Origin of the sequence: Streptomyces sp. NPDC046203 (genome assembly GCF_040646255.1) — a bacterium.
Taxonomy (GTDB): domain Bacteria; phylum Actinomycetota; class Actinomycetes; order Streptomycetales; family Streptomycetaceae; genus Streptomyces.
The window spans coordinates 57210-113794 of the sequence record NZ_JBEYZX010000008.1; the positions used below are offsets into that span (position 1 = coordinate 57210).

Below are 56585 nucleotides of genomic sequence, written 5' to 3' on the forward strand. Positions count from 1 at the left end.
TCACGCAGGTGTTCCACGAGGGGCATGCGGCCCTCGGGGTCCCTCTCCTGCTTGCGGGCGGACTTGAGCAACCCACGTCCTCATCTCGTGCGGCAGCCGCCGCGTGGCACGGCGGCTGCGGCGGGCCGGGTCAGCTCAGCGCTTGGTGGTGTCGGTGGGCTCGGACACGGGACGCGCGCTGGTCACATCGCCGGGCGCGGCCTGGATGGTCCGGGGCGCGGCCTGGTCGGCGGGGGCGGCGTGGGGCGGGTCGGCGGGCGCGCTCTGCTGGTCGTCGGACTTCATCGCCTTGGCCTCGCTCTTGAGGATGCGAGCCGACTTGCCCAGCGAACGGGCCATGTCGGGGAGCTTCTTGGCGCCGAAGAGCAAGATGACCACGACAAGGATCAGAATGATCTCGGTGGGGCCGAGCCTACCCATAGCTGTTTACCTTCTTCACCGAGGCGACATTGAAAGTGCGAGCCCGGCCGGCCGGACGGGCGTCCGGCCACCGCGCTGCATGCGATCGTAACCCGCAGGGGTAAACGGGCGGCAATGACCGTGCATACTCGCGATTGCGCCGCTCACGCGCGCGTGGCGCGCGGCAACCCCGAAGTCAGCGCAGGTTCTCCCCCGTTCGCGCCAGCCGGGTGGCGGCGCGCTCCAGCTCCTCGGATGCCTGGTGGATGCGCTCTGTGGTGCGGGCCACTTGACGGCCGAGCCGCCGGGCCTCCACGAAGACCTTGATACCGAGGACGCCGAGAACGGCGATGCCGAGGAAGCCGAGAGCAACGGCGAGCATGGGCCAGAAGAGCATATGCCGAGCCTAGGGCACATCCTCCGCACCGCCCGGGACGGGTCTTCGCCCTCGGATCAGCGGACCGCGGGCCGGCCCGCGGTGTGCAGACGGAGCGTGCTGACGCCGCCGCCGGTGAGGAGTTCCACGATCCGTTCCCCGGCCGGTTTGCGGACCGCGCTGCCGCACTCGGGGCAGGTGAAGGAGTAGAAGGTGGTACGGCGGCTCGCGCCGATCGCGAGCCGCAGGGCGCTCGCGGAGAGCTCGAAGCGGGAGCGGCAGGCGGGGCAGGCGGCCTTGAAGAGGACCGCGGCGACCGGAGTGACAGGAGCACCCGGAGTGGCTGGAATGGCTGGGGCGATCGGCGCGACCGGGGCCGCCAGGCCGGATATCACGGACATTTCCCTTGACTCTCCCTGCGCTCGGGGCAGGCGCCCGGACGACACCCCTCACGGGGAACGGCGCTCCGCCGATCCGGAACGCCGCCTTCCGATCCGCCGGGCACCCGCCCGGCGCACGGTCCGGCCCCACTCCGGCCGGCCCATCGCTCAGCTCAGCTCAGTTCGGCTCAGCTCTCGTACGCGGCAAGCGCCGCGGCCGCCGCCTCACGCGCGCTGTCGGCCAGCTCCGGCGGGGACACGATCCGCCCGTCGCTGCCGAGCCGCAGTGCGAGCCGTCGCAGCGAGGCGGGCGCGGGGGTCCGCAGGGTGATCCGCAGCCCTCCGTCGGGCAGCTCCTCGGCCGCGTCGTGCGGGTAGTACTCGGCGACCCAGCGGCCACCGGGACCCACCTCGACCACGACCTCGGGGTCCTCGGCGGACGGCTGCACGAGCCCCGCCGACAGATCCCGCAGCTCTATCTCCGGCGGCGCGGCGGTCTCGTCCAGGAGCCGGATCTCGGCGACCCGGTCGAGCCGGAACGTCCGGCGCGCCTCGGAGAGCCGGCACCACGCCTCCATGTACGTGTGCCCGACGGCGAACAGCCGGATCGGGTCCACCTCGCGCTCGGTGAGCTCGTCCCGCGCGGGCGAGTAGTAGCGCAGCCACAGCCGCCGCCGCTCCGAGATCGCCCGGTCGACCTCGGCGAACACCCCGCCCTCCGACTCGAAGGTCACCGAGAGCCGGGAGCTGGCCCCGGCCGCCTCGCCGGCCGCCGCCTCCAGCTTCGCGGTGGCCCGCAGCAGCGCGTCGCGGTCGCCCTCCCGCAGACCGGGCAGGGTCGCCACGGCGCGGGCCGCGACCAGCAGCGCGGTCGCCTCGTCGGCGGCCAGCCGCAGCGGCTCGGCGGCCTCCGCGCCCAGGGCGTTCGGGTTGCGCCACCAGATCCGGTCGCCGTCGGTGTCGATGTCCAGCAGATCGCCGCCCCGGAAGCTGGTGCCGCACATCGGCAGCACGTCCAGGTCCGAGATCAGCTCGTCCTCGGTGATCCCGAAGGCCCGGGCGACGTCGGCGACGTGCGCGCCGGGACGCTCGCGCAGATACGTGACGAGGGAGAGCATCCGCCTCGTCTGGTCGATGGCGTTGACGGCCACGGTCGTTCCTCTTCCCTCAGCCCTTGGCCACGGCGCGCAGCCGCTCCATCACATCGGCCCGCAGGTCGGCCGGTTCCAGTACGACCACGTCGGGGCCGAACTCCACGAGCCAGGCGTCCAGGCCGTGCCCGTAGGGGATCTCCAGCTCGTCCCAGCCGTCCGCGCCCTCGGTCACGGCCGTGGCCTTGGACCGCAGCGGATAGGCGGAGCCGGCCCGCAGCCGGATCCGCGCGGTACGGGTCGCGGTCTCGCCCGCCCAGCTCTCGACGGCCGCGCGCACGGTGACGACGTCGGGCACGGGCGCGGTGAAGGCGCCGGCCCGGGAACGGACCCTGCCGGTGATCCGGGACAGCCGGAACACCCGCTCGGCGCCCCGGTCGCGGTCCCAGCCCGCCAGATACCAGTGGCCTCGCCAGCACTCCAGGGTCCACGGCTCGACCTGCCGGGTCTCGGAGCGGGCCGCGTTGCCCTTGCGGTAGTCGAAGACGACCGGACGGCGGTCGCGGCAGGCCAGCATCAGCGGCTCGAAGGCCGCCTCGTGGACCGGGATACGGGGTTCCAGGGCGCTCGGCCGGTCGTCGTACGCGTCCTCCGCCTCCGGCATCCCGGCGGCGCGCAGTTTCTGCAGGGCGCCGCTCGCCGCGCCGGCCAGCCGGGCCTGCTGCCACACCTTGGCGGCGAGACCGAGTGCGGCGGCCTCCTCGGCGTCGAGGGTGATCGGAGGCAGCCGGTTGGAGTCGCGGCGGGCCAGGTAGCCGGTCTCGCCGTCCAGGTTCTCCACGGTCTCGATGACCAGACCCAGCTCGCGCAGATCGTCCTTGTCGCGCTCGAACATCCGGTTGAAGGCGTCCTCTCCGGACGCGCCTCCGGGTCCCGGACGGAACGCTTCGACATATGCCTCGATGGAGCCGCGGAGCTCGCGCTTGCTGAGCGGCCGGCGGGCACCGAGCAGACACAGCGCCAGGTTCATCAGCCGCTCGGCCTTGGCAATCGCCATCGACGCCCGCACCCTCTTCACCGGTTCGATTCTTCGGAGGTCCGACCGTACCGCCCCGGGGTGTCCAATCAAAAGCCGAGGGCCCCCGCCTGTGCAGGCGGGGGCCCTCGGCCGGTCTCGCGAGGTGATCAGCCCTTGCGGACGGCCACCAGGTCGCACACGAAGATCAGCGTCTCGTTCGGGCCGATCTTGCCGCCCGCGCCGCGCTCGCCGTAGGCGAGGTGCGCCGGGATGATCAGCTGGCGACGGCCGCCGACCTGCATGCCCTGGACACCCTTGTCCCAGCCCTGGATGACCATGCCGACACCCAGCTGGAACTGCAGCGCGCTGCCGCGGTTCCAGGAGGCGTCGAACTCCTCGCCGGAGTCGAAGGACACACCCACGTAGTGGACGTCGACCAGGTCGCCGGCCTCGGCGACCTCGCCGTCGCCCTTCCAGATGTCCTTGATCTCCAGGTCGGCCGGCGCTTCGCCGCCCGGGAAGTCGACCTCGGGCTTCTCGATGTTCACTGCAGTGTGCTCCTCATACGGACGAACCGCGCGGACGATGGCCCGCGCGACCGGGACAGTCTTACATCTTCGTCAGGATGTCCACCGCGAAGACGAGGGTCGAGTTCTTCGGGATGCCCTGCTTCTCCTCGGCCCCGAATGCCTCCGACGGCGGCGCGACGATCAGCACACGGCTGCCGACCTTCTTGCCGACGAGACCGTCCTTGAGCCCCTTCAGGGTCAGCTGGCCCAGCGGGAAGTTGGCGGGCTTGCCCGCGGTGTACGTCGAGTCGAAGACCTTGCCGTCCTTCCACAGGGCGGCCACGTAGTTCACCACGACGGTGTCGGTGGCCTTGACGACCTCGCCCTTGGACTCCAGGACGTAGTTGGAGACCAGCTTGGTCGGCGCGTCCACCTTCGGGACCGTCAGCGAGGGCGCCTTGCCGTCGGTGTTGGTGCCGACCTTCGGCAGGTCCTTGTCGTCCTGGGCGACCTCGGTGCCCTCGGCGGACTTCGGGATGGAGACGGCCTTCAGGATGTCGACCACGAACACCAGGGTGGAGTTCGCCTTGATGCTGCTCTGCTCCTGCGCGCCATAGCCCAGCTCCGGCGGGATGCCGATCACGATGCGGCTGCCGACCTTCTGGCCTTCGAGGCCCTGGTCCCAGCCCTTGATGACCTGGCCGGCGCCCAGCGTCAGCTCGAAGGGCTGCTTCCGGTCGAAGCTGTTGTCGAACGGCTTGGTCGAGTCCCACGTCTGGCCCAGGTAGTTCACCTGGAGAGCGTCACCCTTCTTGGTGACCGGACCCTTGCCCTCGCTGATCACATTGACCTTGAGCGACTTGGGCGGGTCGCCCACACCCTTGGAGAGAGTCGGCTTCTCCCCGAACTTCTCCCCAGCCGTGATGGCGGGAAGCCCGTCCTTCATCGAAGTCGAACCGGAAGCGGAAGCGGAATCGGAGCCCTTGTCCTCGCTGCCGCAGGCCGCTGTGGTGAGCAGCAGCAGCGGGACGACGAGCAGGCCGGCAAGTCGGCGCACTAGTTCCTCAGATCTCAGACGGCACGGTAGTCGCCCCACTCTAGGGGACCACGCTGTGAAGCAGTCGGCCCCGCACGGAAACGTGCGGGGCCGACGGTCCGTCCGAGCCAATCGTCACACCGGTCCCAGGGGGCCGGTGCCGGACCCGGTCTACATCCCGGCGATCAGTTTCTCCACCCGGTCGTCGACCGAGCGGAACGGGTCCTTGCACAACACGGTGCGCTGCGCCTGGTCGTTGAGCTTGAGGTGGACCCAGTCGACGGTGAAGTCCCGGCGCTGCTCCTGCGCGCGCCGGATGAAGTCGCCCCGGAGCCGGGCCCGGGTCGTCTGCGGCGGCACCGACTTCGCCTCGAAGATCTTCACGTCGTCGCAGATCCGAGCCGCCTGACCGTTCTTCTGGAGCAGGTAGTACAGGCCGCGGCGACGGTGGATGTCGTGGTACGCGAGGTCTATCTGGGCGACCCGCGGGTGCGACATCGTCATGTTGTGCTTGGCCCGGTACCGCTCGATGAGCTTGTACTTCATGACCCAGTCGATCTCGGTCTCGACCCGGTCCAGCCGCTCCTGCTCGACCGCGTCGAGCGTGCGGCCCCACAGGTCCAGGACCTGGGCGACCGTACCGCTGCGGATGCCCCGGCGGTCGACGAAGTCGGAGGCCTTCTCGAAGTACTCGCGCTGCACCTCCAGCGCCGACGCCTCCCGCCCGCTGGCGAGCCGCACCTTGCGCTGGCCGGTGATGTCGTGGCTGACCTCGCGGATGGCCCGGATGGGGTTCTCCAGGGTCAGATCGCGCATCACCGTGCCCGCCTCGATCATGCGCAGCACGAGATCGGTGGCACCGACCTTGAGCAGCATGGTCGTCTCGGACATGTTGGAGTCGCCGACGATGACATGGAGCCGGCGGTAGCGCTCGGCGTCCGCGTGCGGCTCGTCGCGGGTGTTGATGATGGGACGTGAACGGGTGGTCGCCGAGCTGACGCCCTCCCAGATGTGCTCGGCGCGCTGCGAGACGCAGAAGACCGCGCCGCGCGGGGTCTGCAGCACCTTTCCCGCACCACAGATCAACTGGCGGGTGACCAGGAACGGAATGAGGATGTCCGCGAGCCGGGAGAACTCCCCGTGCCGGGCCACCAGATAGTTCTCGTGGCAGCCGTAGGAGTTTCCGGCGGAGTCGGTGTTGTTCTTGAAGAGATAGACGTCGCCCGCGATTCCTTCCTCGTGCAGGCGGCGTTCCGCGTCGACGAGAAGTCCTTCCAGAATGCGCTCGCCGGCCTTGTCGTGGGTGACCAGTTCGACCACGTTGTCGCATTCGGGAGTTGCGTATTCCGGATGCGAACCCACGTCCAGGTACAGGCGGGCGCCGTTCCGCAGGAAGACATTGCTGCTGCGGCCCCATGACACGACACGGCGGAAGAGGTACCGCGCCACTTCGTCAGGAGACAGTCGGCGCTGTCCCCTGAACGTGCACGTGACGCCGTACTCGTTCTCCAGCCCGAAAATGCGGCGGTCCATGTCTGAACATTACGCCTGACGGCCTGTGCTGAAACCGGGTTCGACGGCCCCGTTTCGATCGATTCCCGAAGTCCGGGTGTCTTTTCCGCCATGCGCACCGGATACCGGACCGCTTCCGGTGCCCCCGCCGACGGCGTGTCGCACCGGGGCGGCTTCCCCGAGCACCCGGCCGGTGGCCAGCAGCACCAGGAAGGCCACGAACCCGCCGACGCCGGCCACCGCGAAACCGGCGGGAGTCCCCGCCAGCTCCACCACGGGCCCGGCGACCGCCGAACCGAGCGCCGAGCCGACCGTGAAGGTGGTGACCAGCCACGAGAACGCCTCGGTGACCGTGCCGGCGGGCGCGTGCCGGTCGACCACGATGAACGCGCAGGCGATGGAGGGCGCCAGGAACACCCCCGCAAGAGCCACCAGGGCCGTCATCGGGACGGGTCCGGGCACCAGCACCAGCGGCAGGTAGCCCACCGCGAGCAGCAGCACCAGCACCCGGAGGCGCCGCTCCGGAGCACCCGCCCACTGCCGCGCCCCGTACACCACGCCGCCGATCAGCGCGCCGAGCCCGAGCGCCGCCATCAGCCAGCCGTAGACCGCGTCGTTGCCCAGATCGTCGGCGTAGGCCACGGCGGCCACCGTGATGGAACCGAGCGCCAGCCCCACGAAGAAGAACGAGCCGAGCAGCGCCAGCAGACCGCGCGACCGCAGCGCCCCGAGCCAGTGCGCCTCGCGGGGCTCCGAGCGCCAGGCCCGCGACGGCGGCGAGACCACCACCGACAGGGCACCGAGCACACCGAGCACGTTGATGACGAGCAGCGCGGCGGCCGGCGACCAGAACGCCACCAGCAGGGTCAGCAGCAGCGGCCCGGCGGTGAACATGACCTCCTGGGCGACGGCGTCCAGGGCGTAGGCCCGGTGCACCTGGTCCGCCCGGCCCAGCACGCTCGGCCACAGCGCCCGCAGCCCGCCTTCGAGCGGCGGGGTGAACAGACCGGCGACCAGGACGGCGGCGTACGCGAGGAACAGATTGCCGATGCCCGCCATGGCCAGCACGGCCATGCCGAGCGCGGACAGGATCGCGGCGGGCAGCTGGACCCGGGGCTGGCCCTTGACGTCGACGGCCCGGCCCAGGAGCGGCTGCCCGACGGCGGTGGCCAGGCCGTACACGGCGATCAGCCCGCCCGCGAGGCTGTAGCTGCCGCCCTCGGCGCGGGTGAACACCGTGAGGGCCACCGGCCCCGTACCGCTCGGGAGCCGGCCCACCAGGGTGCCGGTGAGCAGGCGCGTGGCATGGGGCGCGCGCAGGATCTCCAAGTAGCCGCCGGCCGGGGCCTCGGTGGGCATGTCGTCTCCCTCCCGGGGCTTCGACCCGAGGTTTTACGTATAACGTCAAGAGGTCATACGTACCATGACCGCACCACGCCGGTCCACCCCCGCGCGTGACGACGCATCAGCACACAGCGCCGCGGAGGTACCCGTGCACAGCCCCGAGACTCCCGGCGGCCACCGCCCCACCAGCCGTGACGTCGCCCGCGCCGCCGGTGTCTCCCAGGCCACCGTCTCCCTCGTCCTCGGCGACAAGTGGCGCGGCCGGGTCTCCGAGCGCACCGCCGGCACCGTCCGCGAGGCCGCCGCGGACCTCGGCTACCGTCCCAATCTCGCCGCCCGCAACCTCCGCCTCGGCCGCACCCGCACCGCCCTCCTCGTCGTCCCCGCCCTCACCAACGAGTTCTTCGCCCGCGTCTACACGGGCGCCGCCACTGTCGCCGCCCGCCACGGCTTCGGCGTCGTCCTCTACCCCTCCCCCGCCGGCATCGGCCCGGCCCGGGATCCCTTCGCCTCCGCCCGCGCCGCCCTCGACGGCGTCATCGCCTCCTCCATGGCCACCGAGGCCCTCAAGGCCTTCGCCGGCACCGACCTGCCCCTCGTCATGCTGGACAGCGATCCCACGGGCCCCGGCGCCGCCGCCCACGTCAACCTCGACATCGCCGACGGCATGCGCCAGGTCACCGGCCACCTCCTCGGACTCGGCCACCGGCGCTTCCTCCACCTCGCCTCGGCCGTCCCCTCCTGGACCTTCGACGTCCGCGCCGCCGCCCTCGCCGAAGCCCTCCGCGGCACCGACGTCACCACCGTCCGCGCCCCCCTCGACGTCCAGGGCGCCCGCGCCGTCGCCGAACACGCCCTGACCCGCCCCGGCCCCCGCCCCACGGCCGTCGTCTGCGACGACGACATCCTGGCGGCCGGCGCCTGCAAGGCCGCCCGCCGCCTCGGACTGCGCGTCCCCGAGGACCTCTCCGTCACCGGCTTCGACGACCTCGCCCTCGCCACCGCCCTCGAACCCGAACTCACCACCGTCGGCCTCCCGGCCGAGCACATCGGCGAACGCGGCATGGCCGCCCTCCTCGCCGTCCTCGACGGCCGCGCCCCCGAGCCGGGCGACCTCCCCGTCACCCTGGTCCCCCGCGCCTCCTCCGGCCCGGCGCCGGGCGCCTGACCCGGACACGACGAAGGACCCGGGTACGCAAGGAAGCCCCGGGTACGACAAAGGGCCCCGGAGCCGTATCCCTACGACTCCGGGGCCCCGCCACTCCCGTACCGACTACTCCTCGGCGGCCTCGTCCGACGGATCGTCGGTCCGCGTCACCGCCGCGTCGTCCGCGTCCAGCAGACGCTTCAGCTGACGCCCCACGATCCGCTTGAACTTCCGCTGCTGCGGCCGCGTCCGGTCCAGCACCGCCACCTCCAGCCGCTCCGCGGGGATCTCCCGCTCGCCGCCGTTGGTGTCCCGCGACAGCGCCTGCACCGCCAGCTTCAGCGCCTCCGCCAGCGACATGCCGTCACGGTGCCGCTGGTCGAGGAAGGAGCTGATCTGCTCCGCGTTGCCGCCGACCGCCACCGAACCGTGCTCGTCGACGATCGATCCGTCGTGCGGCAGCCGGTAGATCTGGTCGCCCTCCGGCTCCGCGCCGACCTCGGCGACGACCAGCTCCACCTCGTACGGCTTCTCGCCCGCACTGGAGAAGATCGTGCCCAGCGTCTGCGCGTAGACGTTGGCCAGACCCCGCGCCGTGACGTCGTCACGGTCGTAGGTGTAGCCGCGCAGATCCGCGTAGCGCACACCGCCGATCCGCAGGTTCTCGTACTCGTTGTACTTGCCGGCCGCGGCGAAGCCGATGCGGTCGTAGATCTCGCTGAACTTGTGCAGCGCGCGGGACGGGTTCTCGCCGACGAACACGATGCCGTCGGCGTACTGGAGGACGACGAGACTGCGGCCCCGGGCGATGCCCTTGCGGGCGTACTCCGCCCGGTCCGCCATGGCCTGCTGGGGTGAGACATAGAACGGCGTGGACACCGGCTACCGTCCCTTTCTTCCGGTCCGAAAGGCTTCTATGAGGTCGACGAGCGGTCAGAGCAGGGCGGCGCGCGGCCCGTCGGGCTGCTCCAGACGCCGCTCGGTGACGGACCGGGCCAGTGCGGAGGACTCCTCCTCCGTGAGCCTGCGGAAGCCCTCCTCGGTGATGACGGTGACGATCGGGAAGATCCGGCGTGCCAGATCCGGACCGCCCGTCGCCGAGTCGTCGTCCGCCGCGTCGTACAGCGCCTGAACGACCAGCGTGGTGGCCTGCTCCTCGGTCAGGTCCTCCCGGTAGAGCTTCTTCATCGACCCGCGCGCGAAGATCGAGCCCGAGCCGGTGGCGGCGTACCCGTGCTCCTCGGAGCGGCCGCCGGTGACGTCGTAGGAGAAGATCCGGCCCTTCTCCCGGCCCTCGTCCCAGCCCGCGAAGAGCGGGACGACGGCGAGGCCCTGCATCGCCATGCCGAGGTTGCCGCGGATCATGGTGGACAGGCGGTTGGCCTTGCCCTCCAGGGAGAGCGTGGTGCCCTCGACCTTCTCGAAGTGCTCCAGCTCCAGCTGGAACAGTTTGACCATCTCCACGGCGAGGCCGGCGGTGCCGGCGATGCCGACCGCGGAGTACTCGTCGGCGGGGAACACCTTCTCGATGTCCCGCTGCGCGATCATGTTCCCCATCGTCGCCCGCCGGTCACCGGCGAGCACCACGCCCCCGGGGAACGTCACGGCGACGATGGTGGTGCCGTGCGGCGCCTGGACGATCCCCTCGGGCAGCTGCCGGTTGCCCGGGAGCAGCTGGGGCGAGTGATCGGCGAGGAAGTCCATGAAGGAGGACGAGCCCGGTGTCAGGAAGGCAGCGGGTAGACGTCCGGTGCTCAGGTTGTTTGCTTCCACGCGTTGCCCTCCAGGTATGCGATGGCGCGACGAAGGACGTCGGGATCGTCTCCCAACTTTCCGATGGCCGAATGACAGTTGAAGCACAGTACGCCACGGACCCTACCCGTCTCGTGGCGGTGATCCACATGTACGGCCGGTACCTTTCGGCGGATGAGCGGGAGACCGCCCGGAGAGGCGATCGTCCCGCCCCGCTCCGCCTCGGGTGATGCCATGGGCACGCTTGAGGTGCTCCGGTCAAGATTTGACCGCTTGAGGGCGAAGGATGCGCGCGGCTTCTTCTCGCTTTGCCGCGCGCATCGCTTCGGACCTCGAATTTCGAGCACGACCTCCGACATTCGCCTTCGATCCGAAGGCTACTGGCCGCCCTTTTGAACAAATGACCGCACGAAGTCCTCGGCGTTCTCTTCGAGTACATCGTCGATCTCGTCGAGGACGGAGTCCACGTCGTCGCTCAGTTTTTCCTGGCGTTCCTTGAGGTCGGAACTCGCCTCCGTGGTGGTCTCCTCGACCTCCTCGGTGGAACGCGTCGCCTTCTGCTGTCCGCCGCCGGTGTCCTTGGTCGCCATTTCCTCACCCCGCTCGAATCGGCCCGCTCGGTTGGGTCTACGAGATCCGACCCTACAAGCCGGGACTGACATCGGCCCCGCAGTTTCTGCAACGTCCGGGCACTGATGTCATGTTTCCCAGTGCCCGGCCATTTCAGGCTCCGCCGTTGCCGGAAAGGACCCGCACCAGTTCCTCGGCGGTCCTGCACCGGTCCAGAAGTTCCTTCACATGGTCACGCGTACCCCGGAGGGGTTCCAGGGTCGGCACCCGTTGGAGGGAGTCGCGCCCCGGGAGGTCGAAGATCACCGAGTCCCAGGAGGCGGCGGCCACGTCGTCCGCGTACTGCTCCAGGCAGCGGCCGCGGAAGTAGGCCCGGGTGTCCTCCGGGGGGTTCGTCTCGGCCCGCTCCACCGTCGGCTCGTCCAGCAGGCGCTTCATCCGGCCGCGGGCCACCAGACGGTTGTACAGGCCCTTCTCGGGCCGTACGTCCGCGTACTGGAGGTCGACGAGGTGCAGCCGGGCCGCGTCCCAGTCCAGGCTGTCGCGGCGCCGGTAGCCCTCCATCAGCTCCCGCTTGGCGACCCAGTCCAGTTCGCCGGCCAGGCTCATCGGGTCGTTCTCCAGCCGGTTGAGGGTGTCCTCCCAGCGGCTGAGGACGTCCTTGGTCTGCTCGTCGGCGTCGGTTCCGTAGCGCTCGTCGACGTACTTCCTGGCCAGCTCGAAGTACTCCATCTGGAGCTGCACCGCGGTGAGTGTCCGGCCGCTGCGCAGGGTGACGAGGTACTGGAGGCTCGGGTCGTGGGAGACCTGGTGAAGGGTGCGCACCGGCTGGTCGACGGCGAGGTCGACGGTGATGAAGGCGTCCTCGATCATCGACAGGACGAGCGAGGTGGTGCCGAGCTTGAGATAGGTCGAGATCTCGGAGAGGTTGGCGTCCCCGATGATCACGTGCAGGCGCCGGTACTTCTCGGCGTCGGCGTGCGGCTCGTCGCGGGTGTTGATGATGGGGCGCTTGAGAGTGGTCTCCAGGCCGACCTCGACCTCGAAGTAGTCGGCGCGCTGGCTGAGCTGGAAGCCGTGCTCGCGGCCTTCCTGGCCGATGCCGACCCGGCCGGCGCCGGTGACGACCTGGCGGGAGACGAAGAAGGGCGTCAGGTGGCGCACGATGTCCGAGAACGGGGTCTCCCGTTTCATCAGGTAGTTCTCGTGCGTGCCGTAGGACGCGCCCTTGTTGTCGGTGTTGTTCTTGTAGAGGTGGATGGGCTGGGCGCCGGGGAGCTGGGCGGCCCGTTCGGCGGCCTCGGCCATGATCCGCTCGCCGGCCTTGTCCCACAGGACGGCGTCGCGGGGGTTGGTGACCTCGGGGGCGCTGTACTCGGGGTGGGCGTGGTCCACGTAGAGCCGGGCGCCGTTGGTCAGGATGACGTTGGCGAGGCCGATGTCCTCGTCGGTGAGCTGGCTGGAGTCGGCGGCCTCGCGGGCGAGGTCGAAGCCGCGGGCGTCCCGCAGCGGGTTCTCTTCCTCGAAGTCCCAGCGGGCGCGCCGCGCCCGGTGCATCGCCGCCGCGTAGGCGTTGACGATCTGGGACGAGGTGAGCATGGCATTGGCGTTGGGGTGCCCGGGGACGGAGATCCCGTACTCCGTCTCGATGCCCATTACTCGCCGTACGGTCATGCGACCCTCCTTGCCCGGCGCCGCTCCCCGCACCGTGCGTGTCGCGGCGGTACACCCACGAGCCTAGAGCGGTCGTGCGTGTACGGGGAGATCAAAACGAATCGGTGAGTGGAAAGCGACGGCTGCGGATGCCCGTTTCCGGACATCCGCAGCCGGTGCGCGTCGCTACAGGTACTGACCGGTGTTGGCCACCGTGTCGATGGAGCGGCCGGTGTCCGCGCCCTGCTTTCCGGTGACGAGGGTGCGGATGAAGACGATCCGCTCGCCCTTCTTGCCGGAGATCCGGGCCCAGTCGTCGGGGTTGGTGGTGTTGGGCAGGTCCTCGTTCTCCTTGAACTCGTCCACGCATGCCTGGAGGAGGTGGGAGACGCGGATGCCCTTCTGGTCGTGGTCGAGGAAGGCCTTGATGGCCATCTTCTTGGCCCGGTCGACGATGTTCTGGATCATCGCGCCGGAGTTGAAGTCCTTGAAGTAGAGGACTTCCTTGTCACCGTTGGCGTAGGTGACCTCGAGGAAGCGGTTCTCCTCGGATTCGGCGTACATCTGCTCGACCACGGACTGGATCATTCCGTGGGCGGCGGCTTCCCGCGATCCGCCGTGTTCGGCGAGGTCGTCCGCGTGGAGCGGGAGGGAGGCCGTGAGGTACTTGGCGAAGATGTCCTTGGCGGCTTCCGCGTCCGGGCGCTCGATCTTGATCTTGACGTCGAGCCGGCCGGGCCGGAGGATCGCCGGGTCGATCATGTCCTCGCGGTTGGAGGCGCCGATGACGATGACGTTCTCCAGGCCCTCCACACCGTCGATCTCGGCGAGCAGCTGGGGGACGATGGTGTTCTCCACGTCCGAGCTGACACCGGATCCGCGGGTGCGGAAGAGGGATTCCATCTCGTCGAAGAAGACGATGACGGGGGTGCCCTCGCTCGCCTTCTCACGGGCCCGCTGGAAGACGAGCCGGATGTGCCGCTCGGTCTCGCCGACGTACTTGTTGAGAAGTTCGGGGCCCTTGATGTTGAGGAAGTAGGACTTCCCGGCGGGCTGGCCGGTGACCTCGGCGACCTTCTTGGCAAGGGAGTTGGCGACGGCCTTGGCGATGAGCGTCTTGCCGCAGCCGGGCGGTCCGTAGAGCAGGATGCCCTTCGGGGGCCGCAGTTCGTGTTCCTTGAAGAGGTCCGGGTAGAGGTACGGGAGCTCGACGGCGTCCCGGATCAGTTCGATCTGGTTGCCCAGGCCGCCGATCTTGTCGTAGTCGACGTCGGGGACCTCTTCGAGGACGAGTTCTTCGACCTCGCTCTTGGGGACCACCTCGTAGACGTATCCGGACCTGGGTTCCAGGAGGAGTGCGTCGCCCGGGCGGATGGTGATGTCCAGCAGGGGTTCGGCGAGCCGGACCACCCGCTCTTCGTCGGTGTGTCCGATGACCAGGGCGCGTTCGCCGTCCTCGAGGATCTCCTTGAGGGTGACGATGTCGCCGGCGCGCTCGAAGGCCATGGCCTCGACCACGTTGAGCGCCTCGTTGAGCATGAGTTCCTGGCCCCGCTTGAGCTGGTCGAGCTCGACGCTGGGGCTGACGTTCACCCGGAGCTTGCGGCCCCCGGTGAAGATGTCGCACGTGCCGTCCTCGTTGGCCTGCAGGAAGACACCGAAGCCGGCCGGCGGCTGCGCGAGCCGGTCGACCTCCTCCTTGAGGGCCACGATCTGGTCGCGGGCCTCACGGAGCGTACTGGCGAGCCGCTCGTTCTGCGCGGACACGCCGGCCAGGTTCGTCTGCAGCTCGACGATCCGCTCCTCGAGAATCCTCGTGTGACGCGGAGAGTCGGCGAGCTTGCGGCGCAGGACGGCGATTTCCTGCTCGAGATAGGCGATCTGACCGGCGGGGTCGTCAGAGCCCCGGCCCGGCCGGATGCCGCGGTTGATGTCGTCGTCGTGGGCTGCCACGGTCCTCACCTCCTCCAAGGGGAGCTGGACGCTTCCTGACCCTACCTGGGTGGGTGATGATTGAAACCCCTAGATCACAAAGACTCCGAGGTGTGTCCGATCTTCACCCTTGCGCTTCCCCTCACGCCAGGGGGATACCCACCACCGCGCCTCGCCAAAGCGCGCGGCGGTATCGTCATGGGTGGTCAACACCCGTCAGGGTTGGCCCGACTTGTCCAGGCGAGAAAGAAACGGCAGGAGAGATGAGCGTGCAGCAGGAGGTCCAGGCGACGGGCGCCGGTGAGGCGCTGGAGGTCTGGATCGACCAGGACCTGTGTACCGGGGACGGGATCTGCGCGCAGTACGCCCCCGAGGTCTTCGAGCTCGACATCGACGGGCTCGCGTATGTGAAGAGCGCGGACGACGAGCTGCTCCAGGAGCCGGGAGCGACGACGCGGGTGCCGTTGCCGCTGCTCCAGGACGTGGTGGACTCCGTGAAGGAATGCCCGGGCGAGTGCATTCATGTGCGGCGGTCCGCCGACGGTGTCGAGGTGTACGGTCCCGACGCGGACTGACGTATTCCGGGGCTCCGGTCATGGGCCGCGGGGCCGGTCGGGCCTCGCGGCCCTCTTTGTTCCGCGAGGCCCGAACGGCCCCGCGGTCTTCTGTTTCCGCGGGCCGGGTCAGGACTCGCGGTCTTCCGTTTACGCGGGCCGGGTCAGGACTCGCGGTCTTCCGTTTACGAGGTTCAGGCCTCGCGGTCCGCTGTTCCCGAGGTGCGCAGGAAGGCTCCGCCGTGCCAGCGCCAGGTGACGTGGTCGGTCAGGTCGGGGCAGCAGCCGGGGACGTCGGGCGAGGAGTAGCCGAGCAGGGTCGCGTGGACGGCTCGGCCGCGGATCGCGAAGTCGGTGACGCTGCGGTTCTCGGAGGGTTCGAGGAGCGTGGCCACGACCCGGGCGGCGGATGACGCACCGTCCTTGCCGTGGGTGAGGACGTAGATGCCGCTGGGCGGGGTGCCGGAGCCGGCGTCGCAGCGGACGACGGCGATCGTCTCGGGGTCGCCGTCGCCGTCAAGGTCTCCGGTGACCCGCTTGACGATCTTGGTGGGGAGTCCGCCGCATTCCAGGGGGTAGTGGGCCGTGGCGGCGTCGGGCGCGGGCCGGGGGGCCGGCGGGGCGCCGGTGGCCTTGGCCGGGCCGGGCTGGAGCAGCCCGGCGAGGACGACGACTCCGGCCATCGCGGTGGCGGTGGCCAGCCAGTGCACCGGCCGGGCGCGGGTGTGCGCCAGGTCCGTGACGGCGGGGGTCTGCACGCGAGAAGTCTCCTGTGAGGGTGGTACGGGAGGAGTTCGCCCGGCTCCCGGGCCCGTCGGTGCCGGTGGGGCGCCGGGGAGGCGGGGAGCCTGTGGAACGGCATCGTGCCACACGTCACAGGTGGGTGGAACAGCCGGGGTGGGCCGTGGGCGTACGGCGGGTGCGCTGGGCTTCGTACGGGCTCGGGTGGTGTCGAAGGACGGCCTGAATACGACGGTGCCGCCGTCGACTTCCGGCCTGTGGGGCGGGAAGTCGGCGGCGGCACCGGTGCGTTGTGGGAGGGGTCAGCCCTTGTTGGGGCCTTCGTAGTCCTCGCCGTAGGCGCCCTTGGCGGGGCGGCGGCGGCGCATCGGGGGCTCCACGCCGTCCGCGAGGCGGCGGGCGGTGACGAGGAAGCCGGTGTGACCGATCATCCGGTGGTCCGGGCGGACGGCCAGGCCCTCGACGTGCCAGTTGCGGATCATGGATTCCCAGGGCTGCGGTTCGGCGTAGCAGCCGAACTCGCGGATGGATTCCACGGTGCGCGCGAGCTGCGTGGTGGTGGCCACGTAGCAGCAGAGGATGCCGCCGGGGACGAGCGCCTTGGAGACGGCCTCCAGGCACTCCCAGGGGGCGAGCATGTCGAGGATGACGCGGTCGACGTCGGTGTCGGACAGGTTGTCCTGGAGGTCGCCGACGGTCAGCTGCCACGCGGGGTGCGGGCCGCCGAAGTAGCGCTCGACGTTGCCCTTGGCGATCTCGGCGAAGTCCTCGCGGCGCTCGTAGGAGTGCAGCATGCCGCTGTCGCCGATGGCGCGCAGCAGGAAGGAGCTCAGCGAGCCGGAGCCCACACCGGCCTCGACGACACGGGCGCCGGGGAAGATGTCGGCGAAGGCCAGGATCTGCCCCGCGTCCTTGGGGTAGACCACGGCGGCGCCGCGGGGCATGGACAGGACGTAGTCGGGGAGCAGGGGGCGCAGCGCGAGGTAGGCGACGTTTCCCGTGGTTCGGACAACACTGCCCTCGGGAGCACCGATCAGCTCGTCATGGGGGAAGGAACCCTTGTGGGTGTGGAAATTCTTCCCGGCTTCGAGCGTGAAGGTGTAGTGGCGTCCCTTGGGGTCGGTGAGCTGGACCTGGTCCCCGACCTTGAAGGGCCCGCGACGGCGGGCGGCACCGGTCGGTTCGGACATGTGAGCAGCTTATCAAGGGCCCGACACCCCCTTCGCCGGGCGCGGGCCCCACTCCGGAGACACAGCGAGTGCGGGCTTGGCATATGCCGCCACGTCTGGTTGCGGGCCCACCCATCCGTTGCGAACCGGTGCGGGCCCACCCCTGGAGGAACCGTGAGTACGGGCCCCTGATCCCCGTGAGTGCGGGCCGCGCACCTGACGAGGCCAGAACTACCGGGCTGGCCTCTACGGCCGAGTGAGCCGAAGGGGTGCGTCGGGGGAACAGTGCCGAACGCGCACAGGCCCGCGAGGAACGAGTGGGCCGAGCACGATCGGTGCTGCGAGTCCGACTCCAGCACCCCGTGGGGGTCCCCCCGCCGAAGGTAGGGGGAGAAGGAGGCACAAAAAAGGCCAACGTTGCCCAATCACACATGCGCCCAGGCTTGCCGCCTCGCGAACGTGCGGGCCCAACCCCAGCGCCGCACCTACCCGCGGGCCCAGCCCCAGCCGCCTCGCTTCACGTACAACCCCCGCCACCGCACGTCTCACGCCCGTGCGGGCCAGACACCAGCCGCCGCGCTTACGTGCGGGCCAGACGCCTGCCGTCTCGTACCCCTCGTACCGCCCCCAAGGAGCCACAAGAAATCAAAAATGCAGCTCAGCCAGTGGGCCGCGCCATCGCCTTCACGAACGCCTTCTCCACATCCGCCGTCGACATGACGCCGTAGATCTCGCCGCCTTCCTCGACCACCAGGTATTCGGTGGCGGGGCTGGCGCGGAGGTGGTCGAGGAGGGGCTGGCCGGTGAGGTCGGCGGGGACCTTCATGCCGTCGGTGAGGTCCTGGGAGAGGGCGCTGACGGCGACCCAGGGGCGGCGGTGCTGGGGGATGCCGGCGATGGCGGTCTCGCGGACGATGCCGGTGGGGGCGCCGTGGCCGTCGACGACGACGAGGGCGCGGGCGCCGGCTTCGTTGGCGCGGCGGAGGGCTTCGGAGAGGGGGGTGGCGGATTCGACGGGGATGGCGCGCCGGGTGAGAGTGCGGGCGCGGAGTTCGGGGAGGTGTTCGCGCAGCCGGGCCATGCGGAGGCTGTTGCCGGCGCCGGTCCAGATGATCGCGGCGAGGATCGCGGCGAGGAGGGCGTCGGTGACGGTGGTGAAGCCGGAGATGTCCTCGGTGTTGTTGCCGGCGATGCCGCTGCGGGTGAGCAGGGGCAGTCCGACGAGGACGGCGAGGGCGAGGGCGCGGCCGACCCAGGCGGCGGCGACGGTGCCGCTCATGGCGCTGCCGGTGATCTTCCAGACGACGGCGCGGAGCATGCGGCCGCCGTCGAGGGGGAGGCCGGGCAGCAGGTTGAAGACGGCCACGATGAGGTTGGAGATCATGAGTCCGCCGAGCAGGACGCCGGGGACGGTGCCGGGTTCGACGGTGTAGAGCGTCAGGTAGAAGATTCCGGCGAGGACGAGGGAGAGCAGGGGGCCGACGAAGGCGAGGACGAATTCGCGGCCGGGGCTCTCGGTTTCCTTGTCGATCTCGGAGACGCCGCCGAAGAACTGGAGCTGGATGCGGCGGACGGGGAGTTTGTAGCGGAGGGCGACGAGGGTGTGGGCGAGTTCGTGGACGAGTACGGAGGCGTAGAACGCGATCGCGAAGAAGAGGGAGACGAGGTAGCGGGCGGCGCCGAGCTCGGGCAGGACGCGTTCGATCTGGTCGCCGAAGACCCAGGTGATGAGGGCGGCGACCAGGAACCAGCTGGGTGCGACGTAGACGGGCACGCCGAAGGGCCGGCCCATGAGGATGCCGCCGCCCGGCTCCTCGGTCCGCTGCGGCTTGGACTCGTCCTGGTTCACGGGTTCCCTTCGTCGCCGAGCTGTTCGGCCCGCGTCGTGTGGCACGGTCGCGTGTCGGTTGTCGCGGGCCTTCGCCCGGGCTTTGCCGGTCTTTTCGATCATGCGGTGTGACGGGGTCCTGAGTCGATGGTATTCCGCTCGCTGTCAGTGGCGGGTCGTAGGGTCTGTGTCATGAGTACGAGCGAGCAGCGGCCGGAGCCGGCCGTGGTGTCCGGTGCGGCGCCGGGGCCCCGGCCGCCCATGTCGTTGTCCCCGTCGCGGGCGGGCGATTTCATGCAGTGTCCGTTGTTGTACCGGTTCCGGGTGATCGACCGGCTGCCGGAGAAGCCGAGTGCGGCGGCGACTCGGGGGACGCTGGTGCACGCGGTTCTGGAGCGGCTTTTCGACGCGCCGGCGGTGGAGCGGACGGCGCCTCGGGCGAAGTCGCTGGTGCCGGGGCAGTGGGACCGGTTGCTGGAGTCGCGTCCGGAGCTGGCGGAGCTGTTCGCGGAGGATCCGGCGGGCGAGCGGCTGGCGGAGTGGCTGACGCAGGCGGAGGCGCTGGTCGAGCGGTGGTTCACGCTGGAGGATCCGACGCGGCTGGAGCCGGCGGAGCGTGAGCTGTTCGTGGAGACGGAGCTGGCGTCGGGGCTGCGGCTGCGCGGGGTGATCGACCGGGTCGACGTGGCGCCGACGGGTGAGGTGCGGATCGTCGACTACAAGACGGGCAAGGCGCCTCGGCCGGAGTACCGCGAGGGCGCGCTGTTCCAGATGAAGTTCTACGCGCTGGTGGTGTGGCGGCTGAAGAACGTGGTGCCGCGCCGGTTGCAGCTGGTGTATCTGGGCAGCGGGGATGTGCTGACGTACGACCCGGTGGAGGCGGATCTGCTGCGGGTGGAGCGGAAGCTGCTGGCGCTGTGGGAGGCGATCGAGCTGGCGACGCGTACGGGTGAGTGGCGGCCTCGGCCGACGAAGCTGTGCGGCTGGTGTGATCATCAGGCGGTGTGTCCGGAGTTCGGTGGGACTCCCCCGGTGTATCCGCTGCCGGTGGTGGGTGCCCGCCCGCCGGAGTCGGACGAGCCGGGTCAGGGCAGAATGGACGCGATTTCGCCTGCCCCCTGAGGTTCCGAGGAGTTGCCCGTGGCTATCCGCGTCCTACTGGTCGACGACCAGCCGCTGCTGCGTACCGGTTTCCGGATGATTCTGGAAGCGGAGCAGGACATCGCGGTGGTCGGCGAGGCCGGTGACGGTCTGCAGGCTCTGGATCAGGTGCGGGCGCTGCAGCCCGATGTGGTGCTGATGGACATCCGGATGCCTCGGATGGACGGGGTGGAGGCCACCCGGCAGATCACCGGTCCGGGCCGGGACGGTCCGGCGAAGGTGCTGGTGCTGACCACGTTCGATCTGGACGAGTACGTGGTGGAGGCGCTGAAGGCGGGGGCGAGCGGCTTTCTGCTGAAGGACGCGCCGGCGACGGAGCTGGTGCAGGCGATCCGGGTGGTGGCGGCGGGCGAGGCGATGCTGGCGCCGTCGATCACCCGGCGGCTGCTCGACAAGTACTCGGCGCATCTGCCGTCGGGCGAGGAGCAGGTGCCGGACGCGCTGAACACGCTGACCGACCGCGAGGTCGAGGTGCTGAAGCTGGTGGCGCGCGGGTTGTCGAACGCGGAGATCGCGGCGGATCTGTTCGTCAGCGAGACGACGGTGAAGACGCATGTGGGTCATGTGCTGACGAAGCTGAGCCTGCGGGACCGGGTGCAGGCGGCGGTGTACGCGTACGAGAGCGGTCTGGTGCGTCCGGGGGCGCAGTGACGCGGCCGGACCCGACCGGGCGTGACCGAACCTGACCGGACGTAACGCATGGCCGGTCAGGGATGACCTGAGCTGATCATGCCTGCGGATGATCGTGACCGCGGATGATCGCAAGAGGTACGGGCGAGGGCCCGGCGCATGGGGTACGCGCCGAGCCCTCGCCCGTTGTCATGGAGGGCCGGTGTCATGGAGGGCCGGACGGGGTCGGCCCGCCTTCGCCCTCCCGGGATCAGCCCGCCTTGATCTCCCAGAAGCGGAAGACGGCGTTGGCGTCGAGGGTCCATTCGAGGCCGGTGACGACGTCGCGGGCGACGGCGTACTGCTTGCCCTGCCACAGCGGCAGGAGGGGGACCTCGTCGGCGACGACGTCCTGGATGCGGCCGAAGTCGGCGGAGGCGGCGCCCCGGTCGGCGACGGCGGCGGTCTTCGGGAGCAGGCCGGTGACGGTCTTGTTCCGGTAGCTGCTGCCGGTGACGTTGTCCTCGCCGAAGAAGGGGGTGGTGAAGTTGTCGGCGTCGGCGTAGTCGGGGACCCAGCCCTTGACGTAGACGCCGTACTTGCCGGCCGCTATGTCCTTCTCGTACTGGTCGAACTCGACGGACTCGACGTCGGCGTCGAACAGACCGCTGGCGTTGAGCTGCCGGGCGATCGCCTTCAGTTCCTGGTCGGTGGCCGGGCCGTAGCGACTGGGGGTGGACCAGAGGGTGAGCCTGACCTTGTCGGTGATGCCGGCGGAGCGCAGGGCCTTCTCGGCCTTGGCGCGGTCGGGGCTGCCGTAGGTGTCGTAGAAGGCGGTGTTGTGGCCCGCGATGCCCGCCGGGACGATCGAGTAGAGCGGGGTGGCGGTCGACTTGTAGACGTTCTGGACGAGCGCCTCGCGGTCGACGAGGTGGGCGATGGCCTGGCGGACGCCGAGCTTGCCGGTGACCGGGTCGTCCATGTTGAAGACGAGGTGCTGGACCTCGGCGCTGCTGCCCTGGACGACTTCGAGGCTCTGGTCGGAGCCGGTGGCGTTCTCGAGGCTGACGATGTCGTCGTCGGACAGTCCTCGGTAGGCGACGTCGAGGTCGCCGCCGGTCAGGGCCTTGGCGAGGGCCTTGCGGTCGCCTCGGTAGAGCTTGAGGGTGATGTGCTCGTTCTTGCGCTTGAACGTGCCGTGGTAGTCGGGGTTGGCGGAGAAGACGGCCGCGGTCTCGCCGTAGGAGTCGAGCTTGTACGGGCCGGAGCCGACGGCCTTGCCGTCGGTGCGCAGTCCGTCGGCGGGGTACTCGCGGTGGTCGACGATGGAGCCGGCGCCGGAGGCGATCTTGCTGGGGAAGGTGGCGTCGGGGACCTTGAGACGGAAGACGACCGTGCGGGCGTCGGGGGTCTCGATGGTGTCGATGGTCGCCAGGAGCGGGGCCGGGCCGGCCGGGTCGTCGATCTTGAGGGCGCGCTCGAAGGAGAACTTGACGTCCTCGGCGGTAAGCGGGTTGCCGTTGGAGAACTTCAGGCCGCCGCGGAGGGTGCAGGTGTAGACGGTGCTGCCGGCCGAGAAGCCGCACCGCTCGGCGGCCTCGGGGGCGGGCTGGGTACCGCCGTTCGGGAAGGCGACAAGGGTCTGGAAGACGTTGTTGAACAGGATCCAGGAGCCGGGGTCGTAACCCGCGGCAGGGTCGATGGACAGGATCTCGTCCGACATGCCGATGCGCACGGTGTCCGCGGAGCCTCGGGAGTCACCGCCCGGCTCGGAGCCACAGCCACTGAGCAGGGCGGCCGCCAGGCCCGCGGCGAGCGGGGCGGTCAGCCACTTGTTGGGTGCCTTCACAGAACTTGCCTCTTGATCTCTTGCCAGGCCGGCCGCGCGGGCAGTGCGCGGCCGGTACAACGAAGGGGTCAGGCGGTGCCGCGGCCCAGCTCCCACAGGAGCAGGTCGGAGGAGGTGTTCAGCGACCATTCGACGCCGGTGAGGTCGTCGCGGGCGGCGACGTACTGCTTGCCCTGCCACAGCGGCAGAACGGGTACGTCCTTGGCGACGATCTTCTGGATCTGGTCGAAGACGGGGCTCGCGGCGGAGCGGTCGGCCTGGCGGCGCGACTGCGGGATCAGCTCGTCACGGACGGACTGGTTGACGTAGGGGGTGTTGAGGAAGTTGTCGCTGTCGAGGAAGGGCGCGACGTAGTTGTCCGGGTCCGGGTAGTCGGGGAACCAGCCGAGGCCGTAGACGGCGTAGTCGCCGCGCTTCTGGGCCGGACGGAACTTGGCCCATTCGGTGCCCTGGATCCGTACGTCGAAGAGCTTGGTGGCGTTGAGCTGGTCGCGCAGGGCCTCGAACTCCTGGGCGGTCTCGGCGCCGTAGTGGTCGGTGGTGTAGTCGAGGGTCGTCTTGACCGGGGTCTTCACTCCGGCGTCGCTGAGGATCTTGGCGGCGCGCGCGGTGTCCGGCTCGCCGTAGGTGTCGATGAACGAGGTGGCGTGGCCGGTGATGCTGGAGGGGATCAGCGAGTAGAGCGGCTCGGCGGTGGGGCCGTACACCTTGCTGACGAGGGCGCCCCGGTCGACGACGGCGGCCATGGCCTGCCGGACGGCCTTGTCCTCGACGGCGGGGGCCTTGGTGTTGAAGGCGAGGTAGCGGATCTCCAGGCCGGGGACCTCGGTGAGGTCGATGCCGTCCTGCGGCTTCTCGCTGTGCTCCTTGATCTGCGCCTGGGACATCGCGCGGGCGGACATGTCGATGTCGTCGTCGCGCAGTGCCTTGTCCATGGCTCCGGCGTCGCCGAAGGTGCGCAGTTCGACCTTCTCGTTGCGGAGGCTGATGTCGCCCTTGTAGTTCGGGTTCTTGGTGAAGACGAACTTCGTCACCCGGTCGCCGGAGACCTCGGTCTTCATGATGTACGGGCCGGAGCCGTCGACCTCGAAGCCGTCGCGGAGCGCCTTGCCGTCGTACTTGTCCTTGCTGAGGATGCCGGCGACGGGGGTGGAGAGCTTGTACGGGAAGGTCGCGTCGGGCGCCTTGAGGTGGAAGACGACCTCGCGCTCGCCCTTGGTCTCGATGGTGTCGATGTCGGAGAGGAGGGCGGCGGTGCCGTTGTCCGACTTGATGGCGAGGACGCGCTCCATGGAGAACTTGACGTCCTCGGCGGTGAGCGGGGTGCCGTCGGCGAAGGTGAGGCCCTCGCGCAGCTCGCAGCGGTAGCTCTCGCTCTCCTTGTCGGAGAAGGCGCAGCTCTTGGCCGCCTCGGGGACGGGCGCTCCGCTGCCGCGCGGGGCGCGCATGAGGGTCTGGACGGTCTGGCGCAGAACGTTCCAGGTGCCGGTGTCGTAGGCGAAGGCGGGGTCGAGCGGGGCGGGGGCGTCCGCGGTGGCGACGAACTGGTCCGTGGTGCCGACCACGATGGCTCTGCTGTCGCCGCTCCCGCCACAGCCGGCGAGCAGGGGCGTGAGCAGTGCGGCCGTGAGCGGCAGCACCAGGATCTTGCGGTTCATCGGGACGTTCTCCTCATCCGGCGCGGGGTGACGGCCGGCGGTGGTACAGCGGCTTTCGGTCACTCCGCCGGACGCCCGGCCGCCCGGTCGGGGCGGTGGGGGCGAACGGCCCGTTCGGGGCACGATCGGTCCTGTGTACGCGGCGACTTGGGTGGGCGCCGGGGCACTCGGAATGGCGGCGGAGTACTCGCGAAAGATTAGTGGGCGGCGCCTGCCATTACCCGGCGGGGCGGACGCCGGGAGTAATCGCACAGTGATAGCGGATGCACGGTTCGCGATATTCATGCGGTGGCATGATCCGTACGCCATTGATCGAATCGGGACAGATGAGGGTGAATCAATCCCCGCATTCCGGACGGGGGATGTACGAAGGCCGCCCAGCGGTGGGCACTCTGCGTGATCAAGGTCACGCGAGATCCACCGCTGGGCGGCCTTGGGTATTCCCGCCCCTCAGGGCCGGGAGCGAAGCGGAATGAGGTTTCCGATAACGAACCTCAAAAGAAGCTCAAATTCCGTGCCTGGAAAGGGAGTTCAGGCCCTGACGGCCTGTCCGGGGCCGGATCCGGACAGGATCCGGGGTCGATTCCGGGGTCGGGTCCAGGCCGGATTCCGGCGGTCGGGTCCAGGCCGGATTCCGGCGGTCGGTTCCGGCGGTCAGTTCCGGCGGGCCCCGGCGACCAGCGTCCGCAGGAAGGGGACGTCGACCTCCTCCAGGGACTTCACGACGACCCGGCCCGCCGAGGGGGCGATCGGCGTGACCGACGGCACGGCGACCACCCGGCAGCCGGCGGCCTCGGCCGCCGCGACCCCGGTCGCGGTGTCCTCGACGACCGCGCAGCGCAGCGGGTCGGCGCCCACCCCGCGCGCGGCGGCCAGATACGGCTCCGGGTGCGGCTTCGTACGGGCCACCTCGTCGCCCGCCACGGTCAGCGTGAACCGCTCGGGGCCCAGGGAGGCGAGCACCCGGTCGATGATGCGGCGGTGCGAGGCGGAGACCAGTGCGGTGGGGATGTCGTGCCGGGCCAGTTCGTCGAGCAGCCGGTCGGCGCCCGGCATCAGCGGGACGCCCCGGTCGATGCGCCGCTCGAAGCGGTCGTTGAGCAGCACCGTCAGCTCGTCGAGGGTGATGTCCGCGCCGGTCGCCTCGATGAGATAGCCCGCGCTGCGGGTCATCGGGCCGCCGACGACGATGTCCCGCCATGCCTCGTCGAGCCGGTGGCCGAGGTCGGCGAAGACCTCCACCTCCGCGTCCCACCAGAAGCCCTCGGTGTCGACGAGGGTGCCGTCCATGTCGAGGAAGACCGCCTGCAGGGCGGAGCTGCCGTTGGCACGGATCAGGGACGCGGGGACCGTGCTGGTCATCCGGCACACCTCCATGAAGGGACGGAGAGGCCGGTCTCCCTCCCCGGTACGGGGGTGGGCGACCGGCCTGCACTGGACCGACCAGTGTACGTCGCCGGGCCACCGGACGCAGCGGATCGACGCCGGACCGGTGACGACCGGTTACCGCGCGTTGAAGTACTTCGCCTCGGGGTGATGGATGACGAGGGCGTCGGTGGACTGCTCGGGGTGGAGCTGGAACTCCTCCGAGAGATGCACGCCGATCCGCTCGGGCCGCAGCAGCTCCGCGATCTTCGCGCGGTCCTCCAGGTCCGGGCAGGCGCCGTAGCCCAGCGAGAAGCGGGCACCGCGGTACTTGAGGTCGAACATGCCCTCGACGTCCGCCGGGTCCTCGCCGGCGAAGCCCAGCTCGGCGCGGACGCGCGCGTGCCAGTACTCGGCGAGGGCCTCGGCGAGCTGGACGGACAGACCGTGCAGTTCGAGGTAGTCGCGGTAGGAGTCGGACGCGAAGAGTTTCGCCGTGGCCTCCCCGATCCGCGAGCCGACGGTGACCACCTGGAAGCCGACGACGTCGGTCTCGCCGGACTCCTCCGGGCGGAAGAAGTCGGCGAGGCAGAGCCGGCGGCCGCGGCGCTGGCGCGGGAAGGTGAAGCGGGTGCGCTCGTTGCCGTCCTCGTCGAGGACGATCAGGTCGTCGCCCTTGGAGACGCACGGGAAGTAGCCGTGGACGACGGCCGCTTCGAGCAGGTTCTCGGTGTGCAGCCGCTCCAGCCAGCCGCGCAGCCGGGGCCGGCCCTCGGTCTCGACCAGTTCCTCGTACGACGGTCCGTCGCCGGCCCGGTTCTGCTTGAGGCCCCACTGGCCCTTGAACAGGGCGCCCTCGTCCAGCCAGGACGCGTAGTCCTTGAGCGGGATGCCCTTGACGACGCGAGTGCCCCAGAACGGCGGGGTGGGCACCGGGTTGTCGGTGGCGACGTCCGAACGGCCGCCGGGCTCGGGCTCGTCGGCCCGCACCGCCGTGGCGACCTTCGGGACGCGGCGCTGCTTCAGCTCGGGGAGTACGGCTCCGGGGACGCCGCGCTTGACGGCGACGAGCGCGTCCATGAGACGCAGGCCCTCGAAGGCGTCGCGGGCGTAGCGGACCTCGCCCTGGTAGATCTCGTGGAGGTCCTGCTCGACGTACGCCCTGGTCAGCGCGGCGCCGCCGAGGATCACGGGGTACTTCGCGGCCAGCTCGCGCTGGTTGAGCTCCTCCAGGTTCTCCTTCATGATCACGGTGGACTTCACCAGGAGACCGGACATGCCGATGACGTCGGCCCGGTGCTCCTCGGCGGCGTCCAGGATCGCGGAGACGGGCTGCTTGATGCCCAGATTGACGACGTTGTAGCCGTTGTTGGACAGGATGATGTCGACGAGGTTCTTGCCGATGTCGTGGACGTCGCCGCGCACGGTGGCCAGCACGATCGTGCCCTTGCCGTCGGCGTCCGACTTCTCCATGTGCGGCTCCAGATGCGCCACCGCCGTCTTCATCACCTCGGCGGACTGGAGCACGAACGGCAGCTGCATCTGCCCGGATCCGAAGAGCTCGCCGACCGTCTTCATCCCGTCGAGCAGCGTCTCGTTGACGATGTCGAGCGCGGGCCGGGCGGTCAGGGCCTCGTCGAGGTCGGCCTCCAGACCGTTCTTCTCGCCGTCGATGATCCGCCGCTTCAGCCGCTCCTCCAGCGGCAGCGCCAGCAGCTCCTCCGCCTTGCCGGCCTTCAGCGACTTCGCCGTCGCGCCCTCGAACAGGGCCATCAGCTTCTGGAGCGGGTCGTAGGCCGGCTCGTCCCCCTGCTGGGGCCGCCGCCGGTCGTAGATCAGGTCGAGGGCGCAGGTCACCTGCTCCTCGTCGAAGCGGGCGATCGGCAGGATCTTCGAGGCGTGCACGATGGCCGAGTCCAGGCCCGCCTTGACGCACTCGTCCAGGAAGACGGAGTTGAGCAGGATGCGGGCGGCCGGGTTGAGGCCGAAGGAGATGTTGGACAGGCCGAGGGTGGTCTGGACGTCGGGGTGGCGGCGCTTGAGTTCCCGGATCGCCTCGATGGTGGCGATGCCGTCCTTCCGTGACTCTTCCTGACCGGTGCAGATGGTGAAGGTCAGGGTGTCGATGAGGATGTCCGACTCGAGGATGCCCCAGTTTCCGGTGAGGTCGTCGATCAGCCGCTCGGCGATGGCGACCTTGTGCTCGACGGTGCGGGCCTGGCCGTTCTCGTCGATGGTCAGCGCGATCAGCGCGGCGCCGTGCTGCCGGGCCAGCCGGGTCACCTTGGCGAAGCGGGACTCCGGGCCGTCCCCGTCCTCGTAGTTGACGGAGTTGATGACCGCCCGGCCGCCCAGCTTCTCCAGGCCGGCCTGGATGACGTCGACCTCGGTGGAGTCGAGCACGATCGGGAGGGTGGAGGCGGTCGCGAAGCGGCCCGCCAGCTCCTCCATGTCGGCGACGCCGTCGCGGCCCACGTAGTCGACACAGAGGTCGAGCATGTGCGCGCCCTCGCGGATCTGGTCGCGGGCCATCTCGACGCAGTCGTCCCAGCGGCCTTCCAGCATGGCCTCGCGGAACTTCTTCGACCCGTTGGCGTTGGTCCGCTCGCCGATCGCGAGGTACGAGGTGTCCTGCCGGAACGGGACGGTCTGGTAGAGGGACGCGGCTCCCGGCTCGGGGTGCGGCACGCGGACCGGCGGGACGACGCCCCGGACCCGCTCCACGACCTGGCGCAGGTGCTCCGGGGTCGTACCGCAGCAGCCGCCGATCAGGCTGAGGCCGTACTCGGTCACGAAGGTCTCGTGGGCGTCGGCGAGTTCCGCCGGGGAGAGCGGGTAGTGGGCGCCGTCCTTGGTCAGCACCGGCAGGCCGGCGTTCGGCATGCAGGAGAGCGCGATGCCGGAGTGCCGGGCGAGGTAGCGCAGGTGCTCGCTCATCTCGGCGGGGCCGGTGGCGCAGTTCATGCCGATCATGTCGATGCCGAGCGGCTCCAGGGCCGTCAGGGCCGCGCCGATCTCGGAACCGAGCAGCATGGTGCCGGTCGTCTCGACGGTGACCGAGGTGATCAGCGGGACGGTGTAGCCGGCGATCTCCATGGCGCGGTGGGCCGCGATGACGGCGGCCTTGGTCTGCAGGAGGTCCTGGGTGGTCTCGACGAGCAGGGCGTCGGCGCCGCCGGCGAGCAGGCCCTCGGCGTTTTGCTGATAGGCGTCGCGGATGGTGCCGTAGGCGACGTGGCCGAGGGTCGGCAGCTTGGTGCCGGGGCCCATGGAGCCGAGGACCCAGCGCTGCTGTCCGGTGCTCTCGGTGTACGCGTCGGCGGCCTCGCGGGCGATGCGGGCGCCGGCCTCGGACAGCTCCTGGACGCGGTGGGCGATGTCGTACTCGCCGAGCGCGGAGAAGTTGCAGTTGAAGGTGTTGGTGCCGACGCAGTCGGTGCCGACGGCGAGATAGGCGTCGTGGACCGAGCGGACGATGTCCGGGCGGGAGACGTTGAGGATCTCGTTGCAGCCTTCGAGCTGCTGGAAGTCCTCGAGGGAGGGGTCCTGGGCCTGGAGCATGGTGCCCATGGCGCCGTCGGAGACGACGACCCGGGAGGCGAGGGCCTCACGGAGGGCGTCGGCCCGCTGGGCGGCGGTCGCGGAGGCGGCGGAAGGGGTCGGCAACGAGGCCATGGAATGAGCTCCCTGGGATGCGACGGCTGTCGGCTTTGCGTGCTCGGCGGAGCGCGCACGGGCCCAGCGTAACCGTGCGGAGGCCGGGGTGGACACGGTGTTCCAGTCGGTGGACTGCATTCTGTGTGCGGGGGCTCCCGGTCCGACCCGCTTGTGTCCGACACTGTCGAATGTGACGCGAGGTCGGCATCGACCGATACTGTTCAGCATTACCGAACAAGAATGAGAAGAAGGGCCGAGCGATGGCGAAGAACATCCAGTCGCTTGAACGCGCGGCGGCCATGCTGCGACTGCTCGCCGGCGGCGAGCGCCGGCTCGGCCTGTCCGACATCTCCTCCTCCCTGGGGCTGGCCAAGGGCACGGCCCACGGGATCCTGCGCACCCTGCAGGCCGAGGGCTTCGTGGAACAGGACCCCGCCTCGGGCCGCTACCAGCTGGGCGCGGAGCTGCTGCGGCTCGGCAACAGCTATCTGGACGTGCACGAACTGCGCGCGCGGGCCCTGGTGTGGACGGACGACCTGGCCCGCTCCAGCGGCGAGAGCGTGCACCTCGGGGTGCTGCACCAGGGGGGTGTGCTGATCGTGCACCACGTCTTCCGGCCCGACGACAGCCGGCAGGTCCTGGAGGTGGGGGCCATGCAGCCGCTGCACTCCACCGCGCTCGGCAAGGTCCTGTCGGCCTACGACCCGATGGCGCACAGCGAGGCGGTGGAGGGCGTACGGGACTCCTTCACGCCCCGTACGGTCACGGGTCTCGCGGAGTTCGAGACGCTGCTCGACACGACCCGGGCGCGCGGCTGGGCCGCGGACGTGGAGGAGACCTGGGAGGGCGTGGCCGCGGTGGCGGCGCCGATCCACGACCGGCGGCGGATGCCGGTGGGGGCGGTGGCCATCACGGGCGCGGTGGAGCGGGTCTGCGCCGGAGGCGAGGCCGGCGGCGAGCTGCGTTCGGAGCTCGTGGCGGCGGTACGGGACTGCGCCCGGGCGGTCTCGCGGGACCTGGGGGCCGGCCGCTTCTGACGACCGGGGCCGACCGCTTCCGATGGCCGGGGCCCGCCGCTTCCGACGGCTCAGGGCCGGCCGATTCCGCCGTCCGCGGGCCGGGCTCCGGGTCCGCGTACCGGACGTTCCGGACGCATCGCTTCCGGCCACCCGCCCCTCCCCCTTCGAACACGACCGAACCCGCCGGTAACGATCCCGTCATCGGCGGGTTTTTGGTGTTCACGCCCCTTGACGGGCTGTTAACCGTGGCGCAAAACTTCCGTGCATCGGTCGGCATTGTCGAACAGGTAACGGCAATACACGTTAGGGTGTGACAGTGCCAAGGGCCGGCACCGCCCTCATACGAGGGCACGGACCACCGGAGGACCCGTGGTTCGCCTTCCCCTGGACGAAGGACAAAGGAGTCGCGGGTGTCCAGCTCCGACATCTTCATCGGCGAGACCCTCGGTACCGCCGTGCTCATCCTGCTCGGCGGTGGCGTGTGCGCCGCCGTCACGCTCAAGAAGTCCAAGGCCCGGGACGCGGGCTGGCTCGCGATCGCTTTCGGGTGGGGCTTCGCCGTCATGACGGCCGTCTACATGACCGCTTCCCTTTCCGGTGCCCATCTGAACCCCGCCGTCACCGTCGCGATAGCCGTCAAGGACGGCGAATGGGGCAAGGTGCCGGTCTATCTCGCCGGTCAGCTGCTCGGCGCCATGATCGGCGCGGCGCTCGTGTGGGTGGCGTACTACGGCCAGTTCCAGGCCCACCTCACCGACGAGGAGATCGTCTCGGTCCCGCGCGAGGAGGGCATGGTCGACCAGCAGGCCGCCCCGGACGCCGGTCCGGTGCTCGGCGTCTTCTCGACCGGCCCGGAGATCCGCGTCGTCTGGCAGAACCTCGCCACCGAGATCATCGGCACGGTCGTCCTGGTCCTCGCCGTGCTCACCCAGGGTCTCAACGACGACGGCAAGGGTCTCGGTCCGCTCGGCGCGCTCATCACCGCGTTCGTCGTGGTCTCCATCGGCCTCTCGCTCGGCGGCCCCACCGGTTACGCCATCAACCCGGCCCGCGACCTGGGCCCGCGCATCGTGCACGCGCTCCTCCCGCTGCCCAACAAGGGGGGCTCCGACTGGGGCTACGCCTGGGTCCCGGTCGTCGGTCCGCTCGTCGGCGCCGTGATCGGCGGAGGCATCTACAACATCGTGTTCGCCTGAGCCGTCCTTCTTCCAGACTTCCCTTGGAGTACACCGTGACCGACGCCCCCACCTCCGCCACCGCCACCCACGGCGCGGGTCCGTTCATCGCCGCGATCGACCAGGGCACCACTTCCTCGCGCTGCATCGTCTTCGACAAGGACGGCCGGATCGTCTCCGTCGACCAGAAGGAGCACGAGCAGATCTTCCCGAAGCCGGGCTGGGTCGAGCACGACGCCGTCGAGATCTGGACCAACGTCCAGGAGGTCGTCGCCGCCGCCATCGCGAAGGCCGGCATCACCGCGGCCGACGTCAAGGCCATCGGCATCACCAACCAGCGCGAGACGACGCTGATGTGGGACCGGACGACCGGCGAGCCGGTCCACAACGCGCTGGTGTGGCAGGACACCCGTACCGACGCCCTGTGCAAGGAACTCGGCCGCAACGTCGGGCAGGACCGTTTCCGCCGCGAGACCGGTCTGCCGCTCGCCTCCTACTTCTCCGGCCCCAAGGTCCGCTGGCTGCTCGACAACGTCGAGGGCCTGCGGACGCGCGCCGAGCGCGGCGACATCCTCTTCGGCACCATGGACTCCTGGGTCATCTGGAACCTGACCGGCGGCACCGAGGGCGGCGTCCACGTCACCGACGTCACCAACGCCTCCCGCACCATGCTGATGAACCTGCACGAGATGGCGTGGGACGAGCGCATCCTCGCGTCGATGGACATCCCGGCCACCGTGCTGCCCGAGATCCGCTCCTCCGCCGAGGTGTACGGCGCGGTCAAGGGCGGCGTCCTCGACGGCGTCCCGGTGGCGTCGGCGCTCGGCGACCAGCAGGCCGCACTGTTCGGCCAGACCTGCTTCGCCGAGGGCGAGGCCAAGTCCACGTACGGCACCGGCACGTTCATGCTGATGAACACCGGCGACAAGATCATCAACTCCTACAGCGGCCTGCTGACCACCGTCGGCTACCGGATCGGCGACCAGAAGCCGGTCTACGCCCTGGAGGGCTCGATCGCCGTCACCGGCTCGCTCGTCCAGTGGATGCGCGACCAGATGGGCCTCATCAAGTCCGCCGCCGAGATCGAGACCCTGGCCTCCTCCGTCGAGGACAACGGCGGCGCCTACTTCGTGCCCGCCTTCTCCGGTCTGTTCGCCCCGTACTGGCGCTCCGACGCCCGCGGTGTGATCGCCGGTCTCACCCGGTACGTCACCAAGGCGCACATCGCCCGCGCCGTCCTGGAGGCCACCGCCTGGCAGACCCGCGAGATCACCGACGCCATGACCAAGGACTCCGGCGTCGAGCTGGCCGCCCTCAAGGTCGACGGCGGCATGACCTCCAACAACCTGCTGATGCAGACCCTCTCCGACTTCCTGGACGCACCCGTCGTGCGCCCGATGGTCGCCGAGACCACCTGCCTCGGCGCCGCCTACGCCGCCGGTCTCGCCGTCGGCTTCTGGCCGGACACCGACGCGCTGCGCGCCAACTGGCGCCGGGCCGCCGAGTGGACCCCTCGCATGGACGCCGACAAGCGCGAGCGCGAGTACAAGAGCTGGCTCAAGGCCGTAGAGCGCTCCATGGGCTGGCTCGAAGAAGAAGAGAAGTGACGAGGAGTAATTCGCGATGACCACCCCGCAGAGCCTCCCCTCCCTGGGGACGCACCCGGCCGCCGGTTCGCTCCCGACCCGCGCCGAGACCCGTGATCAGCTGTCCAGGGCGACCTACGACCTCCTGGTGATCGGCGGCGGCATCCTGGGCATCTCCACCGCCTGGCACGCCGCGCAGTCCGGGCTGCGGGTGGCCCTCGTGGACGCCGGCGACTTCGCCGGCGCCACCTCCTCGGCCTCCTCCAAGCTGCTCCACGGCGGCCTGCGCTACCTCCAGACCGGCGCGGTCAAGCTGGTCGCCGAGAACCACTTCGAACGGCGCGCGGTCTCCCGCCAGGTGGCCCCCCACCTGTCCAACCCGCTCACCTTCTACCTGCCGGTCTACAAGGGCGGCCCGCACGGCGCCGCCAAACTCGGCGCCGGCGTCCTCGCCTACAGCGCCCTGTCCGCCTTCGGTGACGGCGTCGGCCATCTGCTGAGCCCCGCCAAGGCCGCCCAGGACGTGCCGGAGCTGCGCACCGACGGCCTCAAGGCCGTCGCCGTCTACGGCGACGACCAGATGAACGACGCCCGCATGGCGCTGATGACGGTCCGCGCCGCGGTCGACGCCGGCGCGGTCGTCCTCAACCACGCCGAGGTCGGCGGGCTGCGCTTCACCCGGGGCCGGGTCACCGGCGCCGAGCTCAGGGACCGGCTGACGGGCGAGGAGTTCGGCGTCGACGCCCGGCTGGTGCTCAACGCCACCGGTCCCTGGGTCGACCACGTCCGCCGGCTGGAGGACCCCAACGCGGCCCCCTCCATCCGGCTGTCCAAGGGCGCCCACCTGGTCCTCAAGCGCACCTCCCCCTGGAAGGCGGCCCTCGCCACCCCGATCGACAAGTACCGGATCACCTTCGCCCTCCCCTGGGAGGACATGCTGCTGCTCGGCACCACCGACGAGGAGTACGAGGGCGAGCCGGGCGAGGTCGCCGTCAACGACAAGGACATCGCCCAGATCCTGGACGAGGCCGCCTTCTCCATCCGCGACCAGCAGCTCGACCGCTCCCTGATCACCTACTCCTTCGCGGGCCTGCGGGTGCTGCCGGGCGGCCCCGGCGACACCTCGAAGGCGAAGCGGGAGACGGTCGTCACCGAGGGCCGCGGCGGCATGCTGTCGGTGGCCGGCGGCAAGTGGACCACCTTCCGGCACATCGGCCGCACCATCATGAAGAAGCTGGAGGCGCTGCCGGGACACCCGCTCGGCGACTCCTTCGAGCCGGTGTCCGCGCTGCCGAAGCGGCTGCCGCTGCCCGGTATCGCCAACCCGAACGCGGTCGCCCACCGGCTCCTCGTCGACGGCCCGGCGCCCGGCCCGCGGATGGCCGCCGACACCGCCAGGCACCTGGCCACCCACTACGGCTCGCTCTCCTTCGACATCGCCCGCATGGCGAACGAGGACCCCGCGCTCGCCGAGCGCATCCACCCGGACGCGCCGGAGATCTGGGCCCAGGTCGCCTACGCGCGCGACCACGAGTGGGCCGAGACCGCGGACGACGTGCTGCGCCGCCGCACCACCCTGACCATCCGCGGCCTGGCCACGGACGAGATACGGGACAAGGTGGAGGACATGCTGCGCGGCTGATCCGGTACGGGCCGCCGCGCGGGAGCCGGTACGGGATCCGGTACGGGATCCGGTACGGGATCCGGTACGGGATCCCGTGCGGGTGAGCGCCCGGACTGTTGTGGGGGTCCCGCGAGGGCCATGGGTAAGGGGCGGTCTCCAGAGAGACCGCCCCTTACCCATGCCCGGAATCCGCCCGGAAACGGCCGGCCGTCATCGTGCCGTGTGCCGACCGGAGTTCCTGGGTAGTCGATCACAGCCGAGAGTGCCCCGGGCGCCGTCCGAGGGCTGCGGGCGGGCCGCCGGATGGGCATAAGGTTGGTCCGTACGAGACAACATCGACGAAGGAGGCGCTGGGTGATCGAGCTCGAGGGGGTTCCCGAGCTGATCGACCCGGTCATGGTGGCCGCGTTCGAGGGGTGGAACGACGCCGGTGACGCCGCCTCCGCCGCGGTCGCCCATCTCGACCGGGAGTGGAAGGGCGAGGTGTTCGCGGCGCTCGACGCCGAGGACTACTACGACTTCCAGGTCAACCGGCCCACGGTGTGGCTGGACAACGGGGTACGGAAGATCACCTGGCCGACGACCCGGCTGTCCGTGGTCCGGGTCGGCGGCGAGAAGCCCCGCGACCTGGTGCTGGTGCGCGGGATCGAGCCGTCGATGCGCTGGCGCTCGTTCTGCAACGAACTGCTCGGCTTCGCGCACGAGCTGGGCGTGGAGATGGTGGTGATCCTGGGCGCGCTGCTCGGCGACACCCCGCACACCCGTCCGGTACCGGTCAGCGGGGTCACTTCCGACCCCGATCTGGCCCGCACGATGGACCTGGAGGAGACCCGTTACGAGGGTCCGACCGGCATCGTGGGCATCCTCCAGGAGGCGTGCACCCATGCCGGGGTCCCGGCGGTGAGCCTGTGGGCGGCGGTGCCGCACTACGTGTCGCAGCCGCCGAACCCGAAGGCGACCCTGGCACTGCTCAACCGGCTGGAGGACCTCGTCGGTCTGCACATCCCGCTGGGCGAGCTGCCCGAGGACGCGCGGGCGTGGCAACTGGGCGTGGACCAGCTGGCCGCCGAGGACAGCGAGGTCGCCGAGTACGTGCAGACGCTGGAGGAGGCACGGGACACGGCCGAGCTGCCGGAGGCGTCCGGCGAGGCCATCGCCCGCGAGTTCGAGCGCTATCTGCGGCGCCGTGAGCCCGGCCCGGGCGCCGGCCCGGGTGTGGCGACGGAGGGCACCGACCCCTCGTATCTGCGGGATGCTCCCAGCGACCGGACCCGTCCGCCGAAGCCGGCACAGCCGGGGCCGGAGGCGGTGCCGGGCACGGAGGCCGAGGTGGAGGTGTCGGAGTCCGGCGAGGCCGGATCCGGAGCGGAGCAGCCGGACGCGGACGCGGGCGCCGAGACGGACGCGCGGGACGGCGAGGACGGCAAGGCCGCCGAGAGCGATAAGCCCGACAAGACTGACAAGGCCGGCAAGGCCGAAAAGAACGCGGAAGCCTCGGACTCCGGCAAGGGCTCCGGCTCCGGTACGGACGCGGACTCGGAGCCGCCGGTTCCGGGTGAGGGCGACCGGCCCGAGGGGCCCGAGGGCTCCCAGGACACCGAGAAGTAGACCTACGGCGAGAAGCAGACGTACGGGAGGGGTGGCGCGGCCGCCCCTCCCGTCTCGTTTTCCCGGCACCGGGCGCGTCCGGGCATATGCCAGGCGGAGTGCGGCGGCAGGAATGTCGTCGGAACACAGCGGCGGGCCGCACCCGGGCATATGCCCCATGGGTGCGGCCCGCCGTCAATACGGGTACGGACGCCCGCTTACAGGGCGACGCCGAGCAGCGCGTCGACGGCGCGCGAGACCACACCGGGGGCGGACTCGTCGGTGCCGCCGTCGGCGGTCTGGAGCGCGGCCCAGCGGTCGACCGCGGCGAGCGCGGCCGGGGCGTCCAGGTCGTCGGCGAGCGCGTCGCGCATCTCCTCGACGAGCGCGTCGGCGGACGGGCCGTCGGGGCGCGAGACGGCGGCGCGCCAGCGGCCCAGCCGCTCCACGGCGTCCTGGAGGACCTGGTCGGTCCACTCCCAGTCGGCCCGGTAGTGGTGGGAGAGCAGGGCGAGCCGGATCGCGGCCGGGTCGACGCCGTCCTGGCGCAGCCGGGAGACGAAGACCAGGTTGCCCTTGGACTTCGACATCTTCTCGCCGTCCAGGGCGACCATGCCGGCGTGTACGTACGCCTTGGCCATGGGGAACTCGCCGGTGAGCGCCTGGGCGTGCGAGGCGCCCATCTCGTGGTGCGGGAAGATCAGGTCGGACCCGCCGCCCTGGATGTCGAAGCCCATGCCGAGGTGGTCGAGGGCGATGGCGACGCACTCGATGTGCCAGCCGGGGCGGCCCGCGCCGAGGCTGCCGCCGTCCCAGCTGGGCTCGCCCTCGCGGGCGGCCATCCACAGCATCGGGTCGAGCGGGTTCTTCTTGCCCGGACGGTCCGGGTCGCCGCCGCGCTCGGCGGAGAGGTGGCGCATGAGCGCGGTGTCGTAGTGCGAGACCTCGCCGAAGTGCGGGTCGGCCTCGACGGAGAAGTAGATGTCGCCGTCGAGCTCGTAGGCGGCACCGGAGTCCCGCAGCCGCTCGACCAGCGGGATGATGGCCGGAATGGCCTCGACCGCGCCGATGTAGTTCTTCGGCGGCAGCATGCGCAGGGCGGTCATGTCCTCGCGGAACAGGGCGGTCTCGCGCTCGGCGAGGCCGACCCAGTCGACCCCGTCGCGGATCGCGCGCTCCAGGAGGGGGTCGTCCACGTCGGTGACGTTCTGGACGTAGTGGACCTGCCGCTTGGTGTCGAGCCACACGCGCTGCACGAGGTCGAACGCGTTGTAGGTCGCCGCGTGACCCATGTGGGTCGCGTCGTACGGCGTGATGCCGCAGACGTACAGGCGGGCGACGGGACCGGGGGCGAGGGTCACTCGTCCACCGGTCGCGGTGTCGTGAATCCGGAGGTCGCGGCCCTTGCCGGGCAGGGCGGGGACCTCAGAAGCGGGCCAGGCATGCATGTCCTGAGCGTAACCGGACGGCAGTTCCGGATACGAACCGCACCCTGGATCTCGGCCGATTAGGCGGTCTTGTGGACTCGGCGTGTACATGCATAGCCCGAAGGAGCCTTTCCAGGGGCCCCTTGGCGCACGGGCGATTGGCCGAAAAGCTTCGGGGGACTATGGCAAGTTCGACAGGCCCCGCCGGCCCCGCCGGCCCGGGAGGGGGGGGTGATCAGACCGGCGGCCAGGGGATGGCCGGCCACTGCCCGGTCGGTACGGGGTGCCGGCCGGCCTCCAGCAGGACGGCGACCCGTCGGCGCAGTGCGGTCACCTCCGCCCCGGTCAGCAGTGCGGCCAGCCGATCGGCCAGCGGAGTGCCGGGGGCCAGCCGCTCGCCGAGTGTCCGCAGCGCGGCGGTGGCCTCGTCGGTCAGCTCCTCCCCCGCCCAGCCCCACAGCAGGGTGCGCAGCTTGTCGTCGACGTGGAAGGAGACCCCGTGGTCGATCCCGTAGAGCCGGCCGTCGGCAGTGGGCAGCAGATGCCCGCCCTTGCGGTCGGAGTTGTTGATCACGGCGTCCAGGACGGCGAGCCGGCGCAGCTGCGGGGCGTCGGCGTGCACGAGGAGCGCTGTGCGGTCCTCGTCGACCTGGGCGGGGCCGACGGCCTTCCAGCCCTCCCCCGCCTCCTCGTCGTCGACGAGGGCGAGGAGCGTCGCCGACGGGTCGGGCTCGACCCACAGCTGCACCATGCCCTCGCCGTACGGGCCCTCGCGCAGCACGGTCGGCGGGACCAGGCCCCAGCCCATCGCCTCGGACAGTTCGTAGGCGGCGACCTCGCGCCGGGCGAGCGTGCCGTCGGGGAAGTCCCACAGCGGGCGCTCGCCCGCGACCGGCTTGTAGACGCAGTCGGCTTCCTCGCCCGCGTAGGCGACGGAGCAGTACAGCACCGCGTTGGACGCCTCGCGGATCCGGCCGCGGACGGTCAGTTCGCCCCGGGCGAGCAGGTCGATGACGCCGTCGGGCCCGCCGGGCCGGGGCCGGCGGGACGGGTCGGCCGCGAGACGGTCCTGGTCGCCGCTCATGCGCCTCGGCGGTATCCGTTCTGGCGCGGGCAGACATGGCCCTCGGGGTCGAGCGGCAGGCTGCACAGCGGGCACGGCGGGCGGCCCGCGTTGACCACGTCGAGGGCGCGCTTGGCGAAGGCCCGGGCCTGGGCGCCGGTGAGCCGGACGCGCAGCATCGGCGGGCCGTTCTCCTCGTCCTGGAGCAGCCGTTCCTCGGCCTCGGCGAGCTCCTCCTCGGAGTCGGCGTCGAGTTCGACGAGCGCCTGCGCCTCGACGATCATGCGTTCTTCCCCGCCGTCCCAGGCGAGGGCCATGGTGCCGACCCGGAACTCCTCCTCGACGGGGGTGTCGAGGGGGGCGGCGTCGGCGTTCTCGGCGAGCGCGACGGCGGGGACGGGGGCATTGCCGCCGGTGCGGCGGACGACCTCGTCCAGCAGTTCGTCGATCCGTTCGGCGAGCGCCGCGACCTGGCTCTTCTCCAGGGCGACGCTGGTGACCCGGCCGGGCCCGGACGCCTGCAGGAAGAACGTACGGCGGCCAGGCAGCCCGACCGTACCGGCCACGAAACGCTCCGGTGGGTCGTAGAGGAACACCTGACGGGACACGTCCCGACTCCCTTGGGTCTTGGTGGGCAGCTGTCCCGGTGGGGTCGGGCACAGCTGTGCTACAGCGGCGCGTCCACCCTACTGCGCGTAGGGATCACGGTGCGCCCGCACCACCTCCCACCTCGGCCGCCCCGTCGCCGGCCGGGGTCTCGCGAGGGGCGAGGGAGGCGAGATCGCCGGTGTCGCCGAGCCGGATCAGGAAGGGGCGCAGCCGGGTGTAGCGGATCGCGGTGACCGAGCAGGGGTCGGCCTGGATCCGCTGGAAGAGGTCGAGGTGCAGGCCGAGGGCGTCGGCGACGAGTGCCTTCACGATGTCGCCGTGGGTGCACATCGCGTAGACGGCGTCCTCGCCGTGCCCGGCCTCGATCCGGGCGTTCCAGTCGTGGACGGCGTCCACGGCACGGGCCTGCATGGCGCGCATGGACTCGCCGCCGGGGAAGGAGGCGGCGGAGGGATGCGCCTGGACGACGTTCATCAGCGGTTCGTCCATCAGCTCGGCGAGCTTGCGGCCGGACCAGTCGCCGTAGTCGCACTCGTTGATCCGCTCCTCGATGTGGAGCGGCAGCCCGGGGCGGGCGTCGAGCAGGGGCCGTACGGTCTCGCGGCAGCGCTGGAGCGGGCTGGAGACGACGGCGGCCAGCGGGATGCCGGCGAGCCGTCCGGGCAGCGCGGCGGCCTGGGCGGTGCCGCGTTCGTCGAGCGCGACACCGGGCGTGCGACCCGCGAGCACTCCGGAGGTGTTGGCGGTGGAGCGTCCGTGCCGGACGAGGATCAGCGTGGCCATGGCGGCCAGCCTACGCGCGCGGGGCGGCGGGGCCCGGGGGTTCGGCGGACGCGGGCGGGCGAGCCCCGGGAGAGGAACCGGGAAGGTCCGGGGGCGGGTCCGGAGGAGGCGGGAGCCGGGCCGGAAGCGAGCCGGAAGCGGGCCGGAACAGGTGCGGGAAGGGGCCGGACGGGGGAGAATACGGCCCGTGATCGTGGACTCAGCTATCTACCGGGACGGACGCAGGACGTCCGGCCCCGACGACCTCTCGGACGCGCTCGCCGAGGCGCGGGCGACCGGCCACGCGTTCTTGTGGGTCGGTCTGCACGAGCCGTCGGAAGCCGAGTTCGCCCATGTCTCGGAGGAGTTCGCGCTGCACCCGCTGGCGGTGGAGGACGCGCTGAAGGCCCATCAGCGGCCCAAGCTGGAGGTCTACGACGACTCGCTGTTCATGGTGCTCAAGCCGGTGGTGTACGACGCGGCCAGCGACCGGGTGTCGTCGGGCGAGGTGATGGTCTTCATCGGCGACTCGTTCGTGGTGACCGTGCGGCACGGGGAGGGAGCGCCGCTGGCGGCGGTGCGGCAGCGGCTGGAGGACGAGCCCGAGGTGCTGCGGCACGGCCCGGCCTCGGTGCTCTACGCGATCGGCGACGCGGTGGTGGACCACTACATCGACGTGGCCGGGGAGCTCCAGATCGACCTGGAGGAGCTGGAGGCGGACGTCTTCGCGCCGGCGGGCGGGAGTTCGGGGCGCACGGCGGAGCGGATCTACACGGCCAAGCGGCAGGTCCTGGAGTTCCGGCGGGCGAGCGGTCCGCTGGCGGGGCCGGTGGGCCGGCTCGCGACGGGCGCGCTGCCCTTCGTGCACGATCACTCGATGCCGTTCTTCCGGGACGTACAGGACCATCTGCTGCGGGCGAACGAGCAGGTGGAGGGGTTGGACCGGCTGCTGTCGGACATGCTCTCGGCGCATCTGGCGCAGATGGGCGTGCGGCAGAACGACGACATGCGCAAGATCTCGGCGTGGGCGGCGATGGCCGCCGTTCCCACGATGGTCGCGGGGATCTACGGAATGAACTTCCGGCATATGCCGGAGCTGGACTGGGTCTGGTCGTACCCGGCCGTGATCGCCCTGATGGCAGGGGTCGTCACCGTCCTCTACCGGCAGTTCAAGCGGCGCGGCTGGATGTGACGGGACGGCCGGTCCCGCGCGGCCGGTCCCACGGCCTGTCCTGCGGCTCGTCCGGCCCCGGCAGGTTCAGAAGGCGCCGGCCGGGACCGGTGGGCCGCCGAGGGCGTCACGGCGTTCGGGCATCCTGAGGTCGACCATCCGGTGCCAGCCGGCGGCCCGTTCGTACGCGTACAGGGCGTGGATGCCGGCGGCGAGCGCGCCGGCCTTCGCCCTCGGCCACCGCAGGATGCGGCCCATGTGGCCCATCACCGAGAGGCTCACGTCCCGGTAGATCGCGATCTCGGCCAGCGCGCACGCGCGCAGGGTGCGCTGGATGAGCCGGCCGTGGCCCTGGTGGTTGAGCCGGAGCAGTTCCTCGTGGCAGTAGGCGAGGTGGTTCTCCTCGTCGTGGCAGATCATCCTGATCGCCTTGCCGAGTTCGGGGTGGTCCCCGAAGTGTGTGACGAGCATGTCCATCTGGGAGGCGGCGCGTTCCTCGGTGATCCGGCTGTGCGCGAGATAGACGACGATGTCCCGCTCGGTCAGCGGCTCGTCGCGGCGCAGGGTCGTGTGGGCGAGCCCGATGCCGCGCCGTTCCAGAAGCATCGTGTAGTCGGTGTCGGCGGGCACCGGGACGGGGTCGAGGCCCCGCTTCTTCAGCAGGGCGTTGAAGATCCTGCCGTGCTTGTCCTCGTCGGCGCCGTGCCGCGCGATCTTGGGGGCCAGGTCCCGCATGCCGGGGGCGACGAGGGCCGCGATGCGGCCGTTCTCCCAGCCGCCCTGCGCCTCGCCGCTGGCGGCAATGGAGCAGAAGAGCTGGAACGTCTCGTCGTCGTCGATGATTTCCTGGAACAGGCTCTTGGCCGTGAGCATGGCTGCCACCTCCCGTGCGGTACGAGTCAAGTGCGCCACGCCGGGGCGGGCAACAGGAGGGCACGGCGACTGGGCCGAACGAAGGACGCGCCGGGGCGGGCCGTGGGCGGACCGGATACGGCCACCGCGGTCGGCCGGGGAACGGCCCGGGGCGTAACCCGCGGGCGCGCTCGCGCGTTGTGCCCCGTAACGGCCGTGGCGGGGCACCCCGAGCCCTCACCACGGCCGTGAGACCCGTCCGGGTCCCGTCCGGGTCCTGTCCGGATCCGGTCGGTCAGGCCGCTCCGGACCGCTCCAGCGCCTCCACACCGGCCCGCAGGGCGGCGATCCGTTCGTCGAGCGTGAAGCCCGCGGGGGCCAGGGTCAGGGTCGTCACACCGGCGGCCGCGTACTCCCGCATACGGTCGGCGATCCGGTCGACGGAACCGAGGAGGGTGGTCCGGTCGATCAGCTGGTGCGGTACGGCCGCTGCGGCGCCGTCCTTGTCGCCGGACAGGTACTTGTCCTGGATCTCGGCGGCCGCCTTCTCGTAGCCCATGCGCTGGGCGAGCCGGTTGTAGAAGTTCTGCTTCCGGCTGCCCATGCCGCCGACGTAGAGGGCGGTGTACGGGCGGAAGATGTCGGCGAGCGCCTCGACGTCGTCGCCGAGCGCGAGCGGGAGGGTGGGATGGACGTCGAAGCCCTCCATCGTGAGCCCCGCCTTCTCGCGTCCCGCGCGCAGCGGGCCGAGCGCGGTCTCCTCCAGGTGTTCGGCGGCGGGGAAGATCAGCAGGGCGCCGTCGGCGATCTCGCCCGTCTGCTCCAGGTTCTTCGGCCCGATGGCGGCGATGTAGAGCGGGATGCGCGGGCGGGTCGGGTGGACCGTGAGCTTGAGCGGCTTGCCCGGACCGTCCGGCAGTGGCAGGGTCCAGTGCTCGCCCTGGTGGGTCAGGCGTTCGCGGGTCATGGCCTTGCGGACGATCTCGACGTACTCGCGGGTGCGGGCGAGCGGCTTGTCGAACCTGACGCCGTACCAGCCCTCGGAGACCTGCGGCCCGGAGACGCCGAGCCCGAGCCGGAACCGGCCGCCGGACAGGGAGTCGAGCGTCGCGGCGGTCATCGCCGTCATCGCGGGCTGGCGGGCCGGGATCTGCATGATGGCCGAGCCGATGTCGATCCGCTCGGTGCGGGCGGCGACGAAGGAGAGCACGGTGGGGGCGTCGGAGCCGTACGCCTCCGCGGCCCAGCAGACGTCGTAGCCGAGGCGGTCCGCCTCCTGGGCGACGGCGAGATTGTCGCCGTCCATGCCCGCGCCCCAATAACCGAGGTTGATGCCGAGCCGCATGCCACGTACCCCTTACCCGTCGGTAACGTCGTTGTGGGCGGGACTCTAGCGCGCGGTCACGGCCTCCGACAGGAGCCCTGGCGGACCGGTACCTGTGGACAAGTTGTCCACAGGCTCTCTCGGTGTCGCGTCATGGCCAGTAATCTCGCCGCCATGGAGCAGAGGCATCTCGGACGTACCGGCCTGCGTGTGTCCCGGCTCGGGCTCGGCACCCTCACCTGGGGCCGGGACACCGACGAGCACGACGCGGCCGAGCAGATGAAGGCGTTCTGGGACGCGGGCGGCACCCTCGTGGACACCGCCGACGTGTACGGGGGCGGCGAGGCGGAGTACCTGCTCGGGAAGTTCCTGGACACCCTGGTGCCCCGGCACGAGCTGGTGATCTCGACCAAGGCGGGCAGCATCCCCGACCCGGACCGGCGGACGAACGGCTCGCGCGGGCATCTGCTCGCCTCGCTGGACGACTCGCTGGCCCGGCTCGGCACCGATCACGTGGACCTGTGGCAGCTGCACTCCTTCGACCCGTACACGCCCCTGGAGGAGTCGCTGCAGGCCCTCGACATCGCCGTGCACAGCGGGCGGGCCCGCTATGTCGGCGTGTCCGGATTCTGCGGCTGGCAGCTCGCCAAGGCCGGCACCTGGCAACTGGCCGGTGAGCGGACCCGGCTGGCGGGTACGCAGATGGAGTACTCGCTGCTCCAGCGCGGCATCGAGCGCGAGGTGCTGCCGGCGGCGCTGGACCTGGGCATCGGGCTGCTGCCCTCCTCGCCGCTGGGGCGCGGGGTGCTCACCGGCAAGTACCGCGACGGCACCCCGGCCGGGTCGCGCGGCGGTTCGGAGGCGCTGGCCCCGTTCGTGGAGCCGTACCTGGACGAGACCGCGAGCCGCATCGTGGGCGCCGTGACGACGGCCGCCGACGGCCTCGCGACCACCCCGCTCCAGGTCGCGCTGGCCTGGGTCCGCGACCGGCCCGGGGTGACCGCGCCGATCGTCGGCGCGCGCAACGCGCGGCAGCTGGCCGCGGCGCTGTCAGTGGAGGCCCTTAGTCTTCCTGACGAGATCTGCCAGGCGCTCGACGATGTGTCGGCGCCCGTGCACCGTTATCCGGATCACGACTGGAGCACCTTGTGACCGACCCCTCCGCGGCCACCCCGCCGCCCGACCCCGCAGAGGTCCCCGCCGACGGCACGGAACCGGACACCACCGGGGACACCGTCCCCGAGGGCGAACCGGGACCCGGTACGAGCGGAGCGGACGAGGCGGAGCCGGAGACCGAGGCGGAGCCGGAGGCCGGGGCAGGCCCGGATGACGCGAACAGCGCCGACAGCACCGACGAAGCGGACGACGTGGAGGCCCCGGCCGGAAACGAGGACGGGGGCGACGGAGCCGAGGACGAACCCAACGACGCCCCGGAGTCCGGCGACGAGTCCGCGGGCGACCGCCCCGAGGGCGAGTCCGCCGCCGAGGGCGAAGCCGCGGCCGGGCTGAACGAGGCGCAGGCGGAGCTGGCCGCGCAGCGGGAGCTGCGGGCCAGGATCGAGCAGCGCAAGGCCGAACGCGGGCCCGTCGAGGCCGGCGCGAAGCTCAGCGGGACGGCGGCGGACCTGCTGGCGGCGGTCCGGGCCGTGGAGAGCGGCGCGCGACCGGTCGCGGTCCCGCGTGCCGAGGAACCCGCCGCCGAGCGGCCCGCGCAGGCACCGGCCCCGGCCGCCGCGCCGGAGCGGACGGTACGCCCGCCCGCGCCCCGGGCCCCGGCGGTGACCGAGGAGACGGCGACGGCCGTCCGCCAGGTCCTCGCGCGCGGGGGCGCCCCGGAGAACCTGGCGCCGCAGGTGGCGGCCGTGCTCGGCGAGGGTGCCGGCCGCGCCCTGGCCGGTGACCCGTGGCAGCTGCTGGCCGTGCCCGGAGTACGCCCCGAGCAGGCCGACGGGTTCGCCCGCGCGCTGCTGGGCGCGGAATGCGGCCCCGGTGACCCGCGCCGCGCGGTGGCGCTCACCGCGTGGCTCCTGGAGCAGGCGGCCCAGCAGGGGCACACGGCCCTGGAGATCGGCGCCGTACGGGAGGGGCTCGCCCGGCTCTCGGTGCCCGAGCCCGAGAAGGCGGTCGACCTGGCCGTCTCCGAGGCGGCGGTCCTGGTCTTCCAGGAGGAGGACGAGCAGGACCAGGTAGGGGAAGACGGCCCGGAGGACGGCGCCGACCCGACCGGGCAGCCCGGCGAGGGCCAGGGGCAGCCGTCCCGGCCCGAGGCGCCGGTGCTGCTGGGCCTCGAACGGTTCGCGCTCGCCGAGGAGAGCCTGGCCGACGGTCTCGCACGCCTGGTCCGTACGGTCCAGGCGGCCCCGTGGGACGGCTCCGAGCTGGCCCGTGCCGCCGGCGCGCACGGGCTGGTGCTGCACACCGGCGGCGAGGCCGCCCGCGCCGAACCCGCCGCGCTGGCCGCCGAGGCCCGTACGCGGGGCCTGCGGGTCGTCCTCGCGGCCCACACCGCGCGCGACGGCGCCGTACCGGTGGCCGCGCTGCTGTCCGGCGCGGCGGGCCCGGGCCGGGACGCCGAGGGAGCGCTGGCCCTGGACCTGCTCGTCGTCCTGGACGCGCCGCAGCTCGGTCTGGAGTCCGCCGCCGCGCTCGTCGAGGCGCTGCCCGACGGCTGCCGGCTCGTCCTCAGCGGCGACCCGCACGTGCTGGGCGCCGCCGGTCCCGGCTGGGTCTTCGCCGATCTGCTCGCCGCCCGGATCGCCCCGGTGATCGCCTCCCGCACGCCCGACCCCGGCCCCATCGGCGAGCTGGTGTCGGGGGTCGGCATCGGTGAGCTGAACCAGGTGGCGGCCCCCGGCAAGGAGGTCGTGATCGTCCCGGTCCGCGACGCCGCCGACGCGGTGCACCGCACGGTGCAGCTCGTCGCGGACTCGATCCCGAGGGCGATCGGGGTGCCGGCCGGCCAGACCCAGGTGATCACGGTCGGGCACGGCGGCTCCGCCGGCACCCGCGCCCTGAACGCGGCCCTGAAGCAGCGGCTCAACCCGGGCCCCGGCCGCTTCGGCGGCTTCGACCCGGGCGACCGGGTGGCCCACTCCCCCGCGCCCGGACGGACCGTCCCCGGCACGGTGGTCTCGGCCGACGCCGAGGGGCTGCACCTGGACTGCGGGGGCACGCGGGTCGTCGTACCGAAGGAGCGGGTGGAGTCGGCGCTGCGGCACGGCTGGGCGCTGACCGCGCACCAGGCGGCCGGGGCACGCTGGCCGGCCGCGGTCGTGGTGCTGCCCGGGGACGCGGCCGGGGGCCTGAGCCGGGCCTGGGTGTACACCGCGTTCGGGCGCGCCGAGCGGCATCTGTCGGTGGTCCACGGCGTCGAGCAGGCCCTGCCGCGCGCGGTCGCCGAGCGCGTGGCCCCGGAGCGTACGACCCGGCTGCGCCCGCTGCTCGACGCCCTGCTCGCCGACGAGGAGAGCTAGGCCGTGTCTGACAAATCCCGCCTGGTGCGCGACGCCCGGCACGCACTCCCCCGTAGCCCTTCGGGCACGGGAGGTGCCCCCACGCTGCGTTGTCGGGGTTGTCCAAGTACGTCCAGTACGAGGACAACCCTCCGCCTTGCGATCGCTGCTCGGCATCCGAAGGATGAATCAAGCGCCGAGACGGAGCGAGCGAAGCGAGCGCAGTGCACCGGACGCCGCGCACCCCGCCCTTCGGGCGGACGGCGCTCTTTGTCAGACACGGCCTAGCCAGGAGCAGTACGGCCAGTACGGCAGAAGCCCTCCCGAGCGCGGCGCGCTCGGGAGGGCTTCGTCGTGTCCGGTCGGTCAGGCCCGGCGCGCCGGGACCGGCCCGTCCGATTCGCCGTCGTTCACGTCGTCGTCGTGCTCGTCGTCCTCGTCGTGATCTTCTTCATCTTCGTCATGTCCGTCGCCCTCGACATCCTCGATGTCGTCGTCATCCTCGTCGTCCTCCTCGTCATCCTCATCGAAGACGGCGCTGACGTCGAAGCGGCACACGATGCTCTCCTGGTCGACCTGATCGAAGGGGTCGTTCAGCCACTCCCCCGGCTCGGCCAGGTCCTCGGCGGCCTCGACCCAGAGCGTGGAGTCGCCCTCCTCCAGGCCGAACTCGGTGTGCCGGGAGGCGATTTCGTCGGGCTCGTACTCGCCGAAGAGGACACCGAGCGCCGCGTGGGTGGTGACCGGCTCGTCCTCCCGGTCGAGGTCGGTGACCCGCCGGGCCTGGGCGATGAGACGCTGCGGCTCCACCACGGCGTAGTCCCGCCGGATCAGCACGCTCAGCGCGTGCGGCTCCTCCGGCCCGGCGTAGGGGGGCGGGGAATCGTCGACGTCGGGGATCTCGAAGGGGGTGACTTCGTCGTGCCGGTCGTAGAGGAGTTCGTCGTAGGCCTCCGCCGCCGCCGCGAGCGCGTTGAACGCCTCGTAGACGGCCGGGTCGTCCTGCCCCGAGCGGCGTTCGACCGCGGCGAGGTGACGGTCCAGTGCGGTTTTGACCGCCTCGGCGGCGGCGCGGACCTCGGCAGCGGTGGGCTGCGCAGCATCAGACATAGGACAGACGCTATCCGTACCTGACCCTTGGCCGCACAATAGATGCGATGCCGGAATACGAATTTGTCGACGTGTACGTGCCGCGCGGGGTCTCCCGGAAGGAGACGACGCGGCTTCTGACCGACCATGCCGAGTACGGGCAATGGGAGTTGGACCGCTTGAGTCTGCGCCGGGACGGCAGCCGGAGGGTACGGCTGAAACGGCGCATCATCCGTCAGATCCGCGCCACCTGGTGACATGAGGAAAGGGGCCCCGTCATGGGGCCCCTTCCTTTTCCGGGTACGGCTACGCCGAACTCCCGTGGCCGCGGCCGCCGTCGCCGTGGCCGGTGCCGTCCGTTCGGCTACGAGGCGCGGCGGGTCTTGCGGTAGAGCACGGCGCCCGCGAGGAGCATGCCCGCTCCGACGGGGAGGACGAGCCCGAGCGGCGCGGCACCGGTCTGGGCCAGCTCCTGCATGGGCGGGGTGACCGTGTGCGTGCTCGGTGTGTTCGGGTGGTGCGGCGTGCTCGGGGTCGCCGGCGTCACCGGGTGGCCCGGGTGCGTCGGGGTGCCCGGGTGCGCCGGGGTCACCGGGGTGGTGGGAACGACCGGGGTCGTCGGCTCGACGCCGTTGGCGCAGGCGTCGCCGCCGGCGGCGTTGCCGAGGCCGATGACGTCGACGCTGAGCCCGCAGGCGTTCACCGGGACGTCGACGGGCACCTGGACGTTGTTGCCGGAGATGACGCCCGGCGAGTTCGAGGCGACACCGGTGGCGGTGGCGCCGTGGCCCCCGTGCCCTCCGTGACCGCCGCCCGCGTTGACGCACTTGGTGCCCATCGCGGGGTTCATCAGACCGACGACGTTGACGGTGTCGCCGCAGATGTTGACCGGAACGTTGACCGGCACCTGGACGGTGTTGCCGGAGGCGACGCCCGGCGAACCGGCCGCGACGCCGTGGGCACCCGCGTCGGCCTGGGCGTAGCCGCCTCCGAGGGCGAGCACGCCGCCCGCCGCGGCGACGGTGACGAGGCTCTTACGGGAGATGCGCGTGATGCGCGTGACCTGTCGCATTTGCTGTGTGACCTGCTCTGCTTCCATGCCTGTTCGGCTCGACTCGATAACCACCGGCCCCGAAGTGCATGGCACGCACTCCGGGGCCGGCCTGGCTCGGACCCCGGAAGGGGCCGAGGTGCAACGTCAGGCGTTGATGCAGGTGACCCCGAAGGCGGGGTTCATGATCCCGATGATGTCGATCGTGTCACCGCACAGGTTGAGGTCCAGGTCGATCGGGACCTGGATGACGTCGCCCGAGACGACGCCCGGGGAGCCGATGGCCGCACCCTCGGCACCCGAGTCGGCGACGGCCAGGCCCGCGCCCGCGAGAACGAGGCTGCCGGTGACCGCAGCAGCGGCGACGACCTTCTTGATCATTCTTCCTCCTTGTTGGCAAAGCGGCCCCAGCCGCGGACCGCACACCTGTAACGAGGAGGTCGTAGGGGGGCTACGAGCGCCCCCGGGCATTCACTCTTTCCGGGTATCCACGCACGCGCGGTCGATTCCGGAGCCGTCGGGTGATCAGGTGATCGGGTGACGCCCTTCCCGGGCCGCCGGAGCCCCGGATCCGCGCGCCGCACGCATACCCACCGCGCACACACCTCACACGCACCACCGCCCGCGCTCCGGGGCGGAAAACCGGTGCGCGGGCGGTGTACGGGCCATGTGCGGGCCGTGAGCGGGCGGTGTGCGGACGCCGTCCGGACGGCGCGCCGAACGCGCCGCCCGGACGGGTGTCAGGACGCGTCGATGAACCGGTCCAGGACGCGGACGCCGAACTTCAGGCCGTCCACCGGTACCCGCTCGTCGACTCCGTGGAACATCCCCGCGAAGTCCAGCTCGGGCGGGAGCTGGAGCGGCGCGAAGCCGAAGCAGCGGATGCCGAGGTCGTCGAAGGCCTTGGCGTCGGTGCCGCCGGAGAGCATGTACGGCACGGCGCGGGCGATCGGGTCCTCGGCGCGCAGGGCGAGCTGCATCGCGTCGACCAGGGCGCCGTCGAAGGTGGTCTCCAGCGCCTTGTCGCCGTGCACGTCCTCGCGCTTGACGCGCGGGCCGAGGATCCGGTCGAGGTCGGCGAGGAACTCCTCCTCGAACCCGGGCAGGAAGCGGCCGTCGACGTGCGCGATGGCCTGCCCCGGGATGACGTTCACCTTGTACCCGGCGCCCAGCATGGTGGGGGCGGCGGAGTTGCGCAGGGTGGCGCCGATCATCTTGGCGATGCCGCCGAGCTTGACGAGCGTGGCGTCCATGTCGTCGGGGTCGAGCGGGGTGCCGAGGGCGTCGGACAGCTCGTCGAGGAAGGAGCGCACGGTCTTGGTCACCCGGACCGGCCAGGTGTGCCGGCCGAGCCGGCCCACGGCCTCGCACAGCTCGGTGATGGCGTTGTCGTCGTTGGTCATCGAGCCGTGGCCGGCCGTGCCGTCGACGGTGAGCCGCATCCAGTGCATGCCCTTCTGGGCGGTCTCGACCAGGTAGAGCCGCAGGTTCTCGTTGACGGTGAAGGAGAAGCCGCCGACCTCGCCGATCGCCTCCGTCACCCCGTCGAAGAGGTGGCGGTGGTTGTCGACGAGGTGGCGGGCGCCGTAGACGCCGCCGGCCTCCTCGTCGGCGAGGAAGGCGAGGACGATGTCGCGCGGCGGCTTGCGGCCGCTGCGCAGCCGGTCGCGGACGACCGCGAGGGTCATCGCGTCCATGTCCTTCATGTCGACCGCGCCGCGGCCCCACACACAGCCGTCGGCGATCTCCCCGGAGAACGGGTCGTGCGTCCAGTCCGCGGCGTTGGCCGGGACGACGTCGGTGTGGCCGTGGATCAGCAGGGCGGGCCGCGACGGGTCCTCGCCCTCGATCCGGGCGACGGTGGAGGCCCGGCCCCGGTGCGACTCGATGATCGTCGGTTCGAGTCCGACCTCCGCGAGCTTCTCGGCGACGTACTCGGCCGCCGCCCGCTCGCCGGGCCCGGAGTGGTCGCCGTAGTTGCTGGTGTCGATACGGATGAGGTCACGGCACAGGTCGACGACCTCGTCCTCGCCCGCGACGCTCTTGCCGGTGTTCGACTCGCTCACGCTGCTTCCTCCCACTGCCTGCCCACGCGATGACGGTTGATCCCCCCATCCTCCCGCGCCGCCCCCGCCCGCCCAAGACCGCCGGTGGGCGGACCGGGGGTGGTGATCGACCCCCTCGAATGTTTGCTATGGTTTTCCTCGTCGGAAGGGCCGAGCGGCCCGGAAGACAAGATCACCTGTCCGGGTGGCGGAATGGCAGACGCGCTAGCTTGAGGTGCTAGTGCCCTTTATCGGGCGTGGGGGTTCAAGTCCCCCCTCGGACACCACAGAGAAGGCCCCACATCATGTGGGGCCTTTTCGCATTGCGGGGATGCGCGGGAACGCGCCGGAGACGGATCGGGCGTCGGGGATACGTACCGGCGGACACGTCCCGGAAGGCCCGTCGGAGGCCGGAGATGCGTACCGGAGATACGCCCGGGATGTGTCAGGTGTCTCCCCGGGACGTCCCGGGGCCGGGACGGTGCGGCGGTCGCGGCTCGTTACCGTGGGGGGCGTGAGACGCAGAACCAAGGCCCCCGCTTCGCCCCTGCCCCAGCGGGAGGGCATCGACGCCGTGCGGGTGCGGCTGCCCGAGGACCCGGCCGGGGCGTGGCGGACCGTACGGGAGCATCTGATGGACCGGTACGCGGGGGCCGTCGGCGCCGAGCGGGTCGACGGGATGCTCGGGGAAGGACGGTTCGTCGGGGCCGACGGCCGGGCCGCCGGGGGCGACGAGCCGTACACGGCGGGCCGGTATCTGTGGTTCCACCGGGACTTCCCGGCCGAGCGGCGGGTGCCGTTCGAGGTCGGGGTGGTGTACCGCGACGAGCGGATCGTGGTGGCCGACAAGCCGCACTTCCTGGCGACGATGCCGCGCGGACGGCATGTGACGGAGACCGCGATGGCGCGGCTGCGGCGGGACCTGGGGCTGCCCGGGCTCCAGCCGGCGCACCGGCTGGACCGGCTGACGGCGGGCCTGGTGCTGTTCGTGGTGCGGGCCGAGGACCGGGGGGCGTATCAGACGCTGTTCCGGGACCGGCGGGTGCGCAAGGAGTACGAGGCGGTCGCCCCGTTCTCCCCCGGGCCGGCGCTTGCCGTGACGGTGCGCAGCCGGATCGAGAAGGAGCGCGGGGTGATGGCGGCCCGCGAGGTGGCGGGCGAGCCGAACAGCGAGAGCCGGATCGAGCTGCTGGAGCGGTGCGGCGGCGGGCTCGCCCGGTACCGGCTGGTGCCGGAGACCGGGCGGACCCATCAGCTGCGGGTGCACATGAACGCGCTGGGGCTGCCGATCCTGCACGATCCGGTGTATCCGGTGGTGCGGGAGGACGGGCCGGAGGACTTCGGGCGGCCGCTGCAGTTGCTGGCGCGGACGCTGGAGTTCACCGACCCGCTGGACGGGTCCCCGAGACGGTTCGGAAGCGGGCTCTCGCTCAGTGCCCCCTGCTGATCCACTCCTGGAGGTGCGGGGCCTCGGCCCCGATGGTGGTGGTGTCGCCGTGGCCGGTGCGCACGACGGTCTCGGCCGGCAGCGTCAGGAGCTTGTCCCGGATCGAGTCGATGATCGTGGGGAAGTCCGAGAAGGACCGGCCGGTGGCGCCGGGGCCGCCCTGGAAGAGGGTGTCCCCGCTGAAGAGGGTGCCGAGGTCGGGGGCGTACAGGCAGACCGCGCCGGGGGCGTGCCCGGGGGTGTGCAGGACGTGCAGGTCGACGCCGGCGATGGTGAGGACCTGACCGTCGGCGAGGTCGCCGTCCGGGGTGTGGTCCGGGTGGGTGTTCTTCCACAGCGGCAGGTCGGCGGGGTGCAGCAGGATCCGGGCGCCGGTGGCGGCGGCGAGCGCGGGGGCCGCGTCGATGTGGTCGTCGTGGGCGTGGGTGCAGACGATGGCGCGCAGCGCGCGGCCGTCGAGGGCGGCAAGGATCGCGTCGGCGTCGTGGGCGGCGTCGACGACGATCGCCTCGGTGTCGTCGCCGACGATCCAGACGTTGTTGTCGACGTCCCACGTGCCGCCGTCGAGGCTGAAGGTGCCGGAGGTGACCAGGTGGTCGATGCGGGTGGACATCAGAGGATCACCACCGAGCGCAGCACGTCGCCCTCGTGCATACGGGCGAAGGCCTTCTCGACGTCGCCGAGGCCGATGGTCTCGGTGACGAAGGCGCCGAGGTCGATACGGCCCTGCTGGTGCAGGTCGATCAGCATCGGGAAGTCGCGGGAGGGCAGGCAGTCGCCGTACCAGGAGGACTTGAGCGCGCCGCCCCGGCCGAAGACGTCGAGGAGCGGGAGCTCCAGCTTCATCTCGGGGGTGGGAACACCGACGAGGACGACGGTGCCGGCGAGGTCGCGGGCGTAGAAGGCCTGCGCGTACGTCTCGGGGCGGCCGACGGCCTCGATGACGACATCGGCGCCGAAGCCGCCGGTGAGCTCGCGGATGGCCTCGACGGGGTCGGCGGTGCGGGAGTTGACGGTGTGGGTGGCGCCCATCTCCTTCGCCTTCTCGAGCTTCCGGTCGTCGATGTCGACGGCGATGATCCGGGCGGCTCCGGCGAGGCGGGAGCCGGCGATGGCCGCGTCGCCGACGCCGCCGCAGCCGATGACGGCGACGCTGTCGCCCCGGCCCACCTCGCCGGTGTTGATGGCGGCGCCGATGCCGGCCATGACGCCGCAGCCGAGGAGGCCCGCGACCTCGGGGGCGACGGCGGGGTCGACCTTGGTGCACTGGCCGGAAGCGACCAGGGTCTTCTCGGCGAAGGCGCCGATGCCGAGCGCGGGCGACAGCTCGGTGCCGTCGAGCAGGGTCATCTTCTGCTTGGCGTTGTGGGTGGCGAAGCAGTACCACGGACGGCCGCGCAGACAGGCCCGGCACTGGCCGCACACCGCGCGCCAGTTGAGGACGACGAAGTCGCCGGGGGCCACGTCGGTGACACCCTCGCCGACGGACTCGACGATTCCGGCCGCCTCGTGACCGAGGAGGAAGGGGAACTCGTCGTTGATGGCGCCCTGCTTGTAGTGGAGATCGGTGTGGCAGACCCCGCACGCCTGGATCTTCACCACGGCCTCACCGGGGCCCGGGTCGGGAATGACGATCGTCTCGACCCGTACGGGTTCGTTCTTCCCCGGGGCGATGACTCCCTGGACCTGCTGCGGCATGTGGTGTCCTCTCGAATGAAACGGCGATCCACGTTTCGGATGTGACGATAACGGCCAGGTTACGCGGAGCCCGCAACCTTCGCCCAGGTGGTCGCCGTCTGCCCCTGTACAGGCATGACACAGCCTCAGGGGGAAAGATGAGCAGTGAAATCGAGCCGTTTGCCGACGCCCTGACGACACCTCCGGTGCTCCGTCCGGACGAGTCGGGGGAGGTCGTGGTCGAGCTCCGGCCGACCTGGACGCGGCTGCACCGGCAGCTGCCGCCGACGCTGATGTGGGGGTACGGGGGCAGCTTCCCCGGGCCGACCATCGAGGTGCGGCGCGGACAGCGGATCAAGGTCGCGTGGACCAACCGGATCCCGAAGGGCAGCGCGTACCCGGTGACCGCCGTCGAGGTGGAGCAGACCGCCGGTCAGACCGCTCCGCACAACCGGCCGGGCCGGGAGGGCGCGGAGCCGATCGAGGAGGTGGCGGCGCTGCCCGCCTGGTCGGTGACGCATCTGCACGGCGCGCAGACCGGCGGCGGCAACGACGGGTGGGCGGACAACGCGGTGGGCTTCGGGGACGCCCAGCTGTCCGAGTATCCGAACGACCACCAGGCGACGCAGTACTGGTACCACGACCACGCCATGAACATCACCCGCTGGAACGTGTACGCGGGCCTGGTGGGCACCTATCTGGTGCGCGACGACGAGGAGGACGCGCTCGGGCTGCCGTCGGGGGCGCGGGAGCTGCCGCTGATCCTCGCGGACCGGAATCTGGACCAGGACGAGGACGGGCGGCTGAACGGGCGGCTGCTGCACAAGACGACCCGGCTGGTGGCGGCCCATCCGGAGACGGGGAAGCCGGTGTCGCTGCCGTTCCTCGGCCCGTACACGACGGTCAACGGCACGATCTGGCCGTACGCCGACGTCGAGGCGGGCTGGTACCGCTTCCGGCTGGTGAACGCGTCGAACGCGCGGGTGTACGACCTCGTCCTGGTCGACGAGGACGACCGGCCGGTCACCGGGGTGCTGCACCAGATCGGCAGTGACGGCGGGCTGCTGCCGCGGCCGGTGGCGGTGGATTTCGGGAGGGGTGCCGGGGGCGCGGCGGGTGCTGCGGGTGCCTCGGGTGCGGAGGACGGCGACGGTTCGGAGGGCGCCGGGGACGCCGACGGCGCGGGGGTGGTGCCGCTGACGATCGCGCCGGCCGAACGGTTCGATCTGCTGGTCGACTTCCGGCGGCTCGCGGGGCGGCGGCTGCGGCTGCTCAACAAGGCGCCGGGCCGGGCGCCGGGGGTCGCGGACGCGACGCTGAACGTGCCGTATCCGCAGGTCATGGAGTTCCGGGTGGGCGAGCCGGCGGAGCGGGGCGCGGAGCCGTACGGCGCGGGCGGCCGGGACGACCGGGACGACCGGGACGCCTTCGAGGTGCCGCCGGTGCTCTCCGGTTCGTTCCGGCGGTACGACCACGCGACCGTGGAGCACGGGCACCGGCTGGTCGTGCTCACCCCGCCGGGCACGGTCGGGGGCGGCGGACACCCGGAGATCTGGGAGATGGAGGAGGTCCCGGAGCACGAGCAGGCCGGGCTGCGCGGGCCGGTGAACGGGGTGATACGGGTCCAGTCGTCGGACGGCAAGGTCCGTACGTACCGGCGTACCGCCCGGACCTTCAACGACGGGCTCGGCTTCACCATCGGCGAGGGCGCGTACGAGCAGTGGTCGTTCCTCAACCTGGCGCCGGAGACGGTGCTGCACCCGATGCACATCCATCTGGCGGACTTCCAGGTGATGGCGCGGGAGGCGTACGTGCCGGCCGGGTTCGACACGGCGGTCGGCGGGACGCGGGAGCCGGTGCGCTTCGATCCGGAGCGGCCGGTGGCGGTGCCGCCGAACGAGCAGGGCTGGAAGGACGTGTTCCGGGTGCCCGGGGGCCAGCTGGTGCGGGTGATGGGGCAGTTCGACGGGGCGTACGGCCGGTTCATGTACCACTGCCATCTGCTGGAGCACGAGGACATGGGCATGATGCGGCCGTTCGTGGTGATGCCGCCGGAGGTGCTGCCGCTGGGGCACGACCACACGGGCGGCTCGGGGCACGGTCACTGAGTCCGGGGCGCGGTCGCCGAGTCCGGGGCGGACCCGGCCGGTGGGGGGCCTGACGGTCCGGCAACGGTGAACACCGGTGAACGCCGGCGCGGGAGACTCGTGGTGACATGATCCGATCATGAGTCTCACCGCGCGCCGGCTCGCCCTCGCTCTGCTGGACCGTCAGCTCCTGCTCGAACGCCGCCGGATCGACGTGGCGGAGGCGGT

General features: G+C 71.2%; 51 protein-coding genes and 1 tRNA gene (2 of these 52 cut by a window edge). 17 read left to right on the plus strand and 35 right to left on the minus strand.

The annotated features are described in order from the left end of the window. The 10 genes from tatC to ABZ990_RS09320 all read right to left on the minus strand — a co-directional run. On the minus strand, positions 1-71 hold the 5' end (the start) of the coding sequence (gene tatC / locus ABZ990_RS09275; protein ID WP_361227704.1) for a twin-arginine translocase subunit TatC. It extends 877 nt beyond the left edge of the window; 71 of the gene's 948 nt are visible here — the first part of the coding sequence; the start codon lies at positions 69-71; its stop codon lies off the left edge, out of view. A gap of 64 nt (positions 72-135) precedes the next feature. Next, complete coding sequence (gene tatA / locus ABZ990_RS09280) at positions 136-420, minus strand: Sec-independent protein translocase subunit TatA (protein ID WP_361227707.1); 285 nt, start codon at positions 418-420, stop codon at positions 136-138. 175 nt (positions 421-595) lie between these two features. Then, positions 596-796: a hypothetical protein gene (locus tag ABZ990_RS09285; RefSeq protein ID WP_361227710.1), complete on the minus strand. Its 201-nt coding sequence runs from the start codon at positions 794-796 to the stop codon at positions 596-598. 56 nt (positions 797-852) lie between these two features. Continuing rightward, complete coding sequence (locus tag ABZ990_RS09290) at positions 853-1176, minus strand: hypothetical protein (RefSeq protein ID WP_361227713.1); 324 nt, start codon at positions 1174-1176, stop codon at positions 853-855. A gap of 167 nt (positions 1177-1343) precedes the next feature. Next, positions 1344-2306 (minus strand): WYL domain-containing protein, encoded by a 963-nt coding sequence (locus ABZ990_RS09295; protein WP_361227716.1) that lies wholly within the window; start codon positions 2304-2306, stop codon positions 1344-1346. 16 nt (positions 2307-2322) lie between these two features. Further along, a complete protein-coding gene (locus tag ABZ990_RS09300; protein ID WP_361227720.1) occupies positions 2323-3303 on the minus strand; it encodes a WYL domain-containing protein in 981 nt (326 codons plus the stop codon). Positions 3304-3431: 128 nt separating this feature from the next. After that, entirely contained in the window at positions 3432-3812 is a 381-nt protein-coding gene (locus ABZ990_RS09305; RefSeq protein WP_361227722.1) for an FKBP-type peptidyl-prolyl cis-trans isomerase, read from the minus strand. A 61-nt stretch (positions 3813-3873) separates the two neighbouring features. Beyond that, positions 3874-4830 (minus strand): FKBP-type peptidyl-prolyl cis-trans isomerase, encoded by a 957-nt coding sequence (locus ABZ990_RS09310; protein ID WP_361227724.1) that lies wholly within the window; start codon positions 4828-4830, stop codon positions 3874-3876. A 150-nt stretch (positions 4831-4980) separates the two neighbouring features. Continuing rightward, positions 4981-6342, minus strand: coding sequence for a Pup--protein ligase (gene pafA / locus ABZ990_RS09315; protein ID WP_361227727.1), 1362 nt, complete (start codon positions 6340-6342; stop codon positions 4981-4983). A 9-nt stretch (positions 6343-6351) separates the two neighbouring features. Next, entirely contained in the window at positions 6352-7680 is a 1329-nt protein-coding gene (locus ABZ990_RS09320; protein ID WP_361227730.1) for an MFS transporter, read from the minus strand. 133 nt (positions 7681-7813) lie between these two features. On the opposite strand from ABZ990_RS09320, the gene ABZ990_RS09325 reads away from it, so the two are divergent. Then, positions 7814-8833, plus strand: a complete 1020-nt coding sequence (locus tag ABZ990_RS09325; RefSeq protein WP_361227733.1) for a LacI family DNA-binding transcriptional regulator — start codon at positions 7814-7816, stop codon at positions 8831-8833. 105 nt (positions 8834-8938) lie between these two features. Here ABZ990_RS09325 and prcA read toward each other — a convergent pair whose 3' ends face one another. The 6 genes from prcA to arc form a co-directional block, all read right to left on the minus strand. Beyond that, entirely contained in the window at positions 8939-9691 is a 753-nt protein-coding gene (gene prcA / locus ABZ990_RS09330) for a proteasome subunit alpha (RefSeq protein WP_361227736.1), read from the minus strand. A 54-nt stretch (positions 9692-9745) separates the two neighbouring features. Next, complete coding sequence (gene prcB, locus ABZ990_RS09335; RefSeq protein ID WP_361227739.1) at positions 9746-10585, minus strand: proteasome subunit beta; 840 nt, start codon at positions 10583-10585, stop codon at positions 9746-9748. After that, positions 10567-10923, minus strand: a complete 357-nt coding sequence (locus ABZ990_RS09340) for an endonuclease VII domain-containing protein (RefSeq protein WP_361227742.1) — start codon at positions 10921-10923, stop codon at positions 10567-10569. The genes prcB and ABZ990_RS09340 overlap by 19 nt, the downstream gene beginning before the upstream one ends. Positions 10924-10941: 18 nt before the next feature. Then, the gene (locus ABZ990_RS09345) at positions 10942-11154 is read right to left on the minus strand and encodes a ubiquitin-like protein Pup (protein ID WP_030494396.1); all 213 of its coding nucleotides are present in this window, start codon (positions 11152-11154) and stop codon (positions 10942-10944) included. A gap of 133 nt (positions 11155-11287) precedes the next feature. After that, a complete protein-coding gene (dop, locus tag ABZ990_RS09350; RefSeq protein WP_361227745.1) occupies positions 11288-12808 on the minus strand; it encodes a depupylase/deamidase Dop in 1521 nt (506 codons plus the stop codon). Positions 12809-12973: 165 nt separating this feature from the next. Next, a complete protein-coding gene (gene arc, locus ABZ990_RS09355; protein ID WP_361227748.1) occupies positions 12974-14740 on the minus strand; it encodes a proteasome ATPase in 1767 nt (588 codons plus the stop codon). Between the two features lie 242 nt (positions 14741-14982). On the opposite strand from arc, the gene ABZ990_RS09360 reads away from it, so the two are divergent. Then, positions 14983-15294: a ferredoxin gene (locus ABZ990_RS09360; RefSeq protein WP_361227751.1), complete on the plus strand. Its 312-nt coding sequence runs from the start codon at positions 14983-14985 to the stop codon at positions 15292-15294. Between the two features lie 173 nt (positions 15295-15467). Here the strand turns inward: ABZ990_RS09360 and ABZ990_RS09365 are convergent, their stop codons facing one another. The 3 genes from ABZ990_RS09365 to ABZ990_RS09375 form a co-directional block, all read right to left on the minus strand. Beyond that, positions 15468-16031, minus strand: a complete 564-nt coding sequence (locus ABZ990_RS09365) for a hypothetical protein (protein WP_361227754.1) — start codon at positions 16029-16031, stop codon at positions 15468-15470. A 285-nt stretch (positions 16032-16316) separates the two neighbouring features. After that, complete coding sequence (locus tag ABZ990_RS09370; RefSeq protein ID WP_019884997.1) at positions 16317-17204, minus strand: tRNA (adenine-N1)-methyltransferase; 888 nt, start codon at positions 17202-17204, stop codon at positions 16317-16319. Positions 17205-17841: 637 nt separating this feature from the next. Further along, positions 17842-18975: a site-2 protease family protein gene (locus tag ABZ990_RS09375; protein ID WP_361228116.1), complete on the minus strand. Its 1134-nt coding sequence runs from the start codon at positions 18973-18975 to the stop codon at positions 17842-17844. Between the two features lie 228 nt (positions 18976-19203). On the opposite strand from ABZ990_RS09375, the gene ABZ990_RS09380 reads away from it, so the two are divergent. Both ABZ990_RS09380 and ABZ990_RS09385 read left to right on the plus strand, forming a co-directional pair. Beyond that, positions 19204-20133, plus strand: a complete 930-nt coding sequence (locus ABZ990_RS09380) for a RecB family exonuclease (protein ID WP_361227758.1) — start codon at positions 19204-19206, stop codon at positions 20131-20133. A gap of 18 nt (positions 20134-20151) precedes the next feature. Then, the gene (locus ABZ990_RS09385; RefSeq protein ID WP_361227761.1) at positions 20152-20823 is read left to right on the plus strand and encodes a response regulator transcription factor; all 672 of its coding nucleotides are present in this window, start codon (positions 20152-20154) and stop codon (positions 20821-20823) included. A gap of 229 nt (positions 20824-21052) precedes the next feature. Here the strand turns inward: ABZ990_RS09385 and ABZ990_RS09390 are convergent, their stop codons facing one another. From ABZ990_RS09390 to metH, 4 genes are all read right to left on the minus strand, one after another. Beyond that, positions 21053-22630: an ABC transporter substrate-binding protein gene (locus ABZ990_RS09390; RefSeq protein ID WP_361227764.1), complete on the minus strand. Its 1578-nt coding sequence runs from the start codon at positions 22628-22630 to the stop codon at positions 21053-21055. A 68-nt stretch (positions 22631-22698) separates the two neighbouring features. Further along, the gene (locus ABZ990_RS09395; RefSeq protein WP_361227767.1) at positions 22699-24288 is read right to left on the minus strand and encodes an ABC transporter substrate-binding protein; all 1590 of its coding nucleotides are present in this window, start codon (positions 24286-24288) and stop codon (positions 22699-22701) included. 654 nt (positions 24289-24942) lie between these two features. Then, a complete protein-coding gene (locus tag ABZ990_RS09400; RefSeq protein WP_361227770.1) occupies positions 24943-25650 on the minus strand; it encodes an HAD family phosphatase in 708 nt (235 codons plus the stop codon). A gap of 141 nt (positions 25651-25791) precedes the next feature. Next, the gene (gene metH / locus ABZ990_RS09405) at positions 25792-29328 is read right to left on the minus strand and encodes a methionine synthase (protein ID WP_361227773.1); all 3537 of its coding nucleotides are present in this window, start codon (positions 29326-29328) and stop codon (positions 25792-25794) included. A gap of 242 nt (positions 29329-29570) precedes the next feature. Between metH and ABZ990_RS09410 the strand changes: the two genes are divergently transcribed. From ABZ990_RS09410 to ABZ990_RS09430, 5 genes are all read left to right on the plus strand, one after another. Beyond that, on the plus strand, positions 29571-30347 hold the full coding sequence (locus ABZ990_RS09410) for an IclR family transcriptional regulator (protein WP_361227775.1): 777 nt from the start codon (positions 29571-29573) through the stop codon (positions 30345-30347). Positions 30348-30739: 392 nt separating this feature from the next. After that, positions 30740-31525: an MIP/aquaporin family protein gene (locus ABZ990_RS09415; RefSeq protein WP_361227777.1), complete on the plus strand. Its 786-nt coding sequence runs from the start codon at positions 30740-30742 to the stop codon at positions 31523-31525. A 35-nt stretch (positions 31526-31560) separates the two neighbouring features. Then, positions 31561-33111 carry a glycerol kinase GlpK gene (gene glpK, locus ABZ990_RS09420; protein WP_361227780.1) on the plus strand — a complete coding sequence of 517 codons (1551 nt, stop codon included), beginning with the start codon at positions 31561-31563 and terminating at the stop codon, positions 33109-33111. A gap of 16 nt (positions 33112-33127) precedes the next feature. Next, complete coding sequence (locus ABZ990_RS09425) at positions 33128-34732, plus strand: glycerol-3-phosphate dehydrogenase/oxidase (RefSeq protein WP_361227783.1); 1605 nt, start codon at positions 33128-33130, stop codon at positions 34730-34732. Positions 34733-35068: 336 nt separating this feature from the next. Further along, positions 35069-36322 (plus strand): PAC2 family protein, encoded by a 1254-nt coding sequence (locus ABZ990_RS09430; protein ID WP_361227786.1) that lies wholly within the window; start codon positions 35069-35071, stop codon positions 36320-36322. A gap of 197 nt (positions 36323-36519) precedes the next feature. On the opposite strand, the gene mshC is transcribed toward ABZ990_RS09430, so the two are convergent. The 4 genes from mshC to ABZ990_RS09450 all read right to left on the minus strand — a co-directional run bounded on the left by mshC (position 36520) and on the right by ABZ990_RS09450 (position 40183). After that, positions 36520-37749: a cysteine--1-D-myo-inosityl 2-amino-2-deoxy-alpha-D-glucopyranoside ligase gene (mshC, locus tag ABZ990_RS09435; protein WP_361227789.1), complete on the minus strand. Its 1230-nt coding sequence runs from the start codon at positions 37747-37749 to the stop codon at positions 36520-36522. 214 nt (positions 37750-37963) lie between these two features. Continuing rightward, a complete protein-coding gene (locus ABZ990_RS09440; protein ID WP_361227792.1) occupies positions 37964-38812 on the minus strand; it encodes an SCO1664 family protein in 849 nt (282 codons plus the stop codon). Further along, positions 38809-39399, minus strand: a complete 591-nt coding sequence (locus tag ABZ990_RS09445; protein ID WP_361227795.1) for a DUF3090 domain-containing protein — start codon at positions 39397-39399, stop codon at positions 38809-38811. Before ABZ990_RS09445 ends, ABZ990_RS09440 begins: the two co-directional genes overlap by 4 nt. Positions 39400-39493: 94 nt before the next feature. Further along, entirely contained in the window at positions 39494-40183 is a 690-nt protein-coding gene (locus ABZ990_RS09450; protein ID WP_361227798.1) for a histidine phosphatase family protein, read from the minus strand. 178 nt (positions 40184-40361) lie between these two features. Here ABZ990_RS09450 and ABZ990_RS09455 point away from each other — a divergent pair, with 178 nt between their 5' ends. Further along, complete coding sequence (locus tag ABZ990_RS09455) at positions 40362-41354, plus strand: magnesium and cobalt transport protein CorA (protein ID WP_361228117.1); 993 nt, start codon at positions 40362-40364, stop codon at positions 41352-41354. Positions 41355-41420: 66 nt separating this feature from the next. Here the strand turns inward: ABZ990_RS09455 and ABZ990_RS09460 are convergent, their stop codons facing one another. Together ABZ990_RS09460 and ABZ990_RS09465 are read right to left on the minus strand one after the other, a co-directional pair. Beyond that, the gene (locus ABZ990_RS09460; RefSeq protein ID WP_361227800.1) at positions 41421-42206 is read right to left on the minus strand and encodes a ferritin-like domain-containing protein; all 786 of its coding nucleotides are present in this window, start codon (positions 42204-42206) and stop codon (positions 41421-41423) included. A 274-nt stretch (positions 42207-42480) separates the two neighbouring features. Next, positions 42481-43530: an LLM class F420-dependent oxidoreductase gene (locus tag ABZ990_RS09465; protein WP_361227803.1), complete on the minus strand. Its 1050-nt coding sequence runs from the start codon at positions 43528-43530 to the stop codon at positions 42481-42483. Between the two features lie 153 nt (positions 43531-43683). On the opposite strand from ABZ990_RS09465, the gene ABZ990_RS09470 reads away from it, so the two are divergent. After that, a complete protein-coding gene (locus tag ABZ990_RS09470; protein WP_361227806.1) occupies positions 43684-44661 on the plus strand; it encodes an aldo/keto reductase in 978 nt (325 codons plus the stop codon). Next, complete coding sequence (locus ABZ990_RS09475; RefSeq protein ID WP_361227809.1) at positions 44658-46982, plus strand: helix-hairpin-helix domain-containing protein; 2325 nt, start codon at positions 44658-44660, stop codon at positions 46980-46982. Before ABZ990_RS09470 ends, ABZ990_RS09475 begins: the two co-directional genes overlap by 4 nt. A gap of 345 nt (positions 46983-47327) precedes the next feature. Here ABZ990_RS09475 and ABZ990_RS09480 read toward each other — a convergent pair whose 3' ends face one another. Then, positions 47328-48071, minus strand: a complete 744-nt coding sequence (locus ABZ990_RS09480) for a hypothetical protein (RefSeq protein ID WP_361227812.1) — start codon at positions 48069-48071, stop codon at positions 47328-47330. Positions 48072-48118: 47 nt separating this feature from the next. Here ABZ990_RS09480 and ABZ990_RS09485 point away from each other — a divergent pair, with 47 nt between their 5' ends. Beyond that, positions 48119-48307, plus strand: a complete 189-nt coding sequence (locus tag ABZ990_RS09485; protein ID WP_361227815.1) for a DUF5703 family protein — start codon at positions 48119-48121, stop codon at positions 48305-48307. Between the two features lie 107 nt (positions 48308-48414). Here ABZ990_RS09485 and ABZ990_RS09490 read toward each other — a convergent pair whose 3' ends face one another. From ABZ990_RS09490 to ABZ990_RS09500, 3 genes are all read right to left on the minus strand, one after another. Then, positions 48415-49122 carry a chaplin family protein gene (locus ABZ990_RS09490; protein WP_361227818.1) on the minus strand — a complete coding sequence of 236 codons (708 nt, stop codon included), beginning with the start codon at positions 49120-49122 and terminating at the stop codon, positions 48415-48417. A gap of 126 nt (positions 49123-49248) precedes the next feature. Then, the gene (locus tag ABZ990_RS09495; RefSeq protein WP_361227821.1) at positions 49249-49482 is read right to left on the minus strand and encodes a chaplin; all 234 of its coding nucleotides are present in this window, start codon (positions 49480-49482) and stop codon (positions 49249-49251) included. Between the two features lie 359 nt (positions 49483-49841). Next, positions 49842-51167, minus strand: a complete 1326-nt coding sequence (locus ABZ990_RS09500; RefSeq protein ID WP_361227824.1) for a M20/M25/M40 family metallo-hydrolase — start codon at positions 51165-51167, stop codon at positions 49842-49844. A gap of 178 nt (positions 51168-51345) precedes the next feature. Between ABZ990_RS09500 and ABZ990_RS09505 the strand changes: the two genes are divergently transcribed. Together ABZ990_RS09505 and ABZ990_RS09510 are read left to right on the plus strand one after the other, a co-directional pair. Then, a tRNA-Leu gene (locus ABZ990_RS09505) sits at positions 51346-51433 on the plus strand. A 227-nt stretch (positions 51434-51660) separates the two neighbouring features. Next, positions 51661-52593: an RluA family pseudouridine synthase gene (locus tag ABZ990_RS09510; RefSeq protein ID WP_361227827.1), complete on the plus strand. Its 933-nt coding sequence runs from the start codon at positions 51661-51663 to the stop codon at positions 52591-52593. On the opposite strand, the gene ABZ990_RS09515 is transcribed toward ABZ990_RS09510, so the two are convergent. Both ABZ990_RS09515 and ABZ990_RS09520 read right to left on the minus strand, forming a co-directional pair. Next, complete coding sequence (locus ABZ990_RS09515) at positions 52577-53206, minus strand: MBL fold metallo-hydrolase (RefSeq protein WP_361227830.1); 630 nt, start codon at positions 53204-53206, stop codon at positions 52577-52579. The two genes, ABZ990_RS09510 and ABZ990_RS09515, sit on opposite strands and share 17 nt — an antisense overlap. Further along, the gene (locus ABZ990_RS09520; protein WP_361227832.1) at positions 53206-54291 is read right to left on the minus strand and encodes an S-(hydroxymethyl)mycothiol dehydrogenase; all 1086 of its coding nucleotides are present in this window, start codon (positions 54289-54291) and stop codon (positions 53206-53208) included. The genes ABZ990_RS09515 and ABZ990_RS09520 overlap by 1 nt, the downstream gene beginning before the upstream one ends. Positions 54292-54428: 137 nt before the next feature. On the opposite strand from ABZ990_RS09520, the gene phsA reads away from it, so the two are divergent. Next, the gene (phsA, locus tag ABZ990_RS09525; RefSeq protein ID WP_361227835.1) at positions 54429-56378 is read left to right on the plus strand and encodes an O-aminophenol oxidase PhsA; all 1950 of its coding nucleotides are present in this window, start codon (positions 54429-54431) and stop codon (positions 56376-56378) included. Positions 56379-56496: 118 nt separating this feature from the next. Then, positions 56497-56585, plus strand: the beginning of a protein-coding gene (locus ABZ990_RS09530) for a winged helix DNA-binding domain-containing protein (protein WP_361227838.1). It continues 1054 nt past the right edge of the window; 89 of the gene's 1143 nt are visible here — the first part of the coding sequence; its start codon is at positions 56497-56499; the stop codon falls past the right edge of the window.

Excerpts from the sequence above, each read along its gene's own strand:
- tatA (WP_361227707.1), bottom strand. The coding sequence starts at position 420 with ATGGGTAGGCTCGGCCCCACCGAGATCATTCTGATCCTTGTCGTGGTC.
- ABZ990_RS09285 (WP_361227710.1), bottom strand. The coding sequence starts at position 796 with ATGCTCTTCTGGCCCATGCTCGCCGTTGCTCTCGGCTTCCTCGGCATC.
- ABZ990_RS09290 (WP_361227713.1), bottom strand. The coding sequence starts at position 1,176 with ATGTCCGTGATATCCGGCCTGGCGGCCCCGGTCGCGCCGATCGCCCCA.
- ABZ990_RS09300 (WP_361227720.1), bottom strand. The coding sequence starts at position 3,303 with ATGGCGATTGCCAAGGCCGAGCGGCTGATGAACCTGGCGCTGTGTCTG.
- pafA (WP_361227727.1), bottom strand. The coding sequence starts at position 6,342 with ATGGACCGCCGCATTTTCGGGCTGGAGAACGAGTACGGCGTCACGTGC.
- ABZ990_RS09320 (WP_361227730.1), bottom strand. The coding sequence starts at position 7,680 with ATGCCCACCGAGGCCCCGGCCGGCGGCTACTTGGAGATCCTGCGCGCG.
- ABZ990_RS09340 (WP_361227742.1), bottom strand. The coding sequence starts at position 10,923 with ATGTCGGAGGTCGTGCTCGAAATTCGAGGTCCGAAGCGATGCGCGCGG.
- ABZ990_RS09345 (WP_030494396.1), bottom strand. The coding sequence starts at position 11,154 with ATGGCGACCAAGGACACCGGCGGCGGACAGCAGAAGGCGACGCGTTCC.
- dop (WP_361227745.1), bottom strand. The coding sequence starts at position 12,808 with ATGACCGTACGGCGAGTAATGGGCATCGAGACGGAGTACGGGATCTCC.
- ABZ990_RS09360 (WP_361227751.1), top strand. The coding sequence starts at position 14,983 with ATGAGCGTGCAGCAGGAGGTCCAGGCGACGGGCGCCGGTGAGGCGCTG.
- ABZ990_RS09370 (WP_019884997.1), bottom strand. The coding sequence starts at position 17,204 with ATGTCCGAACCGACCGGTGCCGCCCGCCGTCGCGGGCCCTTCAAGGTC.
- ABZ990_RS09375 (WP_361228116.1), bottom strand. The coding sequence starts at position 18,975 with ATGGGCCGGCCCTTCGGCGTGCCCGTCTACGTCGCACCCAGCTGGTTC.
- ABZ990_RS09380 (WP_361227758.1), top strand. The coding sequence starts at position 19,204 with ATGAGTACGAGCGAGCAGCGGCCGGAGCCGGCCGTGGTGTCCGGTGCG.
- ABZ990_RS09395 (WP_361227767.1), bottom strand. The coding sequence starts at position 24,288 with ATGAACCGCAAGATCCTGGTGCTGCCGCTCACGGCCGCACTGCTCACG.
- ABZ990_RS09400 (WP_361227770.1), bottom strand. The coding sequence starts at position 25,650 with ATGACCAGCACGGTCCCCGCGTCCCTGATCCGTGCCAACGGCAGCTCC.
- metH (WP_361227773.1), bottom strand. The coding sequence starts at position 29,328 with ATGGCCTCGTTGCCGACCCCTTCCGCCGCCTCCGCGACCGCCGCCCAG.
- ABZ990_RS09410 (WP_361227775.1), top strand. The coding sequence starts at position 29,571 with ATGGCGAAGAACATCCAGTCGCTTGAACGCGCGGCGGCCATGCTGCGA.
- ABZ990_RS09425 (WP_361227783.1), top strand. The coding sequence starts at position 33,128 with ATGACCACCCCGCAGAGCCTCCCCTCCCTGGGGACGCACCCGGCCGCC.
- mshC (WP_361227789.1), bottom strand. The coding sequence starts at position 37,749 with ATGCATGCCTGGCCCGCTTCTGAGGTCCCCGCCCTGCCCGGCAAGGGC.
- ABZ990_RS09440 (WP_361227792.1), bottom strand. The coding sequence starts at position 38,812 with ATGAGCGGCGACCAGGACCGTCTCGCGGCCGACCCGTCCCGCCGGCCC.
- ABZ990_RS09450 (WP_361227798.1), bottom strand. The coding sequence starts at position 40,183 with ATGGCCACGCTGATCCTCGTCCGGCACGGACGCTCCACCGCCAACACC.
- ABZ990_RS09460 (WP_361227800.1), bottom strand. The coding sequence starts at position 42,206 with ATGCTCACGGCCAAGAGCCTGTTCCAGGAAATCATCGACGACGACGAG.
- ABZ990_RS09465 (WP_361227803.1), bottom strand. The coding sequence starts at position 43,530 with ATGCGGCTCGGCATCAACCTCGGTTATTGGGGCGCGGGCATGGACGGC.
- ABZ990_RS09470 (WP_361227806.1), top strand. The coding sequence starts at position 43,684 with ATGGAGCAGAGGCATCTCGGACGTACCGGCCTGCGTGTGTCCCGGCTC.
- ABZ990_RS09480 (WP_361227812.1), bottom strand. The coding sequence starts at position 48,071 with ATGTCTGATGCTGCGCAGCCCACCGCTGCCGAGGTCCGCGCCGCCGCC.
- ABZ990_RS09485 (WP_361227815.1), top strand. The coding sequence starts at position 48,119 with ATGCCGGAATACGAATTTGTCGACGTGTACGTGCCGCGCGGGGTCTCC.
- ABZ990_RS09490 (WP_361227818.1), bottom strand. The coding sequence starts at position 49,122 with ATGCGACAGGTCACGCGCATCACGCGCATCTCCCGTAAGAGCCTCGTC.
- ABZ990_RS09495 (WP_361227821.1), bottom strand. The coding sequence starts at position 49,482 with ATGATCAAGAAGGTCGTCGCCGCTGCTGCGGTCACCGGCAGCCTCGTT.
- ABZ990_RS09515 (WP_361227830.1), bottom strand. The coding sequence starts at position 53,206 with ATGTCCACCCGCATCGACCACCTGGTCACCTCCGGCACCTTCAGCCTC.
- ABZ990_RS09520 (WP_361227832.1), bottom strand. The coding sequence starts at position 54,291 with ATGCCGCAGCAGGTCCAGGGAGTCATCGCCCCGGGGAAGAACGAACCC.
- phsA (WP_361227835.1), top strand. The coding sequence starts at position 54,429 with ATGAGCAGTGAAATCGAGCCGTTTGCCGACGCCCTGACGACACCTCCG.